Below are 55,061 nucleotides of genomic sequence, written 5' to 3' on the forward strand. Positions count from 1 at the left end.
CACGTCACCGCCAAGGACAAGGGCACGGGCAAGGAGAACACGATCAAGATCCAGGAAGGCTCGGGCCTGTCGCAGGACGAGATCGACCGGATGATCAAGGACGCCGAGGCACACGCCGAAGAGGACAAGAAGCGTCGCGAAGAGGCGGACGTCCGCAACCAGGCCGAGTCGCTGGTCTACCAGACGGAGAAGTTCGTCAAGGACCAGCGCGAAGCCGAGGGTGGCTCGAAGGTCCCCGAGGAGACCCTGACCAAGGTCGACGGTGCCATCGCCGAGGCCAAGACCGCGCTCGCCGGCACCGACATCGCCGCCATCAAGACGGCCATGGAGAAGCTGGGCGTCGAGAGCCAGGCCCTGGGCCAGGCGATCTACGAGGCCACTCAGGCCGAGCAGGCCGCCGGTGCGGGTGCGGGTGCTCCCAGTGGCGCTGCCGCAGATGACAACGTCGTGGACGCCGAGGTTGTCGAGGACGATCAGGAGAACAAGTGAGCCAGGACGATTCGCACGAGCCGGTGACCATCACCGACAAGCGGCGCATCGATCCGGAAACCGGCGAACCACGTGAGGGCGCTCCGGCGTCGGCCCCTGAGGGGTCGGCGCCGGGCTCCCCGGCCTCCGGTGAGGCCGCCGAGTCTCCGGTGTCCGACGAAGCCGCCGAGCTCAAGGCAGACCTGCAGCGGCTCAAGGCCGAGTACGACAACTACCGCAAGCGTGCGGGCCGTCAAGAGCATGCCGCGGTAGAGCGGACCAAAGGTCTTGTCGTGCAGCACTTCTTGCCGGTGCTCGACGATCTAGAACGGGCCCGCACGCACGGCGATCTGGAATCCGGACCGCTGAAGTCCGTCGCGGACAAGCTTTCCGGAGTATTGGAGGGCCTCGGCCTGACGTCGTTCGGTGAAGAGGGCGACGCGTTCGACCCGTCGCTGCACGAAGCCGTTCAGCACGAAGGCGACGGCTCCAACCCGGTGTTGGGGGCCGTCATGCGTCGCGGCTACAAGCTCGGTGAGCAGGTGCTGCGGCACGCGATGGTCGGTGTCGTCGACGCCGAACCCGCAGCTGATACGCCCGACACGCCCATCAATACCGACGCTGCGACCGAACAGAAATCAGAATCAAACGAGTAACCGAGCGACGCTGAGGAGGTGACGCGACATGGCTCAACGTGAATGGGTCGAGAAGGACTTCTACAAGGAACTCGGCGTCACCTCTGACGCCACCAAGGATGAGATCAAGCGCGCCGCGCGCAAGGTGCTGGCCGACAACCATCCGGACCGCAATCCGAACAACCCGGCGGCCGAGGAACGCTACAAAGCGGCGACCGAGGCCAAGGAAATTCTGACCGACGACACCAAGCGTGCCGAATACGACGAAACCCGGCGGCTTTTCGCCAGCGGTGGATTCGGCCGCCGGTTCAGCGGCGGCGGAGGCGGCTTCGGTGGTTTCGGCGGCGACGCTTCGGAGTTCAACCTGGGCGACCTGTTCGACCAGGCGGGGCAGACCGGCGGCGCCAACATCGGTGACCTGTTCGGCGGCCTGTTCGGCCGGGGCGCGCAGCAGCCGCGCCCCAGCCGTCCGCGCCGCGGCAACGACCTGGAAACCGAAACCGAGCTGAGCTTCCTGGAAGCGACCAAGGGCGTGGCCATGCCGCTGCGCCTGACCAGCCCGGCACCCTGCACCAACTGCCACGGCAGTGGCGCGCGTCCGGGCACCAGCCCGAAGGTGTGTCCCAACTGCAACGGCGCCGGTGTCATCAACCGCAACCAGGGTGCGTTCGGCTTCTCGGAGCCGTGCACCGAATGCCGCGGCACGGGCTCGATCATCGAGCACCCGTGTGACGAGTGCAAAGGCACCGGCGTCTCCACCCGGACGCGCACCATCAACGTGCGCATCCCTCCGGGTGTCACCGACGGTCAGCGCATCCGGCTGGCCGGGCAGGGCGAAGCGGGTCTACGCGGGGCGCCCTCGGGCGACCTGTACGTCACCGTGCACGTCCGGCCCGACAAGGTGTTCGGCCGTGACGGCGACGATCTCACCGTCACCGTTCCGGTGAGCTTCCATGAATTGGCATTGGGGACAACGCTTTCTGTGCCGACGCTGGAAGGCAAGGTTGGCGTCAGGGTGCCCAAGGGCACGTCCGACGGCCGCATCCTGCGCGTGCGTGGGCGCGGTGTGCCCAAGCGCGGCAGCGACGGCGGTCATGGCGACCTGCTGGTCACCGTCAAGGTGGCTGTGCCGCCGAACCTCGAGGGTGAAGCGGCGGAGGCGCTTGAGGCGTACGCAAAAGCAGAGCGGGCCAGTGGATTTGATCCGCGGGCCGGTTGGGCGGGGTCGCTTTGAGTGCCCGGCGTAAGACAGAGGAAGCGCGGACCGTCCTGATTTCGGTGGCCGCCGAGCTGGCCGGTATGCACGCACAGACGTTGCGGACATACGACCGGCTCGGCCTGGTCAGCCCGCAGCGCACTTCGGGCGGCGGTCGACGGTATTCGCAGCACGATGTCGACCTGCTGCGCGAGGTGCAGCGGCTGTCCCAGGACGAGGGCGTCAACCTGGCCGGCATCAAGCGCATCATCGAGCTGACCAATCAGGTCGAGGCGCTGCAGGCCAGGCTCGCCGAGGTCACCGCCGAGCTCGAACGCGTCCGCAAGCCCAGCACCGCACTGGTGCTGTGGGAACCGCGGCGGCGGGGGAATCCGCAGCGCGGCTGAACCCCAACGGTTCAACGGGTTTGGCGGTCCACCTCGTCAGGTGTGTAGAAGAACTCGCGGTCGTCGTCCTCACGATCATCATCGAACATGCCAGCGTGTTCCAAGAGCTGGAAAAACACTCGATATAGCCGGCGGTAGGTCACTAGTTCTTGATCGATGAGCGCTGCCACCCACGGGTTGTGCTCGGGTGCAGCAGCCAGCCCTCCGACGGAATCGAGCTGCATCCGGAGCGGATTCTGATCCCGATGAGTCGTGAAAATCTCGCCAACGGCTAACAGCAACCCATAGGACGGGTCATCGGGCATTGGTGGGTCAGCGCCAAAGTCGATGTCCAAGAACGCAAATGTGGCCCGCCGGATGCAGTCGGCAGAGGCGATGATGACCCGGTTCAGATCATCATCGCCAGCCCTGGCGACGACGTCGACCGTTAGGTTGAACCAGGACCGCTGCCGCCGCCAATGACCGAGAATGCGCTGGACCCATTCTCCGATCTCTGGCGCACCGCGCTCGAACAGCTTCACCGCGTGCCGGTCGATCGACTCGATCGTGGCATCGGCGTCGATGTTCAAAACCCATGGTTCACGTAGATGTGCGATCCGCTCGACTACCTCGCGACTGCCGGCACCGATCGCGGCCGCTCGGCTGGCGTCGTCGCCGCTAGCGATGGCCGACAGCAATTGCGTGTCCATGTGCTGATATAGCTCGGGAAAGACCTCGAACGGCCGGACCGCAGTGCGCTCCCATGCGTCACCGGAATCGTTCACGCCTGAACGCTGCCAAGAACGGGATTCGTGGCGTCCTGGCAGATCGACGAAACATGTTGCCAGTAGATCCAATCCGACATCGCCGCACGCTGCGCAGCCACATGCGGCGCGGTGTACGCCTTGTACAGCTCGACACTTTGCATGTGATCGGCGTATGCGATGAGCTTCGTCAGATGGTCAACCGGACCGTTGGTGCCAGTCGTACGTAGCAGCGGCTTGATCGTCTCTACCCAGAGCTTCATGGTCTGCTTGGCGTCGGGTGGGGCATCTTGCACCGGTCGAGGCGGCAGTGCCTCGTACAGCGTGACGTCAGACCATTCCTCAAGTCGCGCAGCGGCTTCCGGTGCAATCACTTGCAGGCGAGACCGACCTTGCATCGTGCCGTCGGCGGGGATGTCGTCAGGTGCCAATTCCTCGGCATGCATGCTCGATTTGTATGGCTTCACTTCTTCAGGCGTGCCGATGATCGCGCGCAGCGTCTTGCCGTGGAACTGCGCCCAGCCTTGTATCGCCAGGAATGGAAAATTCACCCAGCGGCCGCGTTCAGCCGGCGAGATCGCCTCGTCGGCGCTGACGAGGGTCACCTGTCCCGGAAGTTTCACTCCGTCCGGGATGTAGCCGATTCCGTATGAATTGGCCGCCAGTATCTGGCCCTCAGACGTGACGCCGACCGCCCACACGAACTGGTAGCTCGCTGCCGGTATAGACGGCGGCGCGTGCAATGCCGCGGAAATTCGTCGCGCGATCTCGATATCCGCGTCGGTGTTTCCAGCCGACTTGCGTTGTAGGAGACCGGCTTTGGCTGCGGCCGCCATGGCGTCGCGCTCCGCGCGCGCCGGGCTGACCGGGATTGGCGCGGCAGCGGCGGCAGCCTGCTGGTTGTTCGTGCCGGCCGCGGCGACACCTGGACCCGCGGGTCCGACGGGGCCGCCTTGCCCGGGTTGTGCGACTGGTGCAGCCGGAGACGGCGTCGGGGCAGGGCCCAACGGTGCTGCCGGTGCAGTCGGTGCTGCAGCCGCTGGGCCACCGACAGACCCGCCGCCTGCTGCCGACGCGGCACCGACGGGTGCGGCGCTTGTCGCCGAGGTACCGCTGGCTGCACCAGTCGGTGTCGCCGGAGGTGGCGTGGTGGGCTGTTGCGTGGCCGGCTGGGCTGCGGCCAGCGGCTGCGAAGCATTACCCGCCCCGCTCTGCAGACCCTGGTTGAGCTGCTGTAACCCCTGCTGCAGCGGATTATTCGGTTGGCCGCCCGGGGTTTGAGCTCCAGTTGGCTGGCCTGTCGGGTTCCCAGACTGCTGGGTACCGGAGCCGCCGGATCCTCCAGTCAAGCCACTCGTAGGGCTGCTGCTTCCTGCGCTTGTCGGCGTGGTTGCGCCACCGCCTGCGGACGTGGAGTTCGCCGGCCTGGGCGCCGCCGGGGGCGGTTGTGTGACCAAGCCGCCGCCGGAAGGAGTGCCGTTGGCCGCCGGAGTCGCGGGAGCGGCAGGTTGGGGTGGAACTGATGCGGCCGGTGCCTCGGGGGCGCCGGCCTTTATCGGGCCCGGTGCGTCGACGGCGGGTCCGCCCGGCGACCCTCCTGGTGGTGGCGGCGTGTTTGCCGATTTTGATTCAGGAGTGGCCGCTTTTCCTCCGGGAGGATCAACGGGAGACGGTGCGCCGCCGGGGGATGCGGTCGGAGGTGGCGGTGGCGGCGCGCCCGAGGTGGTCGATTCTGGAGACACTGTCTTGCCTGCGGGTGGCAAGTTCGGCTGTGGCGCTCCCGCTGGCGGTGTAGCCGCACCCCCTGTTGGTGCAGTTGCACCCGCTGGTGGTCGCGGCGGCAAGCCGTTGGTTTCAAGGTTCTCTGGCGTCAAGCTCGGTCGATAGGTCGCCGCGTCGATGCTAGCCGCATGTCGGCTGATCGCACCGATGTTCAGTTGGTAGCATTCATTGATTCGTGTGGTCTGATCGTCACTGGAGAGTTCGTCAAACCCTGACATCGCATTGCCAACATTCCTCACAATTTCGCTCTTGGTGGAGGAAATTGCGTTGCTGACATCGAAATTCCAGTTCGCGGCAGATGCAAGCTGCGTCTTTATTTCCGAGAAGCTTTTCAGTGCGGCGTTGCCCTTGCTGTTCGCCGCGCCGGATGCATCGCCAGCCCAGATTCCGCCGCCATTTTGAAAGATATCACGAAGCTGACGTTCCCAGGGCGTAGCGGATTGAGTTATGAGATTCTGAAGTGCTGTCACGCAATCTTGTGCTACTTGGTAGAAACGACCTTCGCTTACTTCAGGCCATGCACCTGGTTCAAGCATGCCGCTTGGGCAACTTGGTCTCTGTATGTCACCGTTCATTAGCTCGTACCAGCTGCTCGGCATGACGCAGTGATGATGCCCGGCGCCTTCTGGAAAACGTTGAATAGATACAGGTCGGCGCTCGTGTACGTAGGAATACCCTGTACGAATGCGCGTCCGTACTGAGCCGCTAGCACTCCAAAGTCCTCTACCACGGCGTTCGAGCTTTGCCGAGCGAGGGATTCGTATGTATCAGCGAATCGGCTAAAAATGGGTTTCACCGCATCATTTTGGGCCTTGTAATCGGGCGACCAACTACTTGCCGGCACCGTGGGATCTTCCTTGCTCCAAGCGGAAACAGCAGGATCTGCGGTCATTTGGCCAACCGCATCCTTCCAGTCTTGGCACTGGGAATCCGGTTTCGGCATGAATCGCGCAGGATTCGAGGTATCCCCGATTTGCGATTTATGGGATGGCGGACTACCTGCGGCGACCAAGGGAGATCGGGCTGCTGCCGATCCATTTGCAATAGATTGGCATACGCCGGTGATTACATCGCTAATCGTGGACTCAACTATCGCCAGGTCGTTGTCGGACGCGGAGTAATCAGAAATCCGGTCGGCATAGGAATGGGAGTATGCGATAAATTGTTCATATAGCTCGCGCATTACCCTATGAGTAGTGAGCTTCACGAGGGCTGACGTCTGACTTGCGGCATTGCGCATCGCCTCGCCCACAGCTTGATACTGGCTTCGAACGTCGGGAGTCCACGAATTCGTCGCGATGGACGGATCTCGGCGATCCCATCCGTTCTTCTCGACATTGGCCAGTGTCGTGATGATCGGATTCCACGGCGCACAAGACGGGTCCTCGGTAATAACTGAAACCGGTCCGGTGTCGTTAGCGCTAGCGATGTCGGATTTCGAACCCGATGAAACCGTACCGCCGCCACCGTTGTTGGAACCATTGCCACCGGCGCATGACACCGCCACCACGGCGGTAACCGCGATGACAGCGATCAGGGCAATAGCACCGAGGACCCACTTCAGCGGGCCCTTCTTCTGAGGGGCGGTCGCGGGATTCGGCCACTGTTGCTGCTGCTGCGGGTTCCATTGCCCCTGCGGACCCGGCCCCTGCTGTGCACTGGGATACCCCTGCCAATTCCCGGGCTGCTGCGGGGGCTGAGCGCCCCACGGGCCGGATGGCGGTGGCTGGGTCACAGTTGTTCCTCCACATTGGGTCGGGTCGGTGCCGCGTGTCGTGGTGCAGACGAAGACGGGGGGACGGGGGCAGCGTTTGAACCATGGATCGGCGCTGCAGCATGCTTGCCCTCGACCGGCGCCTTGGGCTGCGCTTTCTCGGACTGCGCCTGCGACTTGTCCTTGTCGTCTGCCGACTTCTTTTCGTCGTCGGCTTTCTTGTCGTCAGCAGCTTTCTGCGCAGCGTCTTCCGGCTTGTCCTTGTCGGACTCGCCCTTCTTGCCGGCCATTTGGCCGATCTGCTGGCCCACTTGCTGGGCCATCTGCATCGCCGCTTGCGGGATTGCTCCGGCCGCCTGGGCCATCTGCATAGGCATCTGCAGCATCTGGCCGCCCATCTGGCCGAGTTGGCTCAGCTGGCTCATCGGATCTCCGCCAGCGCCTGGCGCGGCCGATGCTGCCGCGGACGCTGCGCCGGCCTTGGCCGAACTGGGGGCGCCGCCAGATGATCCCGCCCCGCCGCCACCGCCTGACACGGCACCGCCGCCACCGCCGGCCCCTTGGCCTGCCGGATCATCGAGCTTTTGCTTCAGCACGTCTGCCGCCGCTTGTTGATCAGTCGTCGCGTACGTCGATGCCGCATCCTTGATATTCGCTGCGTAGGCAGCAGTCTCGGTTTTCAGCCTGGGCAAGCCGGTCGTAATCGGATCTGCGAACTTTGGGGCATTGGTTGCCGCTGCAGTCGAGAGCGCATCCGCAGCAGGCGGAATATAAAAGGCTGGAGCAGCCGGCACGGCGTCCGACGCTGCTTGAAACGCTTGACCGGCAGCCGCAAGCTGGGCCGTGTCAACCTTCAACGTAGGCGTCATCTGATGGTCGCCTCGCGGTGCGCCGCCCCTACTGAACGGTGACTACTCGACACTGAATTCCCCTCCCTGCGTCGGTCAGCCGAACTTGCCCTTGAGCTTCCCCTCGGCAGATTCCATCGAATCATGACCACCCTGAATGGCGCCTATCAGCTTGTTCAAGGACTCCAGCGCAGCGTCAGCCTTCTCGCCCCACGAGCGTTCGGCAGCTTGCCAACCCTCACGTGCAGTGCCGTGCCAGATGTCGCTGCTGACCATTTGAATCCGAGCGCGCTCCTCGACCAGAATGTCGTTCAGCCGCTTGTGCTCATCCTTGAGGTCGCCGATCGTCTGCTCGATCTTTGCAAAGTGCCATTCCTGCTCGGCCATTGATGTCCCCCTACAGATGCATTGCTTGGGTCAGGCCTGCGGCGGCGTTGGTGTCAGTCGAGTCGTAGGCCGCAACCGCGGACTGCAGCTTTTCAGTAATCCCGTGTTGCTCTGTGCGGAGCGCAGCCATCGCCTTCTGGTAGCTGGTCAACGCCTCCGCGACGGCCTTGCCGGTGTCGCCCTTCAGCGCTTCACCAAATGAGTCGATGGTGTGCCCGACTGTCTTCTCGTGTGACTCGAGGTGACCGATCGTCTCCTCGAGCTTCGCGACCTGATGTCGCAGCATCTGTGTATCGACCTTGACTACGTCCACCACGCCGGCCCCCCTTCGCACGACGACCCCGAACCAATTTTACGCCCGAGGGCGTATCAGTCGTCCCAACAAGGATAGTCGGCTAGCGTAGGGCGCACTTGCACCAATTTGTCCCGCCGCCGGCAATTGTTGGCGGCTAGTGCCATGACGCTTTAGCTGGCGCGTCGCGGCGTCGATAGGATTTGTTGACCGCGGACGATCGGCGTTGACCCGAGTATGGTCTTGCAGCCGCCGCCTCGTCAGACCACGCCGATGAACGATTTGTACCAATGACCTCGACTCATACCGCCGCCCGATTGTGGCCCGCCGACGACGTTCGGTTGGGGCAGCTGGTCGCCGGATTGGACGCTCTTGGGACTCAGCCCATTCCGTATGGAACGTTGCCTGCTCGTGCACGAAATGCATACGAACGTACCTATGTGACGTGGTCCGACATGATCGATGTGACAGTCGGCGACCTCTTAGGGCACCGGTCGACTGGCGTGCGAACCGTCGAGTCGATCGTGCTGGCTGCTCGAAGAGCGGTGGCTCGGCGCGACGAGCCAGCCGACACATCTCAGGCAAGCGCTACAGATGCGGTCAACCGATTGCTGGAGTGTCTCGACTGGCGCGACCGAAAGGTCCTGTTGGCGCGCGAATGGGCACCGGCGAAGGTCAGGCAGGAGCGCCTCGCGGCCGAACTGGGTGTGCATCCCACCTGGCTGTGGCGAAACGAGAGCCGAATTCGGTCGCGGTTCGCCGAACGGCTCGGTGAGCCAGCTCATTCGCAGGTACGGCAGTTCGCCGAGGATTTGGGCGGTTGTTTAGGCGTCTACGTTCCGCGATCAACCGTCGAATCTGAGATTCGTCGGTTTGGTATGGAGCCGACGACCGAGGCGGCTTGGCTATTGCTCTACGTGGCCGGTCCATACCGGGAGCGTGACGGCTGGTTCGAGCAGATTCCAGAAGATGGACGCCAGCGAGTCGGTACCGCAGTGCGCGATCTCTATCGCACGGAGCCTATGCCGACTGCGAGAATGTTGACCGACGTTTTGACGGCCGCAGGCATGCGGCGCGAAGTGGTGCCGACCTATCTGGACTCACACGCGTTGCAAGGGATCGCCGGGGTCTACGTCCGGTCGGCTGCTGGCCTGCGTGACAAGGTCGCTGCAGTGCTCAAAGCGAACGCTGAACCCATGACTGCCGACGAGATCAGTGCCGTTGTGGGCGAAAATACGTCCGCACGCGCGGTATTGAAGGCCTTGCACGGCAACGCTGCATTCGTTCGAGCGAGTCGGACCAGATGGACTCTGGCCGACCGGGAGGTTTTTGCCTACGGCGGCATCGCGCAAGAGCTGAAAAACCGTGTCGCAGATGCCGGCGGGCGGGTGTCGGTACGGGCATTGCTTGACGACATGCTCGACGCATTCCCGGACATCAAGGAAAGCTCGATTCGTACCTATCTGGCGACACTCGCGTTCGTGGTCGAAGGTGGCACGGTGCGTTGTCGCCGACCTGAAGACCCTTGGCCGGCCATACCTTCGTTGGATACGGTGCGCGGCGCGTCTCATCGATCTGACGGCTGTGTCCGCATCGCCATCCCCGTTACAACACAGGTTCTGCGCGGTTCTGGACTCTCCATCGAACCGCCTGTCGCACAGGCGATTGGCGTGGCACCGGGCCTCAGCCGCGATTTCGAAACGGCCCACGGACCCGTGCCTGTTGCATGGGATCCTGCCGAGCCGGCTGCACCCAATATGGGTTCTGTCCGGCAACTTGCCCGTGCAGTCGATGCTGAACTCGGCGATTTGTTGGTGCTGATCTTCGACCCCGTGGCAGGCACTCTTCGCGCGGACGGCATCGAAGGCAAAATGATCGGCTGAGGGCGCAGCAAGTCAGTTGGCGGTCACATCGCTACTCACCTTGTCGCGCAACAACTCCCGCAGCTGCGCGATCTCGCCGCGCAGGTCCTCGATGTGCGCGGCGGTCACCGCGTCCTGTTTCTGATCGTCGATCGACACGGTCTGCACGATCCATGACGCGATGGTCGCCGTGATCGAACCGACCAGGCTGATGCCGCCGATCATCATGAGGCTGGCCATGACCCGGCCGGTCGTGGTGACGGGATACATGTCGCCGTAGCCGACGGTGGTGATCGTGGTCATCGCCCACCACACGGCCAGGCCGAAGCTCGTGATGTGGGCGTCCGGCGCACCCCGCTCGGCTTCGTACACCGCCAGCGCCCCGACGTACACCAGCAGCACCGCGCCCGAGATGGTGTAGATGATCACTTTGCCGCGGATGGCATTGCCGATGGCCTTCTGCAGGGCGCCGACCAGCACGACCAGCCGGAGCAGGCGCAGTGGCCGCAACAGCGGCAGCAGCACGACGGCAAGGTCGACCAGATGCCGGAAGAACCACTGCTTGCGGTCGGGGGCCAGGTAGAGCCGGGCCGCGTAGTCCGCGGTGAATACCGCCCACGCCAACCAGGTCACCAGGGTCAGCAGCCGCGCGACGAGTCCGTGCGGCTGGGCGAGGACCTCGATGCTGTAGGCGGCCAGGAACAGCGCGGCGACGGCGGCCAGCGGCCACTCCGCGCGATGCTCCCACCTGTCGAGGCGGTCTTGCGTGTCCACGTCAGAAAGTGTGCGGCACCGGCCGCGATTTCGGAACTCAGTTGACCTTGATAGAGAACCGCGCTGTCGCTGGCCGGCCGGGGGAGGCGAGGCGGTAGCCACCGCGACGCAGCGCGTCGGTGGGCGCGGCCATGGGTTCGATCGCGACCAGCGCGTCGCCGGGCGGTGCGAACAGTTGTGCGGCGGGGTAGCCGGTTTCGAAGGTCACGGTGATCCGGTGGTCGCCGCCGTGAAGGACGAACTGCGCGCCGTCGGGCACCTCGTCGAAGCCGTCGTCGTAGGCGGTGTCGCCGAGCGGCGCAGACCGTGCTGGCCACGCCTCGGCAGCGCCGGAAGGCAACCCGCGATCATCGGTCGGGAGGTGCCGCATCGTCGGCGTCTCCAGTATCCAATCCTCCCGAGGCACACCGGGAATGGTCACGTACGGGTGATACCCGAAGCACAGCGGTACTGCCGCCGAGGCGGATGGTCGAACAACAGTCTCGACGGTCAGAACACGGGCCACCAACGTCACGCGCTGCGTCAGCACATGCGGGAACGGAAACGACGCCAACAGGCCGGGCCGGTTGAAATCGACTGCGGCGGTGAGTGAATTCGCAGACTGCTCGGTGATCAGCCAGCCCGGGTAGGCGGCGAGCGTGCCATGCATGGGTGAGCCATTCGGGTCGGCACGTACCCCACCCGCTCCTGGTGTCAACGTGACGACTCCGCCGTCGACGTCATAGGTGTTGCCGTCCAACCGGTTCGCCCAGGGATAGAGCAGCGGGATGCCCATGGTCTTGGCGTTGGTCAGGTACGCGTCCAGCCCGCGCCGCTGGCCGAGAAACTCCAGATCTCCATCGGCGAGCGAGGTGCCGATCATGCCTGCGCCGGGCACGAACGTTGCTGTCATCGCGGACTCGGGGTCGCGCAGTACGACGGTGTCGAGTTCGGCCATCGGTTCCTCCAGGGTCAGTGGGCCAACGGGTCGTGCTGAATGCGTTCTGCTGGTGCGCCTTTGGCGATCAGCGCGGCTTTGGTGGCGGTCACCATCCCGGGTCCGCCGCACAGCAGGATCTGCCGGTCACCCCAGCTGCCGTAGCTCGTCACGACGTCGGGGAGCAGCCCGGTCTGCCGGACGTGCAGTCCGCGCGGTGGCGTCACGTCGGGATAGTCGGCGGCCCATGGCGGGTCGGTGGAGTACTCGGACACCGGGGTGACGGACAGCCAGGGGTTGGTGGCCGCGATCTCCCAGAGGATGCGCAGGTCGTACAGATCGCACGGGTAGCGCCCGCCGAAGAACAGGTGCACGCGTGGATTCTCGGCCTCGCGGCACAGATTCATCAGCAGGGCCCGCAGCGGAGCCAGGCCGGTGCTGCCGGCGACCATCAGTACATCACCGTCGGAACGTGAAACATGCATTCCGCCATGGGGATTGGACAGTCGCCAGCGGTCGCCGGGTGCGGTCTGGTTGACGATGGCGGTGCTCACCATGCCTCCGCTGACAGAGCGGACGTGAAACTCGATGGCACCGCTGGCATCCGAGGGCATCGACGGACTCAGGTGCCGCCAGCGTCGCGGCCACTGCGGCACCTGCACCGCGACGTACTGACCGGCGTAATACGGCAGTGCCTGGTCGAGCTGCAGTCGCACCACCGAGACGTCGCGGGTGACGCGGAGGTGCTCGACGACGGTGCCGTCGACGTAGGGCGGTCTCTGTTCGGAGTCGGCGGCGCCGCGCATGACGCCGACGATCAGATCGACGGCGTGCGTGGTGGCCTCGGCGACCCGCGCGTCCCAGCGGTCGCCGAGTTCGTCGCGCAGGGTCGTCAGCAGTGCGTCCTGCAGCGCCGCGTAATGGAGATGTCCCACACCGTATTTGCGGTGATCGCGGCCGAGCTGCGCGAGGAATGCCACGGGCTCTTCGGCGCGCTGCTCGATGAATTCGCCCAGCACCCAGTACAGCGCCTGGCTGAAGGCAGTGCGCTGGGCGGCCAGGTCCGGTGGGAAGAGGTCGCGCGCCGACAGGTCGCGGGCGAACCACCGGGTGTAGAAGCGGCCGACCACGTCGTCCCCGCCGTGCGCGGGGTCTACCAGGGCCCGCACCGTCATCAGCGCTTCGCGGTCGTCAAGTCCCATCAGGCATCGGCGAGGTGGTGTCGAAGTGGTTCTGCCCCAACGTGTTGACGAAGGTGGGGCCCAGCAGGTCGAGTTCGCGCCGGTGCGCGTCGGCCCACGTGCCGTACGGCTGGTGGGCCAGATACTCGTTGCGGAACCGGTCGTCCTCGGATACCTCGGTGACGCAGAACGTCGGGATCGCCAGGTCGACGACCGGTCCGCCGCGCTCGACTTCGGCGAGCAGCAGTGGGGTATTGCCGCCCGTGAAGCGGTCGATGATCCAGCCGTCTTCACCCAGCCACACCGAGTACCGCACCTTGGTCACCACGTGCTCGGCGCGACGCACGATTTCGCCGGCCACCAGCGGATCGAGTTCCCGTTCGGCCTCGTAGCGGGTGCCGCCGGCGGCCGGTCCCTTCGCGGTCATGGTGCCGATGGAGTCACTGCCGATGGCGTCGATGAGGTCCAGCGACGGATCGCTCAGATCTGCAGGCGCGGGGCCCTGGACACGCACGCGGACGGCATAGCCGTCGGACGCGAACAGGTACGCCTGCACGATGAGCGCAGGGCTCGGGTCGGACGCTGTGACAGCGGGCAGGTCGCGGACGAGGAACTTTCGTTCGAACTCGAAATCGCCGAAGCCGGAGTCGGACATGCTTAGACGGTAGTCCTAGAGGTGGCTCAGGCCCTTGTATGCCACGAGAAGTCCGATGACGATCAGGATCCCGGCGACCAGCACCGCGTGCTGGCGGTGCAGCCAGGCGCCGAGCCGGGCCATGGCCGGGTCCAGCCGCTCACCGGCGGCGACGTACGTCAGCACGGGGATGGCGACCGAACTGCCTGCGACCACCGCGAAAACCAGTACCGACGCCCAGGTGGCGGCGCGCGAGAGTTCGTCGGTACTGATGGCGAGGCCGGCAGCGACGCACATGAACAGCACCTTGGGGTTCACCACCGCGAGCACCAAGGCGGTCACGAAACCGCGGGCGGGGGTGACGCTGGTCAGCTTCCGCATCCAGGCCGGCTCGGGCGCGTCGTGATTGCGGTTGGCCCAGCGGTAGATGCCGAAGACGACCAGCAGCACGCCGATCACGATGCGCACCCACGACGCCGTGGTCGACGGGTGGCCGGCCTGGGGCATGAGGCCGGACAGCTGGACGAACACCCCGGTGAGGACCGCGATGGCCACCAGCCAGCCGGCGAGAAAAGTCAGGCCGGTGATGCGGGCGTGGGGGGATTGCAGCACCAGGACGGCGGGAATGATCGACAGTGGAGAAAGGGCGATCACCAAGGCGAGGGGAATCAGTTCGGTCAGGACCGAAGCCCAATCTGTCATGCCGTCATTGTTGCTTACGTTTGCGTCGATCTTGTCGGTTGGGCGCGGCAGTATTTACGGGGTGAGCCAGATCATAGGCAGTCGGGAAATTTTCCAGACTTGAGCGGAACAGACTCAATCTTGACGACGTTGAATTCAGCGACAAGCATTTTTCTGTAGACGAAAGGGAGGTGTCGTGGACTCGTTCAACCCGACCACGAAGACTCAGGCGGCGCTGACCTCAGCGTTGCAGGCGGCGACCGCCGCCGGAAACCCGGAGATCCGTCCGGCGCACTTGTTGATGGCTCTGCTGACCCAGAATGACGGCATCGCCGCGCCTCTGCTGGAGGCCGTCGGTGTCGAGCCCGCTGCCATCCGGGCCGACGCCCAGCGGCTGATCGATCAGCTGCCGAGCGCCAGCGGCGCCAACTCGACGCCGCAACTGTCTCGTGAGTCGGTGGCGGCCCTGACTGCTGCCCAGCATCTGGCCACCGAGATGGACGACGAGTACGTCTCCACCGAGCACCTGCTGTACGGCCTGGCCAGTGGCGACTCCGACGTCGCCAAGATCCTGGTCAACCACGGCGCCGCGCCGCAGACGCTGCGTGAGGCGTTCGTGAAGGTCCGCGGCAGTGCGCGTGTCACCAGCCCCGATCCCGAGGGCAGCTACCAGGCGCTGGAGAAGTACTCCACCGACCTGACCGCCCGCGCCCGCGAAGGCAAGCTCGACCCGGTCATCGGCCGCGACAACGAGATTCGTCGCGTGGTCCAGGTGCTGAGTCGGCGTACCAAGAACAACCCGGTGCTGATCGGTGAGCCCGGCGTCGGCAAGACCGCGATCGTCGAGGGCCTCGCCCAGCGCATCGTCGCCGGTGACGTACCGGAGAGCCTGCGGGACAAGACCGTCGTCAGCCTGGACCTCGGGTCCATGGTCGCCGGCGCCAAGTACCGGGGTGAGTTCGAGGAGCGGCTCAAGGCCGTCCTCGACGACATCAAGAACTCGGCCGGCCAGGTCATCACCTTCATCGACGAGTTGCACACCATCGTGGGCGCCGGCGCCACCGGCGAATCCGCGATGGACGCCGGCAACATGATCAAGCCGATGCTGGCCCGTGGCGAGCTGCGGCTGGTCGGTGCGACCACGCTCGACGAGTACCGCAAGTACATCGAGAAGGACGCGGCCCTGGAGCGCCGGTTCCAGCAGGTGCTGGTCGGCGAACCGTCGGTCGACGACACCGTCGGCATCCTGCGCGGCCTCAAGGACCGCTACGAGGTGCACCACGGTGTGCGCATCACCGACTCCGCGCTGGTTGCGGCGGCCACGTTGTCGGATCGCTACATCACCAGCCGGTTCCTGCCGGACAAGGCCATCGACCTGGTCGACGAGGCCGCATCCCGGCTGCGCATGGAGATCGACTCCCGGCCCGTCGAGATCGACGAGGTCGAGCGGCTGGTCCGTCGCCTCGAGATCGAGGAGATGGCGCTGTCCAAGGAAGAGGACGACGCCTCCAAGGAGCGGCTGGAGAAGCTGCGCTCGGAGCTGGCCGATCAGAAGGAGAAGCTGACCGAGCTGACCACGCGGTGGCAGAACGAGAAGAACGCCATCGACATCGTGCGCGAGCTCAAGGAACAGCTGGAGGCGCTGCGCGGTGAGGCCGATCGGGCCGAGCGTGACGGCGACCTGGCCAAGGCCGCCGAGCTGCGGTACGGCCGGATTCCGTCGATCGAGAAGCAACTCGACGCCGCGTTGCCGGTTGCCGAAGCGCGCGAGAACGTCATGCTCAAGGAGGAGGTCAGCCCCGACGACATCGCGGACGTGGTGTCGGCGTGGACGGGCATCCCGGCCGGCCGAATGATGGAGGGCGAGACCGCCAAGCTGCTGCGCATGGAGGAGGAGCTCGGCAAGCGCGTCATCGGCCAGAAGCAGGCTGTCGAGGCGGTGTCCGACGCGGTCCGTCGTGCCCGCGCCGGTGTGGCCGACCCGAACCGTCCCACCGGATCGTTCATGTTCCTCGGACCGACCGGTGTCGGTAAGACGGAGCTGGCAAAGGCGTTGGCGGACTTCCTGTTCGACGATGAACGCGCCATGGTCCGCATCGACATGAGCGAGTACGGCGAGAAGCACTCGGTGGCTCGTCTGGTCGGTGCCCCTCCGGGCTACGTCGGTTACGACGCCGGTGGTCAGCTGACCGAGGCCGTGCGGCGCCGCCCGTACACGGTGGTGCTTTTCGACGAGGTCGAAAAGGCGCATCCGGACGTGTTCGACGTGTTGCTGCAGGTGCTCGACGAGGGCCGCCTGACCGACGGTCAGGGCCGCACGGTCGACTTCCGCAACACCATCCTGATCTTGACCTCCAACCTCGGCGCCGGTGGCACCGAGGAGCAGGTGATGGCGGCGGTGCGCGCGAAGTTCAAGCCGGAGTTCATCAACCGTCTGGACGACGTGCTGATGTTCCACGCGCTCGATCCCAGTGAGCTGGTGCGGATCGTCGACATCCAGCTGGCGCAGCTTCAGAAGCGGCTGTCGCAGCGGCGCCTGCAGCTCGAGGTTTCGCTGGAGGCCAAGAAGTGGCTGGGCGACCGCGGTTTCGACCCGCTGTACGGTGCCCGTCCGCTGCGCCGGTTGGTGCAGCAGGCCATCGGCGACCAGCTGGCCAAGATGCTGCTGGCGGGCGAGGTGCACGACGGCGACGTCGTTCCGGTCCACGTCAGCGCGGACGGCGAGAGCCTGGTCCTCGGCTGAGCTAGTTCGCCGAGTGGATGCGGAAACCCCCTATTTCTCTGGAGATAGGGGGTTTTCGCTTGGGGCTGCCGCAATGAATGTGATCGGAAAGTCCCTGAGTTCAATCGGTACAACCGTTTGCAGTGGAGATTGAACTGAGGCACCTCCGACGTCCCAAAGATGTACCTGGCTTCAGCCACGATGACTGCCAGTGCCTCGTGATTGAAGCTATGTACTTCTCGCGTCAGATGTTGAACCGTCCCGCGAAACCGCGCAGCGGCACGTCGGCGCTCGTCAGCAGTCCGGGCGGCGCCTCGACCACCGAGGCGATGACGTTGAGCGCGGGCAGCCCCGTCACCGTCATGCCGATCGAGGCGAAGTTGTCCGGATTCGACAGGTCCACACCGGGTTTCGGGTAGATCATGTGCTTGTTGTAGACGCAGGGGTCACCCTTGATCTGAGTGATGTAGCAGCCCTTGATGTTCCAGCTCGGGTCGGTGTGCGGCGTCATCTGCCACTCCAGGTGCGTCTCGATGCGCGGCACGCCGTCGACCATGCCCTGGTACTTGATGTAGTTGCCGCCGAGGGAACCCTTGGGCAGCGTGTACCAGCCCAGGTCGACATCCTTGGTGCAGGCGCCGAGTTCAGCACTGAACTTCACCTCGTCGAGCTCCAGCCCGAAGCAATCGGCCATCATCAGCACACTGTCGGCGAACACCCGGGTGTACTTCTCGAGCTTCGCCGGGATCGACGGATCATCAACGGGCAGGCCGTATCCCACCTCGATCCAGGTGTCCCTGCTGTGATGGCAGGACACGTCGACGGATTCGATGGTGGTGACGTTCTCGATCTCGGCGACGTCGGCCGAACACACCACGCCCAGGATCTGATTGACGCCGGGGTTCATCCCGGTGCCGTAGAACGTCGACCCGCCCTTGGCGCACGCCTCGGCCAGCAACTCGCTGACCGGTCGACCGGAGGGGTGCGGATGGTTGGTGTCGCGGTGCCAGCCGGTGATCCAGTCGGCTGTCGTGACGATATTGATCCCCGCTCCAAGGACTTTCACGTACAGGTCTTCGTCGGGGAAGACGCCGTGGAAGGTGAGGACATCGGGTTTCGCGGCGATGATGTCGTCGACCGAGCCCGTGGCGATGACGCCGACCGGCCCGATCCCGGCGATCTCGCCGGCGTCGCGTCCGACCTTTTCCGTTGTGTAGCAATGCAATCCGATCAATTCGAGATCGGGACGCTTGCTGATGCGCTTGATCATCTCGGTGCCGACGTTGCCGGTCGCCACCTGGAAGACGCGAATCTTGGACATCTGGTCAGCCCTTCGGGGTTTCGGGATAGAACTGCATGGCCCACTTGCGGATTGCCGTGAAGCCCTCGTACTCGGCGGTCGCCAGCGCCGGCGGATCGGAGTAGCGCTGGTGCGACCAGATGTGGATGTCCTGGGTGAACTGGCGGATCACCTCGTCGCCGAAGGCGGTGGCGTGCTCGGCGCTCCAGGGCGTCCGTCCGATATAGACCATGAACCGCACGTCCGAGGTGGACTCGTCGACGGGTGTGACGGCCGAGATGGTGCGGTTGTCGATCATGCCCCAGCTCTTGGTGACGGCGATGCCCAAACCGCCGTTGATCGCCTCGACGCCACTGCGCACGTCGTCGATCGACTGCTGATCGCTGCCCTCGAACGTGATGGTGAAGTCGACGTAGGAGATCGGCGCCGCGAAGTCATGCCGGGTGAACACCGGGACGATCGGGGTCTGGTGCACGAACTTGAAGTGTGCGAAGTCGACGCCGTTCTCCAGGACGTACTGCGGATGCAGTTCGAGGGTTTCGCGGAACAGCCGCTGCTGCGGGTAGTAGTCGGCGGCGCTGCTGCCGTCGTTGAATGACGCGAACACATCGGGCGCCTCGAAGTACGGCTCCCGGCCCTCGACGTCGTGCCAGATGTAGATGGCCTCGTTGCGCTCGGTGACGGGGTAGGTCCGGATCCGGCGGCCGCGGTTGGGCCGGTCCTGGTACGGGATGCAGACGTTGTGGCCGGCGGCGTTCCACTGCCAGCCGTGGAACGGGCACTGGATCGTCTCACCGACGACGTGGCCGCCGAAGCCGAGGTGCGCGCCGAGGTGCTCGCAGTAGGCATTCATGACGGTGACGGCGCCGGATTCTGCGCGCCAGGCGACCATCTCCTCGCCGAAGTACTTCATGGCGTGCACCGCGCCGACTTGGACCTCGTCCGACCAGGCGACCTGGAACCATCCCGTCGGCTTCATCGGCAACTGGGGTTTGGCCATGACCCGAATCGTAGGGGGTTCTGTGAAACTTTGAAAGAGGGTTCGTTGAAACTGCGCTAATCTCGGACGATGACCGCCGCGGCACGACGAACCAACAAGCGCGGTGACGCCACCCGGGAGAGCATGTTGGAGGCCGCGCGCAAGGCGCTGGCCACCGGCGACCCGGGCGCGGTATCGGCCAACCGGATCGCCAAGGAGATCGGCGCCACCTGGGGCGCGGTGAAGTACCAGTTCGGCGACATCGACGGCTTCTGGGCCGCAGTCCTGCGCCGCACCGCCGAGCGCCGCGCGGGCATGCTCAGTCATCACGACACCGGTGCCACGCTGCGGCAACGCGTCGCGACCATCATCGATCTGCTCTATGACGGCCTGACCATCGGCGACTCGCGGGCCATCGAGAATCTGCGCGCCGCGCTGCCGCGGGACCATGCCGAACTGGAGCGGCTCTATCCGAAGACCGCCGCGGAGCTGTCGTCATGGGGCCGGAGCTGGCTGCAGACCTGCCGGCAGGCCTTCGCCGACCTGGACGTCGACCCCGAGCGGGTGCGTGAGGTCGCCGCGTTCATCCCGGGCGCCATGCGAGGCATCGCCTCCGAGCGTCAGCTCGGCACCTACACCGACCTCGACGTGGCCCGACGGGGGCTCACGAACGCGATCGTCGCGTACCTCAAATAGCATGTGACCAGCTTGTGACCAATTCGAGTTCGAGCATTTCGGGTACCAACCAGTAGGCTTGGCCCGATGGTCCCGCTCTGGTTCACACTTTCTGCACTCTGCTTCGTGGGTGCGGCGGTGCTGCTGTACGTCGACATCGACCGTCGACGTGGCCTCGGCAGGCGCCGCAAGTCATGGGCTAAGTCGCACGGGTTCGACTACGAACACGAGACTCCCGACCTGGTCAAGCGGTGGAGCCGCGGCATCATGTCGACCGTCGGTGAGAACGTCCACGCCCGCAATGTCGTGCTCGGGCAGATCCGCGGCGAGGCCGTGTTCATCTTCGACCTCGACGATGTGGCCACCGTCATCGCCCTGCACCGCAAGGTCGGCACCAACGTGGCCGTGGACGTCCGCCTCAAGGACATCCCGGAGCCGCGCGAAAACGACATCTGGCTGCTCGGCGCCATCGGTCCCCGCATGGTCTACTCCACGAACCTCGATGCCGCCCGTCGCGCCTGCGACCGCCGCATGGTGACGTTCTCGCACACCGCCCCGGATTGCGCCGAGGTCATGTGGAACGAGCAGAACTGGACGCTGGTGTCCATGCCGATCACCAGCACCCGCGCTCAGTGGGACGAGGGTCTGCGCACCGTCCGCCAGTTCAACGACCTGCTGCGGGTGCTGCCGCCGGTGCCGTCCGGCCAGAACAGCGTCGCCGGTCAGGCCGTCGCCCGCCGTAGCGGTTCGCCGAGCCGTCCGCTCAGCGCCGGCCCGATGCGGCAGAACGAACTGCCTGCCGGCCGCAGCAACCAGGCCCCCGGCCGCGCCGACATCGGCCGCTACACGCAGTTCGCTCCGGCCCGGAACGGCCGCCCCGCGCCGAATTATCAGCGCTGATTCGCCTGCGGCTAACCTTGGCCGCATGTCTTTTCGCAGGTTGGCCTCGCGGCTGCTGATTGTGCTGCTGGCCGGTGTGCTGGTCGCATGTTCCGGCGACGGTGCCGCCAACTCCGTCATCTTCGGTGCGCCCAGCGTCAAGGTCGGTGAGTCGCAGACCCTGCTGGGCTGGAACGTCTCGGTGTCCAACCTGCGCTTCCAGGATGATCAGGTGCTGATCGACGTCGACCTGGCCGCGGCGAAAGCCGGCGGCGAACACGCCAAGCCCGAGACGCTGCGCTTCGGCCTGTACGGCGCACTGGCGCACCCCCTCGAATCGAACCTGATCGGCGGCTGCGCCGGCGTCCCCAGCCTCAAGATCAATCCGGCCGTGGTGCAGAACCCGGACAAGGTAACGGGCACAGTCTGTTTGGGGCCGATGCGCGACCAGACCCAGGTGCGTGGCGTCTACCTCTACTCGCCTGCCGACCGGATCAAGGACACCACCGTCGCCTACGGTGCGGCGTATCCCGTTGGCCTGACCCCGACCAACGAGGCCGACACCGGGCTCACCCTCAAGGCCACGAGCGTCGACGGGTTCCGCGCCGACGGCGGGCAGCTGATCCCCGCGGCGCTGGGCGATCCGGCGGCGTTCACCGGCAAGGGCTACATGCTGCTCGGCCTCGAGATCGGTGGTCTGGCAAGCAGGTACAAAGATGACTCGGCCAAGCGCGGCGGGCCGTTGATGATCGCGGTGGCGCCGACGCTGCCGCCGCCCGGGCTGTCGCACCTGTGTGACGTCTACGGTGCGACGCTGCTGGTGCTGCCGGATTCGAAGGTCGGGGCCATCAACACCCGCGCCTCGCTGTGCACGCAGGGCGACATCAACCAGGCGCTGCTGTACGCCACCGTCACCGTGGTGGGAACCCGTGCGGCGGTGTGGATTTCGCGTGAGTGATCACGTCGCCGACCACCCCGATCACACCGACGTGCCAGGGCCCACCGAGTGGGGCGCCGGGCCCGGCGTCGGCCCCTGGCCCGGTGAGCTGCCCGACGACCCGCGTTATGACCCGGAGTTGTTGCGCGAGGGCGACACTCGCAACGTCGTCGACGCCTACCGCTATTGGACACGTGAGGCGATCATCGCGGACATCGACCAGCGCCGGCACCCGCTGCACATCGCGATCGAGAACTTCGGCAACGACGCCAACATCGGTGCGGTGGTGCGGACCGCCAACGCGTTTGCGGTGGACACCGTGCACATCGTCGGCCGCCGGCGGTGGAATCGCCGGGGCGCCATGGTGACCGACCGCTACCAGCGGCTCCTGCACCATGCCACCACGGCGGAATTGCTGGCCTTCGCCGACGAGAAGGGCCTGACTCCGGTGGCCGTCGACAACGTGCCCGGCTCGGTGCGGCTGGAAGAGACGACGCTGCCGCGCGAATGCCTGTTGATCTTCGGGCAGGAGGGACCGGGCATCACCGACGACGCCAAGACGGGGTCGATGATGACGGTGTCCATCGCGCAATTCGGCTCGACGCGGAGCATCAATGCCGGCGTGGCCGCCGGCATCGTGATGCACACCTGGATCACGCAACATGCCGGACTGGATCGGGCCTGGTAGGGCAGGATAGAACGCATGGATCAGCGTCCGGTGGAGCGCAGCGACGGGGATGCAGTCTGGGCCAACCGTGCGGCCAGCGCCGAAACGGCTGTGTTCAACCGGCATATCCGGCGGCTCTGGGGGATACCCGGAACCCAGCTGGGCGTCGTGGCCTGGCCGTCGACGCGTGCCGACCGGCTTTTCAAGAGCTGGGACTACTGGTGGCAGGCGCACCTGCTGGACTGCATGGTCGACGCGCAGTTGCGCGACCCGCAGGAGTACCGCGTCGCCCGCATCAGTCGGCAGATCCGTGGACATCGACTGCGCAACAACGGATCCTGGACCAACAACTACTACGACGACATGGCCTGGCTGGCACTCGCGCTGGAGCGTTCCGGCCGGCTGGTCGGCGTGGGCCGGCCCAAGGCGCTCAAGACGTTTGCCGACCAGTTCCTCAATGCCTGGGTGCCCGAGGACGGCGGCGGCATCCCGTGGCGCAAGCAGGACCAGTTCTTCAACGCCCCGGCGAACGGCCCGGCCGGCATCTTCCTGGCCCGCCACGACCGCCTGCGGCGGGCGCAGCAGATGGCCGACTGGATCGACGGCACGCTGATCGACCCCGATACGCACCTGGTGTTCGACGGCATCAAGGGCGGCTCGATGGTGCGCGCCCAGTACACCTACTGCCAGGGCGTGGTGCTGGGCCTGGAAGTGGAGCTGGCGGTGCGCACCGGCGATCCGCGGCACGCCGAGCGGGTGCATCGCCTGGTGGCCGCCGTCAAGGACCACATGCTCGACGACGGCGTCATCAGGGGTGCCGGCGGCGGCGACGGTGGCCTGTTCGGCGCCATCCTGGCCCGGTACCTGACGCTGGTCGCCACCACCTTGCCCGGGGACACCGAGGACGACGACACCGCCAGGACGACGGCCCGCGAGTTGGTGCTGAAGTCCGCGCAGTCTGCGTGGGACTACCGGCAGTCCGTCAACGGCATCCCGCTGTTCGGCGCCTTCTGGGACCGCGCGGCCGAGCTGCCGAAGGACACCGGCGAGACGGCGAAATCGGTTGACGGCGCGGTGAATTCATCCGATATCGCGGAACGCGACCTGTCGGTGCAGGTGGCCGGCTGGATGCTGATGGAAGCGGCGCACGCCCTGACCGCCGAGACAGAGACAGAGGCAGCGGCCGAGGGGCCCTGACCTACTGTCCCTTCGGCGTCAGCTCGCGGCAGTACGCGTAGATGGCCAGCCCGCCGAACTTGACGGCGTCGTCGTTGGACAGGTTGCCGGCGTTCTTCTTCAGGTAGCTCAGCGCCGAGTTGACGCCCCCGCTGCGCATCGCGCTACAGGTGCCGTGCGCGAGCTTGATGGCGGTGCTGTTCGGCATCAGGATGCCCTTGTCGTGCACCGCTTGCAGGAACATGGGGTCGACGTCGTCGGCGTGGGCGGGAACGGCCATCACGATGGCGACTGCCGACGAGGCCGCCGCGAGGAGAGCTGCGGTGCGAGTGCGTTTCATCCGGATCTCCCATGCAAGATCGATTTGCTGACAGGCTACGCGAGGCCCGCCGATCCGGGGCGGAGTCGCTTGCCGACGAACCCAGGAATTTCTTCAGCAACGTCAGCGTCATATACTTAGATCGCATATTGCATTTTGATTTTTTGCTTATTTCGGAGGATGGCTATGGCCACGATGAAGAAGATTGCGTCGACTACAGCACTTGCAGCAAGCCTGGGAGCTGCGTTTTTGGGTTTCGGTGCGGGTATTTCCGCAGCTGCGCCGGTGACTGACCCGGCCATCATCCCGCTGGACCGCGGCCACGGCCACGGCCATGACGACTGGGATGGTCACCCGGGCCGTGGCTGGGGTGCCCCGGGCTGGCGCGGGGGCGGCTGGGATGGCCCAGAGGTGTACGTCAACCTGCCTTGCGTGACCGGCCCTGCCGGAATCGTCACCGTCTGCCCGTAGCTCGCCGCCGCCGACGATTGATCTCCTCCACTCCGGGGAACCCTGGCGTTGTACCGCCAGACATCCCGGACGTGAAGGAGGAGAAACGTTGGTACGCAAGAGTGTCGTGATCGGTGTGGTCGCCCTGGGGCTGGCCGGTTGTTCCACGCAGAACTCCCAATCGGGGGCCGGCTCGCCAAATGTGGGCATGCGCGCGCCGCAGGTCATCGTCGACGGACAACAACGTGCCGTGAGCGGCGGAGTGACCTGCCACCAGGCGGGTGACAACGTCACGATCGGGATCGGCGACGTGTCCAGCGGCGTGGGTGCCGTGGTGACGACGAGCGATCCGCCACAGGTTCGTACCGTCGGGCTCGGCACCGTCGACGGTGTCGCGCTGGGATTCACGAGCTCCGAGCCCGGCGAGGCCGACAATGCCGTAGCCGCCGTGCGGGGCAAGTCGTACGCGATCAAGGGCACCGCCAGCGGCAGCGACCTGAGCAATCCGCGATCGCCGCAGCAGGTGAACAAGAGCTTCGAGATGGACGTCGCCTGCCCGTAAGGTGCGCGCTGCGGCGTGACCTGCCAGGATGATTGGTCGTGACCACGCCCGCAGAGGATTCACCGCCCCGAGTGCCATTGGGCACCGTCCTGCGGGAGTGGGGCATCATCGGCTGTATCGGTTTCGGTGGCCCGCCCACGCACATCAGGTTGTTACGCAGCCTGTGCGTGGAGCGGCGCCGCTGGATCGGTGCCACCGAGTTCGAAGACGCGATCGCCACCTGCAACCTGTTGCCGGGGCCGGCGTCGACGCAGCTGTCGATCTACTGCGCCTGGCGCGTCCGCGGCAGGCTGGGTGCGCTGGTCGGCGGCGCCGCCTTCATCATTCCCGGGCTCATCGTCATCCTCGGGCTGGCGGCGTTGTTCCTGGCCGGTTCGCCGCCGCGGTGGGTGCTGGCGGCAGGTGCCGGCGCGGGCGCGGCAGTGGCTGCCGTGGCCGTGCACGCGGGCGCCGCATTGATCCCCGCCAGTTGGCAGCGGCGCACCAGTTCGGTCTGGTGGCCGGTGTACCTCGCGGCCGGTGCGATCGCCGCCGCGTTGCTGGGACCGTGGCTGGTTGTGGTGCTGTTGGCCTGTGGCGCAATCGAATTGGCGCGGACGACGACGCTGCCCCGGTCCGGTGCGCGCAGCATGCCGGTCATGGCGTTCCAGTCCCTGACGCTGGGCACGTTGGGTTCGCTGTGCTGGGTGGCGCTGAAGGTCGGTGCGCTGTCGTATGGCGGCGGCTTCGTCATCATTCCGCTCATGCAGGCCGACGCCGTCGACCACTACCACTGGATGACCGGGGCGCAGTTCCTCAATGCCGTTGCGCTGGGCCAGATCACGCCGGGACCGGTGGTGCAGACCGTCGCTGTCGTCGGCTATGCCGCCGCCGGATTGCTCGGCGGGGTGCTGGCCTCGGTGGTGGCGTTCAGCCCGTCGTTCCTGTTCATCCTGTTGGGCGCCAAGCACTTCGACAGGATTCGCAGCAACAGCTATGTGCGCGCCTTCCTGGACGGCGCGGGTCCGGCCGCCATCGGCGCGATTCTGGGTTCGGCCGTGCCGCTGGCCATGTCGATCAGCCAGACCTGGCAGTACGTCGTCCTGGCGGTGGCGGTGGTTGCGGTGTTCAGCCGGGTAAACGTCGTGATCACGTTGCTGCTGGCCGCCGTGGCGGGCGTCCTCGCCACCTCTCTGGGCCTGCCGCTGCCGAGCTGATCGGCGGTCAGCAGCAATTCGGGTCGAGCACCCGGCATAGCGCGGCGAGCGCGTCGCGTCGCGGGGTGTGGTGCACGTTCATGCCCTGACGTTCGGAGATGACGAACCCGGCGGCCCGCAGTTGGCCGAGGTGGTGACTGACCGTCGATTCGGCCAGGCCCACCACGGCCGCAAGGGAGCCGGTGGTGCAGGGCTCGCCACAGGTGAACAGCAGCGACATCAGTTTCACGCGCGCGGGGTCGGCGAGTGCCTTGAGCCGCATGGCGAGGTCGAGTGCGGCGGCGTCGTCGGTCGGGCTCGCGGCCACCGGGGCGCAACACAACGGTTCCGACATGTCGATCACGGGCAGTGCCTTGGGCATGCCACCGATGCTACCTCAGCTTGTTGACATATATCGAAAAGGTGCGGTAGAACTGTGCTACGGATTTCGATATACGTCACATACCTCAGGAGGTCTGCCATGTCTCGTGTCCAGCTCGCTCTGAACGTCGACAACCTCGACGAGTCGATCGCCTTCTACCGCAACCTCTTTGGCGCCGAGCCGGCCAAGGTGAAGCCCGGCTACGCGAACTTCGCGATCGCGAATCCGCCGCTCAAACTGGTGCTGCTCGAGAACCCGGGACACGGCGGGTCGATCAACCATCTGGGTGTGGAGGTCGAATCAAGCGACGCCGTGCACACCGAGATCGCCCGCCTGGCCGAGGCAGGAATGTTCACCGAAGAGGAGATCGGCACCACCTGCTGCTTCGCCACGCAGGACAAGGTGTGGGCGACCGCCCCCGGCGGGGAACGCTGGGAGGTCTACACCGTGCTGGCCGACAGTGAAACCTTCGGCGCTGCGCCGAGCGGATCGGATGATGCGGTGTGCTGCGGGGCGCAGGCATGACGCAGAGCGCTGACGCCGCTCAGGCGACAGCTCGACTCTCGACGCTCGACCGGTATCTGCCGGTCTGGATCGGGTTGGCGATGGCGGCCGGGCTCTTGCTCGGCCGCTGGGTCCCCGGACTGGACGTCGTGCTGGAAAAGGTTCAGGTGGATGGCATTTCGTTGCCGATCGCGCTGGGCCTGCTGGTCATGATGTACCCGGTGCTGGCCAAGGTCCGGTACGACCGACTCGAGACCGTCACGTCCGACCGTAAGCTGCTGCTGTCGTCACTGATGCTGAACTGGGTGCTCGGGCCGGCGCTGATGTTCGCGCTGGCCTGGCTGTTCCTCGCGGACCTGCCCGAGTATCGGACCGGGCTTATCGTCGTCGGCCTGGCTCGCTGCATCGCCATGGTGATCATCTGGAATGACCTGGCGTGCGGCGACCGGGAGGCTGCAGCTGTTCTGGTGGCGCTCAATTCGGTGTTCCAGGTGCTGATGTTCGCGGTGCTCGGCTGGTTCTACCTCTCGGTGCTGCCGGGCTGGCTGCATCTGCCGCAGACCTCGATTGCGACGTCCCCGTGGCAGATCGCGAAGTCGGTGCTGATCTTCCTCGGCATCCCGCTGGCTGCCGGCTACCTGTCGCGCCGGCTCGGCGAAAAGGCCAAGGGCCGGGCCTGGTACGAGTCGACGTTCCTGCCCCGGATCGGGCCGTGGGCACTGTACGGCCTGCTGTTCACCATCGTGATTCTCTTTGCGCTGCAGGGCCATCAGATCACGACGCGCCCGTGGGACGTCGCCCGCATCGCGTTGCCGCTGCTGGCGTACTTCGCCGTCATGTGGGGTGGCGGTTATGCGCTGGGTGCGGCTCTCGGCCTCGGCTACGAACGCACCACGACACTGGCTTTCACCGCGGCGGGCAACAATTTCGAACTGGCCATCGCTGTGGCCATCGCGACGTGGGGTGCGACCTCCGGGCAGGCCCTGGCCGGCGTCGTCGGGCCGCTGGTCGAAGTGCCGGTTCTGGTCGCGCTGGTTTACCTGTCACTCGCATTGCGACCGAGGTTGAGGAGCATTGCCGCATGAGTGCCAAACCCAGCGTCCTGTTCGTCTGCGTCCACAACGCCGGCCGGTCGCAGATGGCGGCCGCGCTGTTGGCTCAGCTGTCCGACGGGCAGATCGAAGTTCGTTCTGCGGGAACGGCACCCGCTGATGCGATCAACCCCGTCGCAGTCGCGGCCATGGCGGAACTCGGCATCGACATCACCGCAGAAGCCCCGAAGGTGCTCACCGCCGACACCGTGCAAACCAGTGACGTGGTGATCACCATGGGGTGCGGCGACACCTGCCCGTACTTTCCGGGGGTCTCCTACCGGGACTGGAAACTCGATGACCCGGCGGGGCAACCCATCGAGGCCGTGCGGCCCATCCGCGATGCCATCGCAGACCGCGTGCGGGACCTGGTCGACGAACTGCTGCCCGGCTAGGCCAGGCTCCCGAGGTACGCCTGCGACTCGATCAGCCCTTCGTCGCTGGGCGCCTGGCCCTCACCGAAGACCCGCTGCTGTTGCTTGGCGCGCAGATCATGGTGCGCATCAGCGGGTTTCGCGTACCCGTAGCGGCTACGTGCCTCCTGCGGGGTGAGCACCTCGCCGGAGACCGGTGGGATGCCGAGGATGTACGGCGCGGCCACCGGGGTGACCGACGGTGCGATCAGTTGCGCGACAGCGAGTTTCAGTCGGGGGCTCCGATCGACGATGCCGTAGGCCAGCTTGAGTACCGGGCGCACGGCGACGTCGACTGCGCGGGGCTGGTCGAAACCGCTGAGCTTGCGCATCCAGCGGGGCATGGTGGCGATGGTGCCCGCGCGCGGGACGAGGTTGATGAGCTCGACGACGGGCTTCAGCGGCAGCGGCGCCGGCGGCAGCACGACTTTGGCGTTGAGGAGATGGTCCATCATGGCGCGGGCGGCTTCGCTGACCGCCAGGTGCGGGCGCATCTCGTCGAAGTACGCGCGGACGCCGGCGCTGGTGCGCGGCACGTCGGCCGGGTCGCAGGTCTGGAACTCCGCCGCGATGGCGCACTCTTCCCAGTACTGGTTCTCTTCCTCCGGCGTGAGCTTGCCGCCGCCGTACATCTCGTAGGCGGTCAGCACCGAATGCCATCCGGTCAGCAGGATCCACAGCTGGGAGTGCGGGTTGTTCGCGTCGTACTTGTTGCCGCTGACGGGCTCGGTCCCGATCGCCTTGGAGTGAACCTTGACCAGCACGTCGGCGGCCTTGATGACCGACTCGCTGTCGCCGAACGCGACGGTCGCGAAATAGCGCACGGTGCGGTCGTAGCGGGTGCGGGGCCGGTCGTAGTTGGCGCCGGTGGCATCGACCGCGGCGATCAGCGACGGGTCGAGTTCTTCCACCACGACGGCGCGCTGCAGGCCGGTCACAGGAGTGGTGGTGTGTCCCCACACCTTCCAGGTGACGGTGCCGGGCCCGAAGTATCCGTAGTCGGCAAGGGGCTGCACTGGCTGGGTCACGATTGGCTCCTTGGTTGTCAGGCCGCGGCGAATGCGCGGCACATCAGTCGTCCGTAAAACTCACCGAGACTGTCAGCGTCCCAGTCATTTTCGGGGTCGAGTAGGGACCGGACCGCGGCCTCGCTGGAGGACACGAACAGTTCGGTCAGAATCGGCATCTTGCGATTGAGGTCGGTGGTCTGCCACCACGTCGTCAACGCCGGCGCGATCCAGCGCGAAGAACTTCTCGCGAGCGCGCGGCGGGTCTCGGCGACCATGTCGGCGACCGCCGGATCGGCGTGCGCCAGGTAGACGAAACGCCAGGTGTTCGGTTGGTCCTCGACGGCATGCAGCAGCGCGCGGTACCCGTCGATGAATGCGGCCTCCGGATCGTCGCCGCGGCCGGTGTGGAGAGCGGCCAGCAGGGTCTCGCGAAGCGAGTCGCCCTCTCGATCCAGCAGCGCGGCAAGGAGTTCCACCCGGTCCTTGAAGCAGGAGTAGATGACCGGCCGGGTGACGCCGAGGTGGCCGGCGACCGCCCCGATGGTCACGGCCGCGGTGCCGGATTCCGCGGCGATCTGGAGCGCGGCGTCGAGAATCTGCGGCCGCCGGCGCTCCGGGCCCAGATGGGCTGCCCGTTCCCGGGTCTTCGTTGCGGCGTCGTTGGCCATGAACCGAATGTAGCAGAATTATTCTTGTTTGAATAATGTTTCTTCATCCTTGTAGGATTACTCGGCATGACCATGCTCAACCCGCACAAGCCGGACTTCGCCGACTTCGACGAGCGGACCCAGCAGATCTTCATCGCGACCATCGAGTTCTTCGAGAGCCACGGCAAGGCCTGGCTGACGCAGCAGGACCGCGATCGCGTCTGGTACGCGGAGTTCATCGAATTCCTCAAGAAGGAAAAGGTTTTCGCGACGTTCCTGACGCCGGCATCGGAGGCGGACGGTGACCCCGACAAGCGCTGGGACACCGCACGCAACGCGATGTTCAGCGAGATCCTGGGCTTCTACGGCATGCAGTACTGGTACGTCTGGCAGGTCACGATCCTGGGGCTCGGCCCCATCTGGCAGTCGTCCAACACCGCGGCCCGTAGGCGCGCTGCCGCGCTTCTCGAGGCCGGTGAGATCTTCGCGTTCGGACTGTCGGAGAAGGAGCACGGCGCGGACGTGTACTCCACGGACATGGTGTTGACTCCGGTCGACGACGGCTACCGCGCGAACGGCGGCAAGTACTACATCGGGAACGGCAACCTGGCGCGGATGGTGTCGGTGTTCGGCCGCCGTGCCGACAAGCCGATCCTGGACAGCTCGACAGCGCTGGACGGCGGTAAGCCCGACGAGGATTTCGAGGGGTATCTCTTCTTCGCGGCCGACAGCCGGCACGACGACTACAAGCTGCGCAAGAACGTCGTCAACGGCCAGATGTACGTCGCCGCATTCGATCTCGAGGACTACCCGGTCGCCGCCGACGACATCCTGCACGCCGGCAAGGGCGCATTCCATGCCGCGATCAACACCGTCAACATCGGCAAGTTCAACCTGGGATTCGGCGCGATCGGCACCTGTGAACACGCGATGTACGAAGCGATCACGCACGCAGAGAACCGAATCCTGTTCGGGCAGCACGTCACCGAGTTCCCGCAGATCCGCCGCATGCTCACCGAGGCGTATGTCCGGCTGGCCGGGATGAAGCTCTACAGCGAGCGGGCCATCGACTACATGCGGTCGGCGTCCGCATCCGATCGTCGCTATCTGCTGTTCAACGCCATCGAGAAGATGACCGTCACCCGCGAGGGCGAGAAGATCGTGACGCTGTTGTCGGACACCATCGCCGCCCGCGGTTTCGAGAACGACATGTTCTTCCCGATGGCGCTGCTCGGTTCGGTCGGCCTGCCCCGCCTCGAGGGCACCGTCCACGTCAACATGGCACTGTCGCTGAAGTTCATGCAGAACTTCATGTTCCGTCCCGCCGACGCCGGACTTCTTGCACTGCAGCAGCTGCCCGTCGAATACGCGCCCAACGCGGCTACCCGGGCCGTGGCGGGCAGTCTGCGGGCCGCGGGTTCGGCCCTGGTGCCACGGATCGCGCGGATTCCCAAGGCTCCGAAGGCATTGCGCACCGAAGAGTTGCCGCACGTGCGTCGTCGCAGAGACTTCACAAACGATGACTTCCTGTTCGCGCAAGGTCCCAGCCGCGGCCTGGGCCGGGTCGGCTTCGCAGACTGGCGCGGCATCCTTCAGGAGTTCGCTCATCTACCGAACGTCGCGGTCTTCCTCAAGCAGGCCAACGGTTTCCAGACGCTGCTCGCGGCGGCCACGCCGACCGCCGCGCAGCAGGACGACGTCGACTTCCTGTTCGCGATCGGTGAGCTGTTCACCCTGTTGCCCTATGCGCAGCTGATCCTCGAGCAGGCCGCCATCGAGGGCACCCGCGACGACATGCTGGACCAGCTGTTCGAAGTGCTCGTCACCGACTTCTCCCGGCACGCCACCACGCTGCACTGCAAACCGACCGCGACCGCGGCGCAGAAGAAACTCGCGCTGGATCTGATCGCGGAACCCGTGGGCGACCCGGCACGCCTGGAGCGCATGGTCGGTACGGTGCGGGACCTGGCTGGTCGTTACGAGATGGCGCCCTAGTCGGGCACGAACTGAGTTACGTAGGCACTCAACGGAACCAGCGAAATCCGGTCCAGCAGCTCTTGCGCCGCGGCGCGGTCCTCCGCCGTGTTCGTGCACTCGACACGGCCCAGCAGCCAGATGATCGGCGCGAGTGAACGATGTTCGGTGACACCGGTGGGCAGTTCGCCGTTCCAGCTCGGGCCGGTGATGGCATACGTCTGCGGCGTCGTCCAGGCGACGTGCTCGTCGGCGTCGTCGAAGACATCGGCCCGGCCGGAGAGCACCTGGAACAGATAGCTGCGGTCGGCGGCGTCGGGGAGAGTCAGCACCCAGGGCTCGGTGTTCACGTCAAGGAAGCGGTCGACATACATGGCGTCGGTTGGGCTCGATCGCATGAGCTGCTGCAGCGGGCAGCGGCGTGATGCGGTCTCGCCCTCGGCGCGGTAGGCGCGGCGTCCTGCCGGTCCGGCCAGGATCACCAGTGCGGCGACGGCGATGGACAACGTGCCGCACCACGGCAGGACATCGGCTGCTGACATGACGGCCGTAGCTCCAATCCGGGTGGGGCCCATGGTTTGTCGCGGGCCGGGTTCGGTCCGCACATCCACTGTGCAGGACGGCGCTGCCCGAAGTCTTGACACCTAGAGACTGATTCTTGACAGTTCGGGACAGCGCCGTCCGCGACGACGGCGGGGATTCAGCAGGGGGCGCCGGGCGGCGTGTAATACGGCACGCCTTCGTTTGTGTAGCAGGGAACTTCACCGGCGACATACGGGACGTGGGCCGCCGCGATGGCGGTGCCCACGGCGACGTCGCCCGCGATGTTGGTGCAGCCGCCGGCGGAGAAGTGACGGCCACCCGCGCTGGCGCAGACGTCGGCGGCGGCGGTGGGGGCCACCGCCAGCGGCGCCACGGCCAGGGCGGCGCCCATCAGTGGGACGGATACCAGCGCGGTGATGCGGGGGGTCATGGTGTTCCTCGGATTGTTGGAGATGAAACGGTCGCGCTTTGCTGAATGTGCGACGTGCGGGCGATGCAGTCGTCGATGGGCCGGCGCGACGCTGCGCCGGCCCATCGTGAAGCTCGACTGTGCTGCACCGTACCGGTTTGTGTCTTGACATTTCGCGACAAATTTTTGACAGTTAGGGACATGTCGGTCATCCGCGGCACGGCGCTCACGAGCTTCCACGAGTTGGTTGCTGAACTGGGCGGCGACAGTGATGCGCTTCTTGCCGCGGCGAACATCGCGAGCGGCGACATCGGCCGTCACGATCGCTTCATCTCGCTGCCCAGCGGTACCCAGGCGCTCGAGTTCGCGGCAGTGGCCCTGCGCACGCCCGATTTCGGACGCCGACTTGCGTTGCGCCAGAACATCGACATCCTCGGCCCCGTCGGGCTGGCGGCGCGCAATGCTGAAACGGTCGCCGACGCGTTCGTCATCTTCGACAAGTTCATGGCCGCCTACAGTCCCGCGATCAGCGCCCGCATCACCGTCCCCGTGGGTACGGACCTGCGCCGCTTCGAATTCGAGTACCTCCTGGACCCGGCGCCGCCGCAGGCGCAGGCCATCGAGCTCTCACTCGGTGTCACGCTGCAGGTGTTACGACTGTTCCTCGGGCCGGACTACCGCCCGCTCTCGGTGCACCTGCCGCACTCGGCACGCACCCCGGCCGACGAGTACCAGTCCTACTTCGGCTGCGCGCCGTCGTTCGGTGAACCGGTCGCCGGGTTCACGCTGCGCGCCGCCGACCTGGAGCGGCCGTTGCGCACCGACCGGATCGCGCATCAGACGGCCTTGGACTACCTCATCAGCACCATCGGCGAATCCGAGCCTGCCACAACCCAATTGGTTCGCACCTTGGTTCGTCAGCTGCTACCCGGTGGGGCCGTGGGACTGCAGGACATCGCCCGCCATGTCGGGCTGCATCCGAAGACGCTGCAGCGGCGGCTCTCGGCCGAGGGCGCGACGTTCGGCGACCTGGTCGACCAGACCCGCCGGGATACGGCGCAGCGGCTATTGCTCGATACCGAGCTGACCCTCGACCAGCTCTGCCGGAATCTCGGCTATGCCGAGCAGAGCGTGCTCACGCGGTCGTGCAAGCGGTGGTTCGGCACGACCCCCACTGCCTACCGGAACGGTCGGCGCTGACAACTCAGCCGAGCCGCGTCCAGAGGCAGTAGCCGGAGAACTCGACCGAGGACGCCGTGGGCGCGACGTCGAAGTGCAGGGTCTGGTCGGGTGCGCCATCGATGGCCGTCGGCGCGCTGACCACGCCGGCGCTGATCACCGCGCGCTGATCGACGTGGCAACGGTTCCCGGGTGCGAGCGGCGTGCCACTCCACTTGCCGGACATGAGGTTTGGATTACGCATGCCCTGCCCGCGCAGGGCGATGACGGGGCCCGTGCTCCACCAGCGGTCACTGGGGTCGGCAGGTAGTGCGACGGCCTGCCAACGCCCTTGGTGGCACTGCAGCGGGGTGTTGGCCCCCGCTGTGGGCGCCGGCGTCGTCGGCATGGTGGTGGCTTCGTCGGCTGTCGGCGGACATGGCTGATCCTGTTGGGGCGCAACGGGATCGGCAGCGCACAGCGGCGCCATCGCGGTCGCCAGGGCGACTGCGGCCAGCACGACGGTGGTGCGGATCATGGCTACAGCTTCGTGAGGTCGGTCTTCATCAGCATGACGTTGTACTCGCTCCACAATGACAGGTTCCAGTACAGATCGGTACCGGTGCCCAGGGTCGACGGCGACCACGGCTGCATCATGGGCGCGTAGATGCCGCCGTTCTGTTGCGGCATCAGCACGGTGGCGGCGGACCACGTGCCTTCGGGCCTGTCGGCGGTGCGCAGCACGATGTTGTTGAACTGGTCGCCGTAGAGCGTCACGTACTTGCCCAAAGTCGGGTTGTACTGCACCGACATCTCGCTGACCTGGTTGCCGGGCTTGCCGATCCCGCACGCCCCGGTGTCCCTGCCGAACACCACGCCGGCCTTCGCCGGATCCTTGTACCAGCCCTGCTTGATCGCACCGATGCCGAACCAGCCACCCGCACTGCCCTTGTTGTAGTACTCGTACTTCGACGCGTCGAGGATGTCGGCCTCGGCCACCCGCGAGATGTACGCGGCGCCGCCGCGCCCGTTCGGGGTGCCGTACGAGTAGACGTAGCCATCGCCGGGACGAACCAGGGCCGCCTGCTGGAAATTGGCGTTGCCGCCCCAGTTCTGGCGGACGCTCTGCGGTGCGATGGTCCAGTTCTCGCCGTTGTCGGTCGAGTACGCCATCGCCGAATAGTTCGTCGTCCACTGGCCCGGGGCGCCCCACTGCTTGACCGACATGAAGCTCAGGTACTGGGTGGCGCCGTACTGGGTGCCCGGTGTCGGCACCGAGATGCCCGACGTCGGGATCAGCGTCACTCCCGACGGCAGGCCCGCGGGGAGTTTGGCGGGCAGGATGATCTGGCGCGCCGTCGTCGGCGACGACAGCGGTGTACCGCCGAACATGTTGCCGTTGAACCACTGACCGGCGGGTATCGAGATGCCGTCGGCGAGATTGGCATCCGACGAGCGGAACAGGATGTTGTTCAGCCAGTTTCCGGTCATGTTGGGGCCGCTGAAGGTGTCGCCGAACGCCATCAGCACCTGGTGCTCGTTGATCGGGGTGCTGGGATCGTCGGCGATTCCGTTGTCCCACGCGGTGCCGACGTCGGTACCCCAGACGCCGAACCGCGTGTAGGTGTCGTTGGGGGCGAAGTTGCCCGTCACCCAGTCGACGAAACTCGTTGACGGACTGAGCTGTAGACCCGGCGTGGGCCAGGCCGGCCGGGGGTTCATGATCGTGGTGAGTGCGGCCATGGGGTTGCTCAGCACCTGGCCGGTGGTGGTGAGTGCGCTGACGACGTTCTGCGGCTTGATGGCCGTCAGAAGGTTGTCGATCTCCTTGCGGGCAAAGGCCAGCACCGTCCACGCCAGCGTCGGCTGGGCGGGGCTGCCCATCGGGTTGAAGGCCCAATTCAGCGCGCCGGAAACGGCTTTCATCACGGCGGCCACCGGGTTCAGTGGCTTGGCCGTGGGGGCGGTGACGTTCGGAGTCAGCAGGTTCGTCGTCGCGGACACCGAGCTCGGCGCCGCCGTGACCGCGCTGGTGGTGACCTTCATGACCGTCGGTGCGACGGCCGCCACGCCGGCCGGTTTGGGTGCGGCGGTCTGCTGCTGGTTGGCGAGCGCCTTGGTGCCGGCGGGCTTGTCCGGCGTCAGCCGTGGGCGTTTCGGGGTTTTCGGGACCGCGGCGGCCGGTGCGGCGTCGTTGGCGTTGTTGTTCTTCTGCTGGTTCGCGCGATCACGACCCTTGCCGGGCGCTTTGGCCGGCTTGTCGGTCTTGGGGTCGGACGGGGTCTCGGTCTTGGGGTCGGACGAGCTGTCGTCGGCGGAGCCCGCGGCCGGCGTTTCGGTCTTGTCGTCGCCCTTCTTGGGCCGGGGCTTGTCGCGACGCGTTTTGGCGGGGGTTCCCGAAGTGCCGGACGCACCGGCGCTTTCGCCTGTCGCGGACGCCGCGGGTGGGCCGGCGGCCGCTCCGGTTTCGGTCTGGTCGGCCCACGCGGCGCCCTGGCCGGATGCGATCGCGGTGCCGATGCCGAGTGCGACGGCGAGCCTTCCGACCCGGCCGACGTAGCGTGCGGCGCTCATCGTGTCTCCCTGCAGTTCCAGCTAATTAACCTATGGAACAACATCGGCTCGCACCGCGGGAGAGTTTCGACGGGTTGTTTCCGTCTCGATACCGTCAGCGCAGCAGGCCGGCTTCCCGCAGCGCGTCCTCGTACAACTCGATGGCGTGATCGATGCCGCGATCGACCCAACTGTCCACGAAGGCCACGCGGTCCGCGATCAGCTGGATGCCGGTGGCCCAGCGCTCGAAATCCCCAGCGCGGCGCAGCATGTCGATCTGGACACGGGTGCCCTTGACGTGGATGAAGCCGCCCAGTTCCGTCGTCTGCGGGCGCAGCACCGTGACGTCGAAACTGTCGATCCGGCCGTCGTCGGCGAGTGCCTGCAGGTAGCCGCGGGCATCGCGCAGCGCCGCGAGGGCCTGCAGTTCGCGTCCCGGGGTCGGCAATCCCCAGGCAATCCAGATTCCGGTCTCGGACATGGCGCCTTACGCTACGCGCGAGCCGAGCAGTCGGCGGGGAAGACGCGGGCGGCGCATGGTGCGCGCCACCCATTCGCCGAGGGTCACCCCGGCCGCCAGCGTGCAGCCCACCATGACGGCGGTGAAGAGGTTGGAGATGGCCGCCAGGGTCTGGCCGGCCATGATCTGGGACAGTCCGCGGTAGACCGCGAGACCGGGCACCAATGGCGTGATGCCGGCGACGGCGACGATGATCGGCGGGACGACGGCGCGCCGGGCCAGCAGGCCACCGGCCAGACCGACAACGGTGGCGGCGACCGCGGAGGCCACGATCGGACCCAGCCCCGCGTTCAAGATGGACCCGACCAGTCCCGCGCCGACGGCACCCGACGCGAGACCGCCGGTGAGCACCATGATCGGCAGCGGCGCGTAGGGGAGCACCTCCTGCTGCATCGGCGGCAGGCCGGCGCCGAGGGTGGCGGTGAGTCGCAGCGCGATGCCCACGCCACCGACCAGTCCGGCGGTGTAGACCATCACCTCGATGAACCGGCCGGCCGCCGTGACGGGCGCACCGGTGATGGCGTCCTGCACCGAACCTACGAGCGACAGCCCGGCCATGAGCACGATGATGCCGGAGACGATGATGCGGTACGGCGCGACGACGGCGCTGTGTTCGATGGCCAGCTTGTAGATGAACGCTGCCGGGACCGTTGCCATGAAACCGCCCATGACCTGCTGGAAGAAGTAGGGCAGGCCGAGCTTGCCGAGTGCGACGTTGGTGCCGTAGATCGCGGCGGTGGTGATGAACGAGACGACGGCGAGTGTCGGGCTGCCGCCCAGCATCAGCGTCACCGCGGCCGCCATCAGTGCCCAGCCGGACAGCGCGACCTTGCGTGAATACGGGTGGTCGGCGGCGACGATGTGGTCCAGCGCCGCGCGGGCGGGCTTGAGGCCGAGGTGTCCGCGGCCGATCTGCCGGCAGCGTGTCGACCTGTTCGAGTCGCGTGTAGTCCAGCGAGCGGTATTTCACCGTGCGCATGTAGTTGGTCGGCGGCAGGCCGGGACCGCGCCGGGCCGAGACGTGGATGGCGTTGTAGGTGACGTCGACGGCGCAGTCCGGCAGCCCGTAGGTGGCGGCGACGAAGGCGATCTGCTTACTGGTGTCGATGGCGCCGTGCCGGAGTCCAGCAGCACCTCGCCCACGTTCATCGCCAGTTCGACGACCTCGGTGACGGCACGTTCGTCGCTCAGGTCGATGGGTCGTGCCGGCGCGATGACGGGCAGGCCCGCGGTATCGGCGGTGGACGGCCGGTCACCGAGGATGCGGCGTCGAGCGGCGGCGACGCGGTCGCGCAGTGTCACAACAGAATCGTAGGTCCCATGACTGGCCACTCTCCGCCGTGTGCCAGATCACTGCCGGGCGGCGTTCGGTTGGCCGAGTGCCTGCCGACTACACCTTGCGGAACGTTTTCAGAGGGAGTCGTGCGTTGGGGGACCTTGGGCCGGGTGACCGGCTGTGGCGTCGTGCTGCCCGCTGGTGGCCGGTGCTGGTGGCGTTGGCCGTCACCGTCGCGCTCGCGATCGGTGGGCACTACTGGATCGCTGCCGGCTGGTCCGGGCCTCGGTGACCGGGCAGCTGCCGGTACTGCCGACTTAGGATTGAAGTCGGCTCGGGGGCGAGGGGGATGGAAATGACCGACGATCCGGTGATCGCACAGTTGGTGCAGGCCGTCGAGCAGAGCCCGGACGCGCTGGCTCTGCGCCTGCACCTGGCCGCACTGCTGGCCGATCGGGGCAGGCACGCCGAGGCACTGGCGCACTGTGGTGCGGTACTGGCCGCCGACCCGACCGACACCACGGCGCAGAACTTGTTGCAGCAGTGCACCGCGGCACTTGCCGCCCCGGTACCCGTAGCTGAACCCGAAGTGCCGCAACCGAAGTCGTCGTTCGACTGGGATGCGGCCGAAGATCAGGTGTCCGACATCGTCAAGCCCGCTTTTGTCGACGAACCGGCGCAGGCGGTGGGAGCGGACGACTTCGAGGCCGTCACGCGCAGTGGGGTGCGGCTTGCCGACGTCGGCGGCATGGACGCCGTCAAGAAGCAGCTCGAACTCTCGCTACTCGGGCCACTGCGCAACCCCGAGCTGATGAAGGCCTTCAAGATGTCGGCCCGCGGCGGGCTGCTGCTCTACGGGCCGCCCGGGTGCGGGAAGTCGTTCATCGCCAAGGCGGTGTCGGGCGAGCTGGGTGCGAACTTCTACCAGGTCGGCATCGCGGACGTGTTGCACCGCTGGTTCGGGGAGAGCGAACGCAGCATCCGCGCGGTCTTCGACACCGCGCGGCGGAACGCGCCGTGTGTGCTGTTCTTCGACGAGGTTGACGCACTGGGCCACCGCCGGTCCGCCCTGAGTGGGACGTCCGGCATCCGGACCATCGTCAATACCCTTCTCGAGGAACTGGATTCGGCCTCGGCGAGCAATGACGGCGTGTACATCCTGGGCGCCACCAACGCGCCGTGGGATGTCGATGCGGCGCTGCGCCGGCCGGGCCGGTTCGACCGGATGGTCTTCGTCGGGTTGCCCGACACCGCGGCCCGGGCCAGCATCGGGCGGTTGCACCTGCAGGATCGTCCGATCGAGGGCATCGACCTGTCCGCACTGGCGGCTCGCACGTCGGGCTTCTCGGGTGCGGATCTGGCGCACGTCTGTGACACCGCAACGCAATTGGCGATGGCCGACTCACTGCACACCGGGCAGGTCCGGCCGGTGCGGATGTCCGATGTGGAGGCGGCGCTGCGGCAGGTTCGCCCGTCGACCGGTCCGTGGTTCGATACGGCGCGCAACGTCGTCGAATTCGGCAATCGCGACGGCACCTACGACGAACTGGCGAAGTACCTGCGTCGCAACAAGATTCGGTGACGGCAGAGGCTGTCGATGCCGCGCTGCAGCAGGCGCGGATGTACCTCGACGTCGACAATCATCAGCGCGCCCGCGAAGTGCTGGCCCATGCGCTGTCGATGGCGCCGGACCATCCGGCCCTGCTGATCTTCGATGCCCAGGCCGCCATCGGGCTCGGCGACTACATCGGCGCCGAGCGCAGGCTGTATGCGGCGCTGAAATCGGCGCCTGACAACGAGCACGCGATTCGGTTGTACGCGCTGGCGCTTCGCGGACAAGGCCGGTGGCACGAGGCGAAATGGATGGCCTGGCGCGCGGTATCCGCTGACCCGAACGAGTATCGCACCCACCTGGTGTATGCCCACATCCTCTCCGATGAAGGCTGGCTGGATGCCGCGCTCACCGAGGTGACCGAAGCGATCCGGCTCGAACCCTCGGATCCCGATCTTTTCGTGTTGCGCGGAAACATCTTTCGGAAGCTGTCGCGCACCGCCGAATCGGATGCCGAATACACTGCCGCGCTGCGGCTGCAACCCGATCACGCCATCGCGACGCACAACTTGGCAGTCAACCGGATGGCGCGGGGACGGCTACTGGGCGCGCTGCGGGGCTTCCTCGGCGCCGGCACGCTCGACCCCACCCTCGGCGGTCTGGCACGCAGCAACATCGCACTCGCGATGGCCCGGTGGCTGCGGTGGTGTACCGCGGGAGTGCTGTTCCTGGTGTGGCTGCTGCTCGTCACGGCGGCCCCGGGCAACACCCTGGGTGTCGGACCCCGGCTCGGGATCGCGGCGGCGACCATCGGCCTTGGCGCTGCACTCGGAAAGCTGGTGGTCACCGTCGGGCGCCGGACCTTGGCGTCGGCGCTGAAAAGCCGCCCACTGCTGGCGATGCGCCTTTTGGTCGTTGTCGTCGCGGTGGTCCTGGGGGCCTTGACGGTCGTCAGCCCCCGGCAGTTGGAGGTGGTGCAGATCGGCGCTCCGATGCTGCTCATCGTCACCCTCGTGCTGGCCTGGGTAGGCCGCTTCACGCGGCAGTAGGCGGGCACGAAGTCGCGCCGTCGTCCTCCCTAGTACGACTGCCCGTTGGCGTATCGCTCGCGACGGAAGTGGCGGCCGTTGCCACGGTTGCGGCTCTTGTACGTCGGCAGCTGTGAGTCACAGTTCGGGCAGACCAGCCGCAGGTTCTCCCGGCTGTTGTTCGTCGGGTCGCCGTCGATGTGGTCCAGTACCAACGCCAGCGGCAGGTCTTGCCAGGTCGTGTCTCCGCCGCAGATCGCGCAGCAGCCGGATTGGACGCCGAGAAGATAGTCCCGGATGTAATGGCCTTGGTGGCTGTCGATACGCCCGACACCGGTCTCGAGCCACAGTTTCGTGCTGGCGTCGCGGCGAGCCACTGCCTGGCAGGCATTGCCGCAGTAGACCTTCTGGCTGCGCTTCACAAGCGGAGTGCCACAACCAAGGCATGACCTCATGGGCCGACGTTACGACGGGCCACCGACAAGTGGTCGCTTCCTTTTGGAGCCTCCCGTCGGGATTGAACCGACGACATCCGCTTTACAAGAACGGCGCTCTACCACTGAGCTAGGGAGGCATGCGGTTCGAGAAACCTCGAACCGCCCCGAATCCTAACCCGTCAGCTTCACTGGCCGGATATCGGCGGGTCCTGCCCATTCTGGTCGACGACTTGCCGCGCGGCTGCGGCCTTGGCGGCTCGCTTGCCGCGTTGGCGGCTCAGGGGGATGCGTCCGGCGATGTTGCTCAGCGGATTCACCGCGTCGTTGAGGACGAGCACCGCGTCGTACAGCTTGTCGACGGTCGGGGCGAGCCCGGCGAGCACGGGCGCCAGCTGGTTGAGATTGTCGACGACGTCGTTCAACTTCATCAGGGCGCCGTCGGGTGCGGTGAGGACGTCGATGGCGCCGCCCTCGTCGAGCAGCCGTTCGGCGATGCCGCCCTCGCTCAGCAGGCGGTCCACCAGGCCGCCGTCGGAGAGCATCTTGTCGACCGGCCCGCCATCGCCGAGGAGGCGGTCGGCGATGCCGTCGGCACGCAGCACCCGGTCGACGACGCCGTTGTCGGCCAACAGCCGGTCGGCGATACCGCCTTCGCCGACCAATCGGTCCGCGATGCCCTCCGGGCGAAGGACCCGGTCCACGATGCCGCCATCGGCGAGCATCTGTTCCACGACGCCGCCCTCGGCGAGCCCGCGGTCGGCCACCCCACCCGGGGCGAGCACGCGGTCGAGGATGCCGTCGGTGGACAGCACACGGTCGACGACGCCGCCGTCGGCCAGGACGCGGTCGGCGGGGCCGCCCGGTTCGAGCAGCCGGTCGACGATGCCGCCCGAACTCAGCAGCCGGTCGACCACACCACCGTCGGCGAGGACGCGGTCGGCCGGTCCGTCCTTGGCGATCAGGCGGGCGGCGATGCCGTCCTCGCTGAGTACCCGGTCGACGACACCGTCGGGCGCGAGCACCTGTTCGGCGAAGCCGCCGGGTGCGAGCACGCGGGACAACGCCCCTTCGTCGGATGTCAGTTGGTCCAGCAGGCCGCCGTCGAGGGTCAGCTGGTCGATGATGCCGCCGGGTGCCAGGGCCCGTGTCACGGCGCCGCCCTCGGCGGTCAGGCGGTCGAGGAGGCCGCCGTCCTGGCTGATCTGATCGACCAGGCCACCCGGGCGGAGCAACCGGTCGAGCACACCGCCCGGTGCCAGCGCCCGGCCCAGCGGAGCGTCGTCGTCGACCAGGCGGGTGAGGCGGCCGGCCCGGCTCAGCGTGTCGTCGAGGCCGAGCATGGACATGACGGGCGAACCCACGCTGGTGTCGCCGAGCGCGTGTTGCACGGTGGACAGCGTGCCGCTGGCGATCTCCAGACCGGCGCTGGCGATCTTCAGCGGCGCCGCGGCCAGGTCTGACAGGGCTTTACCCAGATCCATCGGCCAAGTGTATGGCGCCGGTCACATCTGATGTGTCGAGGTGCGGGAGGTCTGGCAAATGGCTGTACGACTCACAGCATCTTCACAGCCACCAGGCAGGGAGGATTTAAGGCCTGCGAGGACCATGGCTGCATGGCCATGGCTGCAGTTCCTGAGGCGACCCCCGAAGCGCGGATTCTCGTCGTGGACGACGAGACCAATATCGTCGAGCTGCTGTCGGTCAGTCTGAAGTTCCAAGGCTTCGAGGTGCACTCCGCCTCCAACGGCCCCGCCGCGCTCGACAAGGCCCGCGAGGTCAAGCCCGATGCGGTGATCCTCGACGTGATGATGCCCGGTATGGACGGGTTCGGCGTGCTGCGCCGGATGCGCGCCGACGGTATCGACGCGCCCGCGCTCTTCCTCACCGCCCGCGACAGCCTGCAGGACAAGGTGGCCGGCCTGACGCTCGGCGGCGACGACTACGTCACCAAGCCGTTCAGCCTGGAAGAGGTCGTGGCCCGGCTGCGGGTGATCCTGCGTCGCACCGGCCGCGGGGTCGAAGAGCCGCGCAGCGCCCGGCTGACGTTCGCCGACATCGAGCTCGACGAGGACACCCACGAGGTGTGGAAGGCCGGCGAACCGGTCTCGCTGTCGCCGACGGAGTTCACGCTGCTGCGCTACTTCATCATCAACGCGGGCACGGTGCTGTCGAAGCCCAAGATCCTCGACCACGTGTGGCGCTACGACTTCGGTGGCGATGTGAACGTCGTCGAGTCCTATGTGTCGTACCTGCGCCGCAAGATCGACACCGGTGAGAAGCGCCTGCTGCACACGTTGCGGGGTGTCGGTTACGTGCTCCGCGAGCCGCGCTGAGACATTTTTGGCGGGGCATCACCAACAATGGAGTGATGACACGCCACCTGGGCGAGCGCAGCGACGGGACATGGCGCGGTACACGCGGCATTCCGCTGCGGGTCGGGCTGGTCGCTGCGACCGTGCTGCTGGCGGCCCTCGGCCTGCTGGCTTCCGGCGTCGCCGTCACCTCGATCATGCAGCACAGCCTGATCAACCGCGTCGACGAGACACTGCTCGACGCGTCGCGGAGCTGGGCGCAGGAACCGCGGCGCATCCCGGCCACCCCGATCGAGGGCCCGAACCCGGCGCGGCCGCCGTCGAACTTCTACGTCCGCGGCATCGACCCCGACGGCCGGGTGTGGATCGCCGTCAACGACAACGACGCGCAGCCGGCGCTGCCGGACAGCAATGACGTCGGCCCGGTGCCGACGACGGTGGGCTCGATCCACCACTCCGACGTGAAATGGCGCGCCATGACGGTGCGCGGCCCGGCCGGGGAGTTGACGACGGTCGCGATCGACCTCTCCGACGTGGCGTCGACAGTGCGGGCGCTGGCGTGGTCGCAGGTCGGCATCGGCGCTGCGGTGCTGCTGATCCTGGGGATCGCCGGGTACGTCGCGGTGCACCGCAGCCTGCGGCCCCTCGTCGAGGTGGAGCGGACGGCGGCCGAGATCGCGGCGGGCCAGCTCGACCGTCGTGTTCCCGAGCGCGACTCACGCACCGAGGTCGGCCGATTGTCGTTGGCGCTCAACGGAATGCTCGCGCAGATCCAGAGCGCGGTGGCCTCGTCGGAGCAATCGGCGGAAACCGCGCGCACGTCCGAGGAGCGGATGCGGCGCTTCATCACCGACGCCAGCCACGAGCTGCGGACGCCGCTGACCACTATTCGCGGATTCGCCGAGTTGTACCGGCAGGGTGCCGCCAGCGACGTCGAAATGCTGATGAGCCGCATCGAGAGCGAGGCCCGGCGCATGGGTCTGCTGGTCGAGGACCTGCTGCTGCTCGCGCGGCTGGACCAGCAGCGGCCGCTCGAGCAGCGGCCCGTCGACCTGCTGATCCTGGCGACCGACGCGGTGCACGACGCGCGGTCCATCGCGCCGCGGCGGACCGTGTCGCTGGAATTGTTGGACGGGCCCGGGACACCGGAAGTCCTGGGCGACGAAGCGCGGCTGCGCCAGGTGCTCGGCAATCTGGTGATGAACGCAGTGCAGCACACTCCCGAGACCGGCGGGATCACGGTGCGCGTCGGGACGGTGGGCGCCGACGCGGTGCTCGAGGTCTGCGATCAAGGTCCGGGTCTGTCGGCCGAGGACGCGCACCGGATCTTCGAGCGCTTCTATCGGACCGATTCGTCACGTACCCGGACCAGTGGCGGCACGGGTCTCGGCCTGTCGATCGTCGACTCGCTGGTGCGGGCGCACGGCGGCGTCGTCACGGTGACGACCGCGCCGGGGCAGGGCTGTCGTTTCACGGTCCGGCTGCCGCGGGTCGGCGGCGCCGCTGACCCTGCCGAATCAGCCGACGGTGCCGAGGGCAGCGATGATCTTGGCCTGAGCTTCGTCGAGTGATTCCGGCGACGGGTTGCGGTCGACGTTGGCGAACCCGAAGTCGGACAGGTTGCGGGCCGGGAACACGTGCACATGCAGGTGCGGCACCTCGAGTCCGGCGATGATGACGCCGGCCCGCTCGGTGTCGAACGCGCTGCACACCGCGCGCCCGATCTTCTGCGACACGGCCATCACCTTGCCCCACAGCTCGGGGTCCACGTCCTGCCAGTTGTCCACCTCGGCCCGGGGCACGACCAGGGTGTGACCCTGCGTCATGGGCTCGATGGTGAGGAACGCGACGACGTCGTCGTCCTCGTAGACGAATCGGCCCGGCAGGTCGCGGTTGATGATCATGGTGAAGACGGACGGCATGGGTCCAGCCTATTGCTCGACGCGGGTGCCGGATAGCCAGGGCTCGATGTGGCCGGCGAAGGGACTGTCGCCGATGGTCTCGTAATCCTGCTGAAAAGCGTCCGCCGTCAAGTGCTTTCGCGGATTGCGGCCGGTCCCGACGAATCCCGCGAGCTCGAAGTCGAGTGCCGCGGACAACGACCTGTTCCCGCCGAAGTAGACGGCGCGTTTGACGGCCGCGATGGCGTAGGGCGACCGGCGGGACAGGCGCTGCGCGGAGGCCTGCACGTCGTCGAGCAATTCCTCGGCTGGGGCGAGCCGGTGCACGATGCCGGCCTCGAGCGCCTCGCGCGCGGTGAGCGGGCGGCCTTCCAGCATGTGCTCCAGCGCGGCGGACATGCCGAGCATTGCCGGAAGCCGTTGGCTCCCACCGCCTCCCGGTACCAGGCCGGCCAGAATCTCGATCAGGCCGATGCGGACCCGGTCGGCGGCGGCGGCGATGCGCAGGTCGCAGAACAGCGCGAGTTCGAACCCACCGCCGAGGGCCGTGCCGTTGATGGCCGCGAGGTAGACGACGCCCGACCGGTTCATCCGGGTGATGGTGCGCTTGAGGATGGCGCTGTAGACGATGCCGGTGCCCCAGTCGCCGCCCCGGGTCTCGGTGGCCCTGAGCAGGGCGGGCACGCGCATGGCGGCGTTGTTGAGCTTGATGGACCAGGTCACCGCGCGCGACGGCAGCGGCGGCGTCGCCATCTGGAAGAACAGCTGCACCTGTTCGGGTTCGGAGTGCGAGATGAACTTGTCGCCGGTGCCGGTCAGGATGACCGCCCCGACCGACGGGTCCTGATCCGCAGCGCGGGTCAGCCGGTCCATGTCCTTGACCAGCCGCAGCGACAGGAAGTGGTTGGGCGGGTCGTCGAACCGCGCGGTCAGGACGCGGCCGTCCTGGTGCAGCGTCAGGGTTTCCAGGTTCAGCTCGGCGGTGCGTACCGGGGCTCGTCGTGGCACGGCGGCGTCTTCCTAGGCGTTGACGGTCTGGACCAGGGCGGGGATGGGCCCGTCCGGCACGATGGTGAGCGGCGCGGTGATCGGGAACGTCGCGCTGCGCGACGTCAGCCGGCAGTGCCGGACGATCGACGCGAGTTCCAGGGTCGCGGCGGTCAGCGCGAAGAACTCGCCGATGCACGACCGCGGCCCACCGCCGAACGGCAGGAACTGCCACTGCATCCGGGAGCGCCCCGCGGTGAACCGATCGGGATCGAATTCCAGTGGCCGCTCCCATAATTGGGGGTCGCGGTGCATCGCGTAGACGCCGACCATGAGCATGCTGCCCGCCTCGACGCGGAAGCCGTCGACGGCCATGTCCTGCCGGGCGATCCGCATCACCGCGGGTGTCGGGCCGCCCAGGCGCAGGGCCTCCTGAATGACGCTGACGGTGTACGGCAGATGGCTGCGCGGATTCGTCCGCAGCGCGGCTTCGTCGACCGCGGCGACCTCGGCCGCCACCCGGTCGAAGATCTCGGGATGACGGCCCAGCGCCCACAGCGCGTAGGCGAGCGTCGTCGCGGTGGTCTCCAGTCCCGAGGCCAGGAAGATGACGAGTTCGTGGCAGATTTCCTCGTCCGTCAACGGTTCTGACGTCTCGGGGTCGCGGGCCTCCATCATGGCGCGGACCAGGGGAGCGCTCAGCTGCGGATCGGTGCGGCAGTCCTGCAGGATCTGGGCGGCGAGATCGTGTGCGACCTTGTTGAACCTGACCGCGAAGCGGCGCTCCCTGGTCGGCACCCAGCTCGGCAGCTTCACCGGGGCGCGGCCCCGGTCGGCGATGTACTTGCTGATCCGGCGCAGTGGATCGACCAATTCGTCTGTGTACGAACCGGGTTCGAAGCCCATGATGGTGCGGCCGAGCACCCGCATGGTGATGCGCCGGCTCTCCCGGTCGAGGTCGATCTCGGACCCGTCCCGCCACGAGGTCGCGGCGTCGGTGGCGATGTCGTACATCTGCTCATTGAGTTCGGCGATGCGCGCGGTGGTGAACACCGGTTGCAGCATGCGGCGTCGCCCGACCCATTCCTTGTGGCTGAAGTTCAGCAGCGAGCCGCCGTTGAGCTTCTGCTGTTCGGTCATGAACGGGAAGTCGCGGTCGACGGCCGGGTAGGTGGCGGTCAGGACGTCGCGGGCACCCTGCGGCGAGGTGACGACGACGATCGGCGGCATCATCCACTTCGCCGCGATGCGCACCGTGGTGACGGGGCCGCCGGCGTCGCGGAACGTCTCGCATCCGCTGTGCGCGACCTGGATCGCGGCAATGCGCTCGCGCAGACTCAAGGGCACGTCGGGCGCCGGCGGCAGCCGGTCGACGTCAGTTGCGTCGGTTGACACGGTCGGCTCCTGTCGTCAGATGTCGTACCGGACACCGGTGTGGTGTTCGGCGGCAACCCAATTCGCGGTCATCAGCGCCTGGTCGGTGGCCGCACGTCCGGCCTTCGCCGGCGCCGGTAGCCCGCGCATCCCGAAGAACCGGTCGGGCCCGTAGTAGCCGCCGCCGACGACGTCGTCCGCGGCGGCGGCGTAGGTGATCGACAACGCGGCGATGTCCGCCGGCTGGCCGATCGCCCGGCACGAGGCGCGCCACGAGACGTCGCCCCACTTGCGGCCCGAGTGCATGCCGGCGTCGGTGTCGGCCCAACCGGGTTGTGCGGATACCGATTTCACGGTGCTGCCGGCAGCCGTCAGCCGGCGCTGCAGTTCATTGGCGAACAACAGGTTGGCGAGCTTGGCCTGGCAGTACCCGTCGAACGCGGAGTAGCGGCGGGTGCGCCAGCCCGGATCGGCCGGCGCGAGCTTGCCGAATCCCGGTCGACCGACGAACTCGTGGGCGCGGCTGGTGACCACCACGACCCGGTCGGTGATCCGGTCCAGCAGGTGACCGATCAACGCGAAGTGCCCGAGATGGTTGATGCCGGTGTGCAATTCGAAGCCGTCGACGGTCAGGCCGTACGGCACGTGGCACACCCCGGCCAGCGCGACCACGGTGTCGACGGGTCCGCATGCGGCCGCCGCGGCCTTCACGGAGTCCAGGTCTGCCAGATCGAGGTGCAGAGTCTGTGCGGCAGGACCGATTTCGGCGGCCAGGGCCGCGGCCTGCTCGGGGCGGCGGCAGGCCAGGATCACCTGGGCTCGGGCGGCCGCCAGATGCCGCGCGGTGGCGGCACCGAGACCGCCGTTGGCGCCGGTGATCAGGACCGTGCGGCCCGTCTGGTCAGGGACATGTGCGTCGAGCCAGTCTTTCGCGACTTTGGTGGCACTGGCGCCGATCGACCGCGCCATCTAGCCGCGGGCCCACTTGGGCTGGATGAAGACGCCTTCGGCCTCGATGGTCACGCCCTGGTCGTCGGCGATATGGGCGACGCCGTAGGCCTTGAAGCCCTCGGTGCGCACAATGCGGGCCTCGGCCCGCAGCTTGCCCAGCGGGGTGGGACGCACGTACTTCACGTTGATCGTGCCGGTGAACCGGGTGGTGCCGTCGTTCGACGCGACCTCACCCAGCACGTGGTCCAGGATCATGGCGCAGACGCCGCCGTGCGCGTGGTTGGGCGGGCCCTCATAGGCAGCGCCGAGGGAGAACTCGGACCACACATAGTCGGTCGCCTCGAGCACGACCGTCAGCGGCGGCGCGACCGGGTTGCGCAGGCCCACAACGGCATTGGTCCACGGCAGCCACTCGCCTTCGGTGGTGAAGCGCAGACCCCAGGTCTTCTCCAGTTGCTTGGAGCGCAACCGCGCGGTGGCCGACTCGATTTCGGCTTTCGCGGCCGCGATGGTGTCGGCATCGGCATCGCTGCGGGCGGTCGCGTCCATCAGTTCGCGGACGGACTGGGTCAGCGGCTCGAATACGGAACGGAGGCGTTCGGCTTCCTCCGGGCTGAGGGTGTCGGTGCTGAAGTCGAGCATGCCGCTACTAGAACATGTTCTACCGGATGCTGTCGAGCCCAGAGTTTGCTGCGATGGCAGTCGGTGGTTTGCCACAGCGGCGGGGCCCGCCGAACTGACTGCGCGGTCAATGGCCTGAATCGCCGTCTCGGCAAATGGTGTTCGAAACGCTGTTATCGGTTGTGCGCCAACGCCGTTCCGGCTGTGACGGGGGTTACATCGGCATGTGCCATATGCAATTATTGAAACAAGTTCTAACTAGTTCGCTAAATCCATAATTAACGCTCCTGACGTGGATATTTACGTTGATGGAATATAGACCGCGGTTGATTTGCGTGCTAGAAACTATTGCCGTTAGTCGCTGAAATCAGCACAACGAAGAACAGCCATGCCGTTATGTCCGCGCGCACACGACAGTTCTGGGCAGTCCGCGGATTGCGCGGTGCCACAAGCGGACGTCGTTGCCGAGGAGGGCAAGAACCTTGACCAATCCCGTAGTCGTTGCGTATGCGCGAACCCCGTTCACGCGTTCGCTGGTAGGTGGACTGGCCAACGTTTCCGAGTTCGACCTCGCGAGCACCGTGATCCGCGAGGTCATCAACCGCTCGGGTGTCGACCCCGAACTGATCGACAACATCGTGCTCGGTGAGGTGCTGCAGGGCGGCGGCTGTATCGCCCGCTACTCGGCCCTGGACATGGGTCTGCCGCTGGACACCCCCGCGGTCGCGGTCGGCGGCTGGTGTGCGTCGGGAATGATGGCGATGCACCAGGCGGTCGCGACCATCAAGGCCGGCATGGGCAAGTGCGTCATCGCCGGCGGTCTGAACACGCCCTCGGCGTCACCGCTGGCGGGTCCGCACTTCGCGGCCACCGGCATCACCGACACCCAGATCGCCCCGATGCATCCCGGCATCGGTGAGATGCCCGCACTCGACCTGGCCCGGACCCTCGGCGAAGGCACCGCGCGGCAGTTCGGGCTGACGCGCCAAGAGGTCGACGAATGGTCAGCCCGCGCGCACACGCTGGCCTCGGACGCCATCGAGGGCGGTGTCCTGGATACCGAGAAGGTTGCCGTAACCGTGAACGGCACAGAGGTTTTCGCCGACGAGCTGCCGTGCCGCGAATTCAACATGACCAACCTGTCGGCACTGACGTCGTTCCTCGGCGAGGACTGCACGGTGACGCCCGGCAACCAGACGGGCCTCACCGACGGCGCCGCCGCGATGATGATCTGCGACCCCGAGTTCGCGAGCCTCCACGGCCTGACTCCGCTGGCCGAGATCATCGGCTGGTCGGTCGTCGGCTCGGAGCCCGAGCGGGCCACCGACGCGGCGATCACCGCCACCCGGCGGGCGCTCGACGGTGCCGGCATCAGCACCGAGGCCGTCGACCTGTACGACGTCCACGACTCCTATGCCTCGATCGGCATCGCCTACGAGCGCTCGCTGAACATCAGCCGCGACCGGCTCAACGTGCACGGCGGCGGCCTGGCGCTCGGCCACCCGTACGGCGCCTCCGGTACCCGCGTGGCCGGCACCCTGATCAACGAACTGCAGCGTCGCGGCGGCGGCATCGGCGCAGGCGCGATCGTCAGCGCGGGTGGCCTGGGGGCCGCCGTCGTGCTCAACGTCTTCCCGCCGGCGGCGTGACGCGGCGATGCTCGAGCTGATCTCGCGCGTGGTGATCGCCGCGCCCAAACGGATTCTTGTCGCCACTGTTCTGTTGATGTCGGTCTTCGGCATCCTGTCCGCGCCCGTGGCGGATCTGCTCGGCGCCGGTGGCTTCACCGACCCCGACGCCCAGTCGAACCGGGCGAACAAGGTGCTCACCGAAGAGTTCCACCGCGGCTTCGTGAACCTGAACCTGTTGGTGCAGGCGAAGGAACCGGTGACGTCGGCCCCGGTGCGGGCGCAGGTCGACCGGTTGGTCACCGAGTTGCGTGGCACCGAACACGTCGCGCGGGTGCTGTCGCCGTTCGAGGCGCCCGATCCGGTCGCGGCCGGTCTGGTGAGCAAGGACGGGCGCTCGGCCCTGGTGATCGCCTTCATGGACGGCAACGAGACCACCGGCATCGCGTCCTCCACCACGTTGGTGGAACGCTATGTCGGGCAACGCGATCCAGGCCTGACGATCTCGGCGGGCGGTCCCGGTGCCGTGTACTCCGCGGTCAACGAGCAGAGCCGGCACGACCTGACCCTCAGTGAGGCCATCGTGCTGCCACTGACGTTCCTGGTCCTGGTGTGGGTCTTCGGCGGCGTGGTCGCGGCCCTGGTGCCGCTGGCAGTCGGGGCCTTTGCGATCTCGGGTTCCGTTGCGATTCTTCGGGTTCTGGCCGAGTTCGTCGACGTCTCGGTGTTCGCGCTCAACCTCGCGGTGGCGCTCGGCCTGGCCCTGGCGATCGACTACTCACTGCTGTTGGTGAGCAGATATCGCGAAGAGATCGGTGACGGCTCCCATCCCGACGAGGCGTTGCGGCGCACCATGCGCACCGCCGGCCGGACGGTGGTGTTCTCGGCGGCCACCGTCGCACTGTGCCTGGCGACCATGGCGGTCTTCCCGATGTACTTCCTGCGGTCGTTCGCGTACGGCGCGGTGTCGGTCGTGGCCATGGCCGCGCTCGCGGCCCTCGTCATCACGCCGGCCGCCATCCGGGTCGCCGGCAAGCGGATCGGCAAGCCGGGCCGGCGCGGACCGCTCACCGAATCACGTTGGTACACGTGGACGCACGCCGTGATGCGTCGCCCCAGGATCGCCGCGGCCGTCACCCTGATTCCGCTCGTCATCGTCGGACTGCCGTTCCTCAACATCAAGTTCGGCTTCCCCGACGACCGCATCCTGCCGACCACATCGTCGGCCCGGCAGGTGGGCGACCACATGCGCAGCGACTTCACGCAGGACGCCGGGCTGCCGGTGCACATCGTGCTGTTGCACGGCAACGGGTCACGTGACAACGCCGCCATCGATGCCTACGCCGCCGAGCTGTCCAAGGTGCCGACCGTGGTGGCCGCGGCCGGACCGGGTGCCACCTATGCCGGTGGCCGTGCGATCGGGCCCGCCGGGCACGAAGCCGGCACCGCTAAAGACGCCAGCTTCCTGACCGTCACCACCACGACGCTGCCGTTCAGCGCGGCGTCCGACGAAGCGCTGGACCGGTTGCACGCCGTGCCGCCGCCGGCCGGGATGACGCCGCTGTTCACGGGAGCCGCGCAGTCGAACCGCGACGGCGTCGAGGCCATCGCGAGTCGGGTGCCGACGATGCTCGGGTTGATCGCCGTGGTGATGTTCGTCCTGCTGTTCCTGCTGAGCGGCAGCGTGATCATCCCGCTGAAGGCGTTGGTGCTCAACGCTTTGTCGCTCACCGCGACGTTCGGGGCGCTGGTGTGGATCTTCCAGGAGGGACACCTCGGCGGGCTGGGCACCACCGTGGTGGGCACCCTGGTGTCCACCATGCCGGTGCTGATGTTCTGCGTCGCGTTCGGGTTGTCGATGGACTACGAGGTGTTCATCATCGCGCGCATCCGCGAATTCTGGCTCGCCTCAGATCGTTCCGATGCGGCCGGCCGAGAGTCGGTGGCTCTCGGTCTGGCCGGCACCGGCCGGATCGTCACCGCCGCGGCACTCGTCATGGCGATCACGTTCGCCGGTTTGGTCGCATCGCAGGTGTCGTTCCTGCGCATCTTCGGGTTCGGGCTGGCGGTCGCGATCCTGGTCGACGCCATCGTGATTCGGACAGTCCTGCTCCCGGCCGTCATGGTGCTGCTGGGCAAGGCCAACTGGTGGGCGCCCGCCCCGCTGGCACGGCTGCACGCCCGCATCGGCCTGAATGAGGGTGCACCGTCCAGCAATTCGTCGGTTAGAGCGGAAGTCGGGTGATGAATCAGATGGCCACACGCAGTCTGCTGTTGACGGGCGCCACCTCCGGGCTGGGGCTCGGACTGGCGCAGCGGATCGTGGGAACGCCGGGCTGGCACTGCGTGCTGCCGGTCCGGAACGCCAAGCGGGGCGAGGAACTCACGGCACTGCTCGGTGACCGCGCCGCCGATGGCACCACCCACATCGTGGTGTGCGACCAGGGTTCGCAGGACAGCGTGCGCCGCGCCGCCGCGGACATCGCGCGTCTGGTGGCCGACGGCGTCATCCCGCCGCTCAGCACGGTCGTGCTCAACGCCGCGGTGCTGCGCAACGACGCCCAGGAACTCAGCCCCGACGGCATCGAATTGACCGTCGCCACCAACCTTTTCGGTCCGCATGCGCTACTGGCGCGCATCAGCCCGCAACTGGCCGCCGATGCCCGCGTCATGATCGTCGGGTCCCCGACGATCCGCCAGACGCTGTTCCAGCGGCTGGCGCGGGTGAAGACTGCGGAATGGAAGCCGCTCGCCGAGCAATGTCTGCCCAGCGATGACGGTGTGCAGGCATACGCGCGCACCAAGCTCGGCTTGTTCTACCTGTCGCGCGCGACGGGACGCCTGGTGCCCGAGGGTATGTCCGCGGCGTACTTCGACCCGGGCGTGATGCCGGGCACGAACATCCTGCGGGAGCGCGGTCAGTTCAGTCAGGTGTACTGGCGCCGGGTGCTGCCGTACATCGCGTGGACGTTCGGCGGGGTCACCGTCGGCCGCGGTGCGCGCTCGATGTCTCCCTACGTGCTGCACCAGAAATCGATGGGGGACAGCGGTTTCCTGTCGGTGAAGTGGGGCAAGCGCGCACCGGCCGTCGACCCCGAGCGGGTGCACGAGTACTTCGTCGAGGCCAACGACATCACCGGTATCGGTGAGTCCGACGCCGCGCCGTGGTGGTCGCAGCCGGACCGCCTGCTCGGCCGGCCGGTCGGGCCGCGCGCCTGATGGCGCCGCGCAAGTCACTGGTCATGGGAGCCAGTGGTTTCCTCGGCTCCCACGTGACGCGCCAGCTCGTCGAACGCGGCGACGACGTCCGGGTGCTGCTGCGGGAGACCAGCTCGACCCGGGGCATCGATGACCTCGACGTCGAGCGTTGCTACGGAGACATTTTCGACGACGACGCGGTGCGGGCCGCGATGGCTGATCGGGACGTCGT

The 55,061-nt window shown here is 66.9% G+C and carries 58 protein-coding genes, 1 tRNA gene and 2 pseudogenes (2 of these 61 only partly in view); 28 read left to right on the plus strand and 33 right to left on the minus strand.

What is annotated here, in order from left to right; all coding sequences use genetic code 11:
• From dnaK to ACJEIK_RS02080, 4 genes are all read left to right on the plus strand, one after another.
• Window positions 1-489, plus strand: partial view of a molecular chaperone DnaK gene (dnaK, locus tag ACJEIK_RS02065; protein WP_064857517.1) — the 3' portion only. 1,374 nt of this gene lie to the left of the window's left edge; 489 of the gene's 1,863 nt are visible here — the last part of the coding sequence; its start codon lies off the left edge, out of view; it ends in the stop codon at window positions 487-489.
• Window positions 486-1,124: a nucleotide exchange factor GrpE gene (gene grpE, locus ACJEIK_RS02070; RefSeq protein ID WP_212808135.1), complete on the plus strand. Its 639-nt coding sequence runs from the start codon at window positions 486-488 to the stop codon at window positions 1,122-1,124. The genes dnaK and grpE overlap by 4 nt, the downstream gene beginning before the upstream one ends.
• Window positions 1,125-1,152: 28 nt before the next feature.
• Window positions 1,153-2,337, plus strand: a complete 1,185-nt coding sequence (gene dnaJ / locus ACJEIK_RS02075; protein ID WP_212808136.1) for a molecular chaperone DnaJ — start codon at window positions 1,153-1,155, stop codon at window positions 2,335-2,337.
• Window positions 2,338-2,402: 65 nt separating this feature from the next.
• Complete coding sequence (locus ACJEIK_RS02080) at window positions 2,403-2,705, plus strand: heat shock protein transcriptional repressor HspR (protein WP_244872991.1); 303 nt, start codon at window positions 2,403-2,405, stop codon at window positions 2,703-2,705.
• Between the two features lie 11 nt (window positions 2,706-2,716).
• On the opposite strand, the gene ACJEIK_RS02085 is transcribed toward ACJEIK_RS02080, so the two are convergent.
• A complete protein-coding gene (locus ACJEIK_RS02085; RefSeq protein ID WP_212808138.1) occupies window positions 2,717-3,469 on the minus strand; it encodes a hypothetical protein in 753 nt (250 codons plus the stop codon).
• The gene (locus tag ACJEIK_RS02090) at window positions 3,466-4,284 is read right to left on the minus strand and encodes a secretion protein EccK (protein ID WP_212808139.1); all 819 of its coding nucleotides are present in this window, start codon (window positions 4,282-4,284) and stop codon (window positions 3,466-3,468) included. The genes ACJEIK_RS02085 and ACJEIK_RS02090 overlap by 4 nt, the downstream gene beginning before the upstream one ends.
• Before the next feature lie 1,195 nt (window positions 4,285-5,479).
• Between ACJEIK_RS02090 and ACJEIK_RS02095 the strand changes: the two genes are divergently transcribed.
• A complete protein-coding gene (locus ACJEIK_RS02095) occupies window positions 5,480-5,632 on the plus strand; it encodes a hypothetical protein (RefSeq protein ID WP_166428163.1) in 153 nt (50 codons plus the stop codon).
• Between the two features lie 172 nt (window positions 5,633-5,804).
• On the opposite strand, the gene ACJEIK_RS02100 is transcribed toward ACJEIK_RS02095, so the two are convergent.
• The 4 genes from ACJEIK_RS02100 to ACJEIK_RS02115 form a co-directional block, all read right to left on the minus strand.
• The gene (locus ACJEIK_RS02100) at window positions 5,805-6,965 is read right to left on the minus strand and encodes a hypothetical protein (RefSeq protein WP_133427970.1); all 1,161 of its coding nucleotides are present in this window, start codon (window positions 6,963-6,965) and stop codon (window positions 5,805-5,807) included.
• The gene (locus tag ACJEIK_RS02105; protein WP_133427971.1) at window positions 6,962-7,813 is read right to left on the minus strand and encodes a hypothetical protein; all 852 of its coding nucleotides are present in this window, start codon (window positions 7,811-7,813) and stop codon (window positions 6,962-6,964) included. Before ACJEIK_RS02105 ends, ACJEIK_RS02100 begins: the two co-directional genes overlap by 4 nt.
• Window positions 7,814-7,888: 75 nt before the next feature.
• The gene (locus ACJEIK_RS02110; RefSeq protein WP_064857525.1) at window positions 7,889-8,179 is read right to left on the minus strand and encodes a WXG100 family type VII secretion target; all 291 of its coding nucleotides are present in this window, start codon (window positions 8,177-8,179) and stop codon (window positions 7,889-7,891) included.
• A 10-nt stretch (window positions 8,180-8,189) separates the two neighbouring features.
• The gene (locus tag ACJEIK_RS02115; protein WP_133427972.1) at window positions 8,190-8,495 is read right to left on the minus strand and encodes a WXG100 family type VII secretion target; all 306 of its coding nucleotides are present in this window, start codon (window positions 8,493-8,495) and stop codon (window positions 8,190-8,192) included.
• 431 nt (window positions 8,496-8,926) lie between these two features.
• Between ACJEIK_RS02115 and ACJEIK_RS02120 the strand changes: the two genes are divergently transcribed.
• Window positions 8,927-10,354: a hypothetical protein gene (locus ACJEIK_RS02120; RefSeq protein ID WP_226520512.1), complete on the plus strand. Its 1,428-nt coding sequence runs from the start codon at window positions 8,927-8,929 to the stop codon at window positions 10,352-10,354.
• A 12-nt stretch (window positions 10,355-10,366) separates the two neighbouring features.
• Here ACJEIK_RS02120 and ACJEIK_RS02125 read toward each other — a convergent pair whose 3' ends face one another.
• Genes ACJEIK_RS02125 through ACJEIK_RS02145 form a run of 5 tightly spaced genes read right to left on the minus strand, consistent with a single transcriptional unit; the run spans window position 10,367 to window position 14,540 of the window.
• A complete protein-coding gene (locus ACJEIK_RS02125) occupies window positions 10,367-11,107 on the minus strand; it encodes a potassium channel family protein (protein WP_409430954.1) in 741 nt (246 codons plus the stop codon).
• Between the two features lie 37 nt (window positions 11,108-11,144).
• Window positions 11,145-12,044, minus strand: a complete 900-nt coding sequence (locus ACJEIK_RS02130; protein WP_409430955.1) for an aldose 1-epimerase — start codon at window positions 12,042-12,044, stop codon at window positions 11,145-11,147.
• Between the two features lie 14 nt (window positions 12,045-12,058).
• Complete coding sequence (locus ACJEIK_RS02135) at window positions 12,059-13,225, minus strand: FAD-binding oxidoreductase (protein WP_409430956.1); 1,167 nt, start codon at window positions 13,223-13,225, stop codon at window positions 12,059-12,061.
• On the minus strand, window positions 13,215-13,859 hold the full coding sequence (locus tag ACJEIK_RS02140) for a CYTH domain-containing protein (protein WP_409430957.1): 645 nt from the start codon (window positions 13,857-13,859) through the stop codon (window positions 13,215-13,217). Before ACJEIK_RS02140 ends, ACJEIK_RS02135 begins: the two co-directional genes overlap by 11 nt.
• A gap of 15 nt (window positions 13,860-13,874) precedes the next feature.
• Window positions 13,875-14,540 (minus strand): GAP family protein, encoded by a 666-nt coding sequence (locus tag ACJEIK_RS02145; RefSeq protein ID WP_409430958.1) that lies wholly within the window; start codon window positions 14,538-14,540, stop codon window positions 13,875-13,877.
• Window positions 14,541-14,715: 175 nt separating this feature from the next.
• On the opposite strand from ACJEIK_RS02145, the gene clpB reads away from it, so the two are divergent.
• Complete coding sequence (gene clpB / locus ACJEIK_RS02150; protein ID WP_064857533.1) at window positions 14,716-17,262, plus strand: ATP-dependent chaperone ClpB; 2,547 nt, start codon at window positions 14,716-14,718, stop codon at window positions 17,260-17,262.
• 223 nt (window positions 17,263-17,485) lie between these two features.
• Here clpB and ACJEIK_RS02155 read toward each other — a convergent pair whose 3' ends face one another.
• Entirely contained in the window at window positions 17,486-18,562 is a 1,077-nt protein-coding gene (locus ACJEIK_RS02155) for a dihydrodipicolinate reductase (protein WP_064857534.1), read from the minus strand.
• A gap of 4 nt (window positions 18,563-18,566) precedes the next feature.
• Window positions 18,567-19,541 (minus strand): Rieske 2Fe-2S domain-containing protein, encoded by a 975-nt coding sequence (locus ACJEIK_RS02160; RefSeq protein ID WP_409430959.1) that lies wholly within the window; start codon window positions 19,539-19,541, stop codon window positions 18,567-18,569.
• 69 nt (window positions 19,542-19,610) lie between these two features.
• On the opposite strand from ACJEIK_RS02160, the gene ACJEIK_RS02165 reads away from it, so the two are divergent.
• From ACJEIK_RS02165 to ACJEIK_RS02185, 5 genes are all read left to right on the plus strand, one after another.
• The gene (locus tag ACJEIK_RS02165) at window positions 19,611-20,216 is read left to right on the plus strand and encodes a TetR/AcrR family transcriptional regulator (RefSeq protein WP_133427982.1); all 606 of its coding nucleotides are present in this window, start codon (window positions 19,611-19,613) and stop codon (window positions 20,214-20,216) included.
• A 66-nt stretch (window positions 20,217-20,282) separates the two neighbouring features.
• Window positions 20,283-21,095 (plus strand): trehalose monomycolate transport factor TtfA, encoded by an 813-nt coding sequence (gene ttfA, locus ACJEIK_RS02170; protein ID WP_060999469.1) that lies wholly within the window; start codon window positions 20,283-20,285, stop codon window positions 21,093-21,095.
• A 25-nt stretch (window positions 21,096-21,120) separates the two neighbouring features.
• Window positions 21,121-22,032: a hypothetical protein gene (locus tag ACJEIK_RS02175; protein WP_409430960.1), complete on the plus strand. Its 912-nt coding sequence runs from the start codon at window positions 21,121-21,123 to the stop codon at window positions 22,030-22,032.
• Window positions 22,025-22,699 (plus strand): TrmH family RNA methyltransferase, encoded by a 675-nt coding sequence (locus ACJEIK_RS02180; RefSeq protein ID WP_060999472.1) that lies wholly within the window; start codon window positions 22,025-22,027, stop codon window positions 22,697-22,699. Before ACJEIK_RS02175 ends, ACJEIK_RS02180 begins: the two co-directional genes overlap by 8 nt.
• Before the next feature lie 15 nt (window positions 22,700-22,714).
• On the plus strand, window positions 22,715-23,875 hold the full coding sequence (locus ACJEIK_RS02185) for a glycoside hydrolase family 76 protein (protein ID WP_409430961.1): 1,161 nt from the start codon (window positions 22,715-22,717) through the stop codon (window positions 23,873-23,875).
• A gap of 1 nt (window position 23,876) precedes the next feature.
• Here ACJEIK_RS02185 and ACJEIK_RS02190 read toward each other — a convergent pair whose 3' ends face one another.
• Entirely contained in the window at window positions 23,877-24,194 is a 318-nt protein-coding gene (locus tag ACJEIK_RS02190) for a DUF732 domain-containing protein (protein ID WP_060999477.1), read from the minus strand.
• 264 nt (window positions 24,195-24,458) lie between these two features.
• Here ACJEIK_RS02190 and ACJEIK_RS02195 point away from each other — a divergent pair, with 264 nt between their 5' ends.
• From ACJEIK_RS02195 to chrA, 3 genes are all read left to right on the plus strand, one after another.
• The gene (locus ACJEIK_RS02195; protein ID WP_409430962.1) at window positions 24,459-24,644 is read left to right on the plus strand and encodes a hypothetical protein; all 186 of its coding nucleotides are present in this window, start codon (window positions 24,459-24,461) and stop codon (window positions 24,642-24,644) included.
• An 88-nt stretch (window positions 24,645-24,732) separates the two neighbouring features.
• Window positions 24,733-25,185, plus strand: coding sequence for a lipoprotein LpqH (locus ACJEIK_RS02200; RefSeq protein ID WP_234880506.1), 453 nt, complete (start codon window positions 24,733-24,735; stop codon window positions 25,183-25,185).
• Between the two features lie 38 nt (window positions 25,186-25,223).
• Window positions 25,224-26,381 (plus strand): chromate efflux transporter, encoded by a 1,158-nt coding sequence (gene chrA / locus ACJEIK_RS02205; protein WP_234880507.1) that lies wholly within the window; start codon window positions 25,224-25,226, stop codon window positions 26,379-26,381.
• Between the two features lie 7 nt (window positions 26,382-26,388).
• On the opposite strand, the gene ACJEIK_RS02210 is transcribed toward chrA, so the two are convergent.
• Entirely contained in the window at window positions 26,389-26,742 is a 354-nt protein-coding gene (locus ACJEIK_RS02210) for an Rv2640c family ArsR-like transcriptional regulator (protein WP_060999484.1), read from the minus strand.
• A 99-nt stretch (window positions 26,743-26,841) separates the two neighbouring features.
• Between ACJEIK_RS02210 and ACJEIK_RS02215 the strand changes: the two genes are divergently transcribed.
• Window positions 26,842-27,267 carry an ArsI/CadI family heavy metal resistance metalloenzyme gene (locus ACJEIK_RS02215; protein ID WP_133427984.1) on the plus strand — a complete coding sequence of 142 codons (426 nt, stop codon included), beginning with the start codon at window positions 26,842-26,844 and terminating at the stop codon, window positions 27,265-27,267.
• Window positions 27,264-28,732, plus strand: a pseudogene (gene arsB / locus ACJEIK_RS02220) (ACR3 family arsenite efflux transporter). The gene ACJEIK_RS02215 and the pseudogene arsB overlap by 4 nt, the downstream one beginning before the upstream one ends.
• Here the strand turns inward: arsB and ACJEIK_RS02225 are convergent.
• Window positions 28,729-29,778, minus strand: a complete 1,050-nt coding sequence (locus ACJEIK_RS02225; RefSeq protein ID WP_409430963.1) for an oxygenase MpaB family protein — start codon at window positions 29,776-29,778, stop codon at window positions 28,729-28,731. The pseudogene arsB and the gene ACJEIK_RS02225 sit on opposite strands and share 4 nt — an antisense overlap.
• A gap of 17 nt (window positions 29,779-29,795) precedes the next feature.
• A complete protein-coding gene (locus tag ACJEIK_RS02230; RefSeq protein ID WP_060999488.1) occupies window positions 29,796-30,428 on the minus strand; it encodes a TetR/AcrR family transcriptional regulator in 633 nt (210 codons plus the stop codon).
• Between the two features lie 66 nt (window positions 30,429-30,494).
• Here ACJEIK_RS02230 and ACJEIK_RS02235 point away from each other — a divergent pair, with 66 nt between their 5' ends.
• Window positions 30,495-32,402 (plus strand): acyl-CoA dehydrogenase, encoded by a 1,908-nt coding sequence (locus ACJEIK_RS02235; protein WP_133427986.1) that lies wholly within the window; start codon window positions 30,495-30,497, stop codon window positions 32,400-32,402.
• Here ACJEIK_RS02235 and ACJEIK_RS02240 read toward each other — a convergent pair.
• Complete coding sequence (locus ACJEIK_RS02240; protein WP_346414867.1) at window positions 32,399-32,923, minus strand: DUF1254 domain-containing protein; 525 nt, start codon at window positions 32,921-32,923, stop codon at window positions 32,399-32,401. The genes ACJEIK_RS02235 and ACJEIK_RS02240 overlap by 4 nt on opposite strands.
• Before the next feature lie 158 nt (window positions 32,924-33,081).
• Entirely contained in the window at window positions 33,082-33,354 is a 273-nt protein-coding gene (locus tag ACJEIK_RS02245; protein ID WP_409430964.1) for a hypothetical protein, read from the minus strand.
• Window positions 33,355-33,534: 180 nt separating this feature from the next.
• On the opposite strand from ACJEIK_RS02245, the gene ACJEIK_RS02250 reads away from it, so the two are divergent.
• Window positions 33,535-34,533, plus strand: a complete 999-nt coding sequence (locus tag ACJEIK_RS02250; protein WP_064857545.1) for an AraC family transcriptional regulator — start codon at window positions 33,535-33,537, stop codon at window positions 34,531-34,533.
• A gap of 4 nt (window positions 34,534-34,537) precedes the next feature.
• Here ACJEIK_RS02250 and ACJEIK_RS02255 read toward each other — a convergent pair whose 3' ends face one another.
• From ACJEIK_RS02255 to ACJEIK_RS02280, 6 genes and pseudogenes are all read right to left on the minus strand, one after another.
• Complete coding sequence (locus tag ACJEIK_RS02255; protein ID WP_409430965.1) at window positions 34,538-35,029, minus strand: hypothetical protein; 492 nt, start codon at window positions 35,027-35,029, stop codon at window positions 34,538-34,540.
• A 2-nt stretch (window positions 35,030-35,031) separates the two neighbouring features.
• A complete protein-coding gene (locus ACJEIK_RS02260; RefSeq protein ID WP_135357201.1) occupies window positions 35,032-37,065 on the minus strand; it encodes a DUF4185 domain-containing protein in 2,034 nt (677 codons plus the stop codon).
• A gap of 94 nt (window positions 37,066-37,159) precedes the next feature.
• Complete coding sequence (locus tag ACJEIK_RS02265) at window positions 37,160-37,525, minus strand: hypothetical protein (protein WP_135357200.1); 366 nt, start codon at window positions 37,523-37,525, stop codon at window positions 37,160-37,162.
• A 6-nt stretch (window positions 37,526-37,531) separates the two neighbouring features.
• Window positions 37,532-38,038 carry a threonine/serine exporter family protein gene (locus ACJEIK_RS02270; protein WP_409431789.1) on the minus strand — a complete coding sequence of 169 codons (507 nt, stop codon included), beginning with the start codon at window positions 38,036-38,038 and terminating at the stop codon, window positions 37,532-37,534.
• A 9-nt stretch (window positions 38,039-38,047) separates the two neighbouring features.
• Window positions 38,048-38,627 (minus strand): annotated as a pseudogene (locus tag ACJEIK_RS02275) (threonine/serine exporter family protein); the annotation flags it as partial.
• Entirely contained in the window at window positions 38,531-38,866 is a 336-nt protein-coding gene (locus ACJEIK_RS02280; protein ID WP_244602336.1) for a hypothetical protein, read from the minus strand. The gene ACJEIK_RS02280 and the pseudogene ACJEIK_RS02275, both read right to left, overlap by 97 nt.
• Before the next feature lie 125 nt (window positions 38,867-38,991).
• Between ACJEIK_RS02280 and ACJEIK_RS02285 the strand changes: the two genes are divergently transcribed.
• From ACJEIK_RS02285 to ACJEIK_RS02295, 3 genes are all read left to right on the plus strand, one after another.
• The gene (locus tag ACJEIK_RS02285; RefSeq protein ID WP_162563299.1) at window positions 38,992-39,132 is read left to right on the plus strand and encodes a hypothetical protein; all 141 of its coding nucleotides are present in this window, start codon (window positions 38,992-38,994) and stop codon (window positions 39,130-39,132) included.
• Window positions 39,133-39,195: 63 nt separating this feature from the next.
• Window positions 39,196-40,422, plus strand: coding sequence for an ATP-binding protein (locus tag ACJEIK_RS02290; RefSeq protein ID WP_135357199.1), 1,227 nt, complete (start codon window positions 39,196-39,198; stop codon window positions 40,420-40,422).
• Window positions 40,419-41,441, plus strand: a complete 1,023-nt coding sequence (locus ACJEIK_RS02295) for a tetratricopeptide repeat protein (RefSeq protein WP_212808176.1) — start codon at window positions 40,419-40,421, stop codon at window positions 41,439-41,441. Before ACJEIK_RS02290 ends, ACJEIK_RS02295 begins: the two co-directional genes overlap by 4 nt.
• Window positions 41,442-41,470: 29 nt before the next feature.
• On the opposite strand, the gene ACJEIK_RS02300 is transcribed toward ACJEIK_RS02295, so the two are convergent.
• The 3 genes from ACJEIK_RS02300 to ACJEIK_RS02310 all read right to left on the minus strand — a co-directional run bounded on the left by ACJEIK_RS02300 (window position 41,471) and on the right by ACJEIK_RS02310 (window position 43,338).
• Entirely contained in the window at window positions 41,471-41,875 is a 405-nt protein-coding gene (locus tag ACJEIK_RS02300; RefSeq protein ID WP_409430966.1) for an HNH endonuclease, read from the minus strand.
• Between the two features lie 44 nt (window positions 41,876-41,919).
• Window positions 41,920-41,994 (minus strand) — tRNA-Thr (locus ACJEIK_RS02305).
• Between the two features lie 48 nt (window positions 41,995-42,042).
• Complete coding sequence (locus ACJEIK_RS02310) at window positions 42,043-43,338, minus strand: hypothetical protein (RefSeq protein ID WP_409430967.1); 1,296 nt, start codon at window positions 43,336-43,338, stop codon at window positions 42,043-42,045.
• A 132-nt stretch (window positions 43,339-43,470) separates the two neighbouring features.
• On the opposite strand from ACJEIK_RS02310, the gene ACJEIK_RS02315 reads away from it, so the two are divergent.
• Both ACJEIK_RS02315 and ACJEIK_RS02320 read left to right on the plus strand, forming a co-directional pair.
• Window positions 43,471-44,190 (plus strand): response regulator transcription factor, encoded by a 720-nt coding sequence (locus ACJEIK_RS02315; RefSeq protein ID WP_020098732.1) that lies wholly within the window; start codon window positions 43,471-43,473, stop codon window positions 44,188-44,190.
• Between the two features lie 35 nt (window positions 44,191-44,225).
• Window positions 44,226-45,740 (plus strand): sensor histidine kinase, encoded by a 1,515-nt coding sequence (locus tag ACJEIK_RS02320; RefSeq protein ID WP_409430968.1) that lies wholly within the window; start codon window positions 44,226-44,228, stop codon window positions 45,738-45,740.
• Here ACJEIK_RS02320 and ACJEIK_RS02325 read toward each other — a convergent pair.
• From ACJEIK_RS02325 to ACJEIK_RS02345, 5 genes are read right to left on the minus strand one after another with little or no spacing between them, the layout of a single operon-like run.
• A complete protein-coding gene (locus tag ACJEIK_RS02325; RefSeq protein ID WP_409430969.1) occupies window positions 45,687-46,091 on the minus strand; it encodes an HIT family protein in 405 nt (134 codons plus the stop codon). The two genes, ACJEIK_RS02320 and ACJEIK_RS02325, sit on opposite strands and share 54 nt — an antisense overlap.
• Before the next feature lie 9 nt (window positions 46,092-46,100).
• Window positions 46,101-47,078: an enoyl-CoA hydratase/isomerase family protein gene (locus ACJEIK_RS02330; protein ID WP_409430970.1), complete on the minus strand. Its 978-nt coding sequence runs from the start codon at window positions 47,076-47,078 to the stop codon at window positions 46,101-46,103.
• Between the two features lie 12 nt (window positions 47,079-47,090).
• Window positions 47,091-48,452, minus strand: a complete 1,362-nt coding sequence (locus ACJEIK_RS02335) for a cytochrome P450 (protein WP_409430971.1) — start codon at window positions 48,450-48,452, stop codon at window positions 47,091-47,093.
• Window positions 48,453-48,467: 15 nt separating this feature from the next.
• The gene (locus ACJEIK_RS02340; protein ID WP_409430972.1) at window positions 48,468-49,400 is read right to left on the minus strand and encodes an SDR family NAD(P)-dependent oxidoreductase; all 933 of its coding nucleotides are present in this window, start codon (window positions 49,398-49,400) and stop codon (window positions 48,468-48,470) included.
• Complete coding sequence (locus ACJEIK_RS02345; protein ID WP_267324597.1) at window positions 49,401-50,024, minus strand: PaaI family thioesterase; 624 nt, start codon at window positions 50,022-50,024, stop codon at window positions 49,401-49,403.
• A 461-nt stretch (window positions 50,025-50,485) separates the two neighbouring features.
• Here ACJEIK_RS02345 and ACJEIK_RS02350 point away from each other — a divergent pair, with 461 nt between their 5' ends.
• The 4 genes in view from ACJEIK_RS02350 to ACJEIK_RS02365 are tightly spaced (at most 23 nt apart) and all read left to right on the plus strand, a layout consistent with a single transcriptional unit that may run on beyond the window.
• A complete protein-coding gene (locus ACJEIK_RS02350; RefSeq protein ID WP_409430973.1) occupies window positions 50,486-51,652 on the plus strand; it encodes a thiolase family protein in 1,167 nt (388 codons plus the stop codon).
• 7 nt (window positions 51,653-51,659) lie between these two features.
• Window positions 51,660-53,876: an MMPL family transporter gene (locus tag ACJEIK_RS02355; RefSeq protein WP_409430974.1), complete on the plus strand. Its 2,217-nt coding sequence runs from the start codon at window positions 51,660-51,662 to the stop codon at window positions 53,874-53,876.
• Window positions 53,877-53,884: 8 nt separating this feature from the next.
• Window positions 53,885-54,850: an SDR family NAD(P)-dependent oxidoreductase gene (locus tag ACJEIK_RS02360; protein WP_409430975.1), complete on the plus strand. Its 966-nt coding sequence runs from the start codon at window positions 53,885-53,887 to the stop codon at window positions 54,848-54,850.
• Window positions 54,851-54,873: 23 nt separating this feature from the next.
• Window positions 54,874-55,061, plus strand: the beginning of a protein-coding gene (locus tag ACJEIK_RS02365) for an NAD-dependent epimerase/dehydratase family protein (protein WP_409430976.1). Its footprint extends 787 nt past the window's final position; the window shows 188 of its 975 coding nt (coding positions 1-188); it begins with the start codon at window positions 54,874-54,876; its stop codon lies off the right edge, out of view.

This window comes from Mycobacterium sp. SMC-16 (assembly GCF_046250085.1).
Classification (GTDB): Bacteria; Actinomycetota; Actinomycetes; order Mycobacteriales; family Mycobacteriaceae; genus Mycobacterium; species Mycobacterium phocaicum.

What these genes read in the sequence shown, in the direction of transcription:
- ACJEIK_RS02260 (WP_135357201.1), bottom strand. Translation starts at nt 37,065, where the DNA reads ATGAGCGCCGCACGCTACGTCGGCCGGGTCGGAAGGCTCGCCGTCGCA.
- ACJEIK_RS02270 (WP_409431789.1), bottom strand. Translation starts at nt 38,038, where the DNA reads ATGGTCTACACCGCCGGACTGGTCGGTGGCGTGGGCATCGCGCTGCGA.
- ACJEIK_RS02080 (WP_244872991.1), top strand. Translation starts at nt 2,403, where the DNA reads ATGCACGCACAGACGTTGCGGACATACGACCGGCTCGGCCTGGTCAGC.
- ACJEIK_RS02310 (WP_409430967.1), bottom strand. Translation starts at nt 43,338, where the DNA reads ATGGATCTGGGTAAAGCCCTGTCAGACCTGGCCGCGGCGCCGCTGAAG.
- ACJEIK_RS02355 (WP_409430974.1), top strand. Translation starts at nt 51,660, where the DNA reads ATGCTCGAGCTGATCTCGCGCGTGGTGATCGCCGCGCCCAAACGGATT.
- ACJEIK_RS02185 (WP_409430961.1), top strand. Translation starts at nt 22,715, where the DNA reads ATGGATCAGCGTCCGGTGGAGCGCAGCGACGGGGATGCAGTCTGGGCC.
- ACJEIK_RS02155 (WP_064857534.1), bottom strand. Translation starts at nt 18,562, where the DNA reads ATGTCCAAGATTCGCGTCTTCCAGGTGGCGACCGGCAACGTCGGCACC.
- ACJEIK_RS02250 (WP_064857545.1), top strand. Translation starts at nt 33,535, where the DNA reads ATGTCGGTCATCCGCGGCACGGCGCTCACGAGCTTCCACGAGTTGGTT.
- ACJEIK_RS02235 (WP_133427986.1), top strand. Translation starts at nt 30,495, where the DNA reads ATGACCATGCTCAACCCGCACAAGCCGGACTTCGCCGACTTCGACGAG.
- ACJEIK_RS02105 (WP_133427971.1), bottom strand. Translation starts at nt 7,813, where the DNA reads ATGACGCCTACGTTGAAGGTTGACACGGCCCAGCTTGCGGCTGCCGGT.
- ACJEIK_RS02165 (WP_133427982.1), top strand. Translation starts at nt 19,611, where the DNA reads ATGACCGCCGCGGCACGACGAACCAACAAGCGCGGTGACGCCACCCGG.
- ACJEIK_RS02255 (WP_409430965.1), bottom strand. Translation starts at nt 35,029, where the DNA reads ATGATCCGCACCACCGTCGTGCTGGCCGCAGTCGCCCTGGCGACCGCG.
- ACJEIK_RS02215 (WP_133427984.1), top strand. Translation starts at nt 26,842, where the DNA reads ATGTCTCGTGTCCAGCTCGCTCTGAACGTCGACAACCTCGACGAGTCG.
- ACJEIK_RS02265 (WP_135357200.1), bottom strand. Translation starts at nt 37,525, where the DNA reads ATGTCCGAGACCGGAATCTGGATTGCCTGGGGATTGCCGACCCCGGGA.
- ACJEIK_RS02110 (WP_064857525.1), bottom strand. Translation starts at nt 8,179, where the DNA reads ATGGCCGAGCAGGAATGGCACTTTGCAAAGATCGAGCAGACGATCGGC.
- ACJEIK_RS02315 (WP_020098732.1), top strand. Translation starts at nt 43,471, where the DNA reads ATGGCCATGGCTGCAGTTCCTGAGGCGACCCCCGAAGCGCGGATTCTC.
- ACJEIK_RS02190 (WP_060999477.1), bottom strand. Translation starts at nt 24,194, where the DNA reads ATGAAACGCACTCGCACCGCAGCTCTCCTCGCGGCGGCCTCGTCGGCA.
- ACJEIK_RS02345 (WP_267324597.1), bottom strand. Translation starts at nt 50,024, where the DNA reads ATGCTCGACTTCAGCACCGACACCCTCAGCCCGGAGGAAGCCGAACGC.
- dnaJ (WP_212808136.1), top strand. Translation starts at nt 1,153, where the DNA reads ATGGCTCAACGTGAATGGGTCGAGAAGGACTTCTACAAGGAACTCGGC.
- ACJEIK_RS02090 (WP_212808139.1), bottom strand. Translation starts at nt 4,284, where the DNA reads ATGGCGGCCGCAGCCAAAGCCGGTCTCCTACAACGCAAGTCGGCTGGA.
- ACJEIK_RS02300 (WP_409430966.1), bottom strand. Translation starts at nt 41,875, where the DNA reads ATGAGGTCATGCCTTGGTTGTGGCACTCCGCTTGTGAAGCGCAGCCAG.
- ACJEIK_RS02245 (WP_409430964.1), bottom strand. Translation starts at nt 33,354, where the DNA reads ATGACCCCCCGCATCACCGCGCTGGTATCCGTCCCACTGATGGGCGCC.
- ACJEIK_RS02120 (WP_226520512.1), top strand. Translation starts at nt 8,927, where the DNA reads ATGATCGATGTGACAGTCGGCGACCTCTTAGGGCACCGGTCGACTGGC.
- ttfA (WP_060999469.1), top strand. Translation starts at nt 20,283, where the DNA reads ATGGTCCCGCTCTGGTTCACACTTTCTGCACTCTGCTTCGTGGGTGCG.
- ACJEIK_RS02175 (WP_409430960.1), top strand. Translation starts at nt 21,121, where the DNA reads ATGTCTTTTCGCAGGTTGGCCTCGCGGCTGCTGATTGTGCTGCTGGCC.
- ACJEIK_RS02230 (WP_060999488.1), bottom strand. Translation starts at nt 30,428, where the DNA reads ATGGCCAACGACGCCGCAACGAAGACCCGGGAACGGGCAGCCCATCTG.
- ACJEIK_RS02145 (WP_409430958.1), bottom strand. Translation starts at nt 14,540, where the DNA reads ATGACAGATTGGGCTTCGGTCCTGACCGAACTGATTCCCCTCGCCTTG.
- ACJEIK_RS02290 (WP_135357199.1), top strand. Translation starts at nt 39,196, where the DNA reads ATGACCGACGATCCGGTGATCGCACAGTTGGTGCAGGCCGTCGAGCAG.
- ACJEIK_RS02240 (WP_346414867.1), bottom strand. Translation starts at nt 32,923, where the DNA reads ATGTCAGCAGCCGATGTCCTGCCGTGGTGCGGCACGTTGTCCATCGCC.
- ACJEIK_RS02135 (WP_409430956.1), bottom strand. Translation starts at nt 13,225, where the DNA reads ATGGGACTTGACGACCGCGAAGCGCTGATGACGGTGCGGGCCCTGGTA.
- ACJEIK_RS02325 (WP_409430969.1), bottom strand. Translation starts at nt 46,091, where the DNA reads ATGCCGTCCGTCTTCACCATGATCATCAACCGCGACCTGCCGGGCCGA.
- ACJEIK_RS02320 (WP_409430968.1), top strand. Translation starts at nt 44,226, where the DNA reads ATGACACGCCACCTGGGCGAGCGCAGCGACGGGACATGGCGCGGTACA.
- ACJEIK_RS02130 (WP_409430955.1), bottom strand. Translation starts at nt 12,044, where the DNA reads ATGGCCGAACTCGACACCGTCGTACTGCGCGACCCCGAGTCCGCGATG.
- ACJEIK_RS02340 (WP_409430972.1), bottom strand. Translation starts at nt 49,400, where the DNA reads ATGGCGCGGTCGATCGGCGCCAGTGCCACCAAAGTCGCGAAAGACTGG.
- ACJEIK_RS02210 (WP_060999484.1), bottom strand. Translation starts at nt 26,742, where the DNA reads ATGCCCAAGGCACTGCCCGTGATCGACATGTCGGAACCGTTGTGTTGC.
- ACJEIK_RS02140 (WP_409430957.1), bottom strand. Translation starts at nt 13,859, where the DNA reads ATGTCCGACTCCGGCTTCGGCGATTTCGAGTTCGAACGAAAGTTCCTC.
- ACJEIK_RS02160 (WP_409430959.1), bottom strand. Translation starts at nt 19,541, where the DNA reads ATGGCCAAACCCCAGTTGCCGATGAAGCCGACGGGATGGTTCCAGGTC.
- ACJEIK_RS02360 (WP_409430975.1), top strand. Translation starts at nt 53,885, where the DNA reads ATGGCCACACGCAGTCTGCTGTTGACGGGCGCCACCTCCGGGCTGGGG.